Source organism: Myroides sp. (assembly GCF_032073645.1).
Classification (GTDB): domain Bacteria; phylum Bacteroidota; class Bacteroidia; order Flavobacteriales; family Flavobacteriaceae; genus Flavobacterium; species Flavobacterium odoratimimum.
Window position 1 is genome coordinate 173,014 of sequence record NZ_DAMANB010000006.1, and the last position, 48,895, is coordinate 221,908.

The following is a 48,895-nucleotide window of genomic DNA, read 5'->3' on the forward strand; positions in this document are numbered from 1 at the left end:
ATAGATAAATATAAATAGTTGATAATTCTATCTTTTAGAATACCAACTATTTATATTATCGGTTTATAATTTCTCTATTTTCTGTGTTTTAAAGACGTATTTATCTCCCTACAGTAATCATAAGTATGTCATCATAAGATGAAATACTTCTCACACACTCTGCTTTTACTGACTTTCTTAGGAGGACATAGTATGAGTAAGTCCATTGTTTAATGTAGAGATGTCAATATTTTGCGTCTCCACACAATACATACACAACGTTTGTGGACGCGATATATGTACCCTATGCCGTAGGCAAAAGATGCCCTACGGACAATATGTACATACCGTACCACAATCATTATCCGCAATTGTAGGGATGTATTACATACATCCACATAAAACATCAAATGATGTTTTCCTACATGCAGGTATAACGTATTGGGTTATACAGAATATTTACGTCTCCATCAACGTATATCACGCCCTATTTTAATTAGGAATTACCTGCTCTGCGGGTAATAGGTACACACAGAGTATTAATGTAGAGACGTCAATATTTTGCGTGTCACACCATACATACACAATATGTGTAGATGTGTAGTGTGGTTACGGTGTGTAGACAGAAGATGTTCCGTCTGTACCTTATATTTGTTGTGTTCTTTTTGCAAAGACTTATCACATAATTATCCCCTAATGCCTGAAAGACAACAATTCTAAATTCCTAATTGAATTATAGTATTTCTCTTCTCAGATCTTCTGCAGACTTAGGAGATAATGCACCTAGAGGAATATCATATACAGTCATAGCACCAGTTTCTCCCTTTTGAGCTAATTTATATACAGCACGCGAGAAGGCTACTAATACACTAGCAGTAAACTCAGGGTTACTCTCAAGAGTTAGTCCAAATTCTATATTTTGTTTAGTGTCTGTACCTGTGATACCAGATCTAAACACTTTACCACCATGAGGCATAGCAGAGTGGTTTGCTTTAAGTTCTTCCTCAGATATAAAGTGTACTGTAGTGTTATAATCAGCGAAGTAGTTAGGCATTGTTTTGATAGTATGTTCTATGATAGAAGTATCAGCTCCATCTTCTGCTACTACATAACAGATACGCTCATGCTTCTCAGCTGTAGTTAACACAGGATTCTCACCTTGGCGAACTCTATCTAAAGCACTTTCTATAGGGATAGTATATTGTACACCACCTTTAACCCCAGAGATACGTCTAATCGCATCAGAGTGTCCTTGGCTTAGTCCTTTCCCCCAGAATGTATATGTTTCTCCTTGAGGTAAGATACTTTCTCCTAATAATCTAAGCATAGAGAACAGTCCTGGATCCCATCCCGTAGAGATAAGGCTCAACTTATTGTGATCTTTAGCTGCTTTGTTTACCGTATTAAAGAATTCAGGAATCTTAGCATGGGTGTCAAAGCTATCAACTGTATTAAACCACTGTGCGATATAAGGTACTTGTTCAGGTAGATCAGTAGAAGACCCACCACAGATAATCATTACATCGATGATATCTCTATATTCTGTGATTTGATCGATGTGTATTGCTTGAGCCTGAGTAGGAATGCTTTGAGGATCTCTTCTAGTGAAGACAGCTACTAATTCTAAATCAGTATTTTGACGAATAGCAAGTTCTACACCTTTTCCTAAGTTACCATAACCTACAATACCTATTTTGATAGGCTGATTAGAAGTATTCATATTTTTATTTTAAAAGTCTGTACAGTCCCTTTAGTTGTAGGGAGTTTCGTTTATAAGGGAGCTAATTTAGCTAAAACTTTAGACTTACTGTACACTAAATAGATTATCATTAGTTGTCCCCACGCATCTTTCCTTGGTTCATTATGAATAAAATAAGCTCTTTAAGTCATTTCCTTATTAGCTAGAAGGGATTTGATATGTAATCTCAAAAGGAGTTAAAGTTTTTTTGTATATTTGCAGAGTATTTTGCTTTAAATCAGAACCTTGTCTGAATACTTTTTAACTTGAAAGTATATAAATCAAAGCAAAAATGCTTCTTCGTTTAGCTTTAAAAAGTACTATATTTTTTAAGGCTAAAAACTCTCATTTAGCACTATCGGTTTAAAATTACTAAAAAACACTTGTCACTTTTTTCGAGTGTTTATGCGGTATTCATCGGTGTTTCTTCGGAAAAGCCCCCTTTTTTGCAATACTTTTCCGAACAACTTCCAAACCACGCCCGAACAAAGTGCTTTTTTTAGCTGTTAAACCCTTGGTGTTATTGGGGTTGGGCGTAGTTCGATAACTTCAGAACTAACATTTTGAGAATAAGTGTAGGTGCATTATGAGAACGGTAAAAAGTACTATTTGTGTTTCAATAGCAACCTAAGTATTGAGGGGAGTTATATAAATCAAATAATTTATAATCAAGATTGAGTGTTCAGCAATATGCTTTACGCACTAGATAAAATATAAATTCCCTAATTTTAGCCTTGAAAAATAAAAATAGTATGGAAGAGGCACAAGTGGTAATAGATCGTATATATAGTTATCTAGACAGGTATAGTTTAAAAACGAATACAGATACTGTAGAGGATTTGATTGCTTTTATAGAGGCGCAATGGAGCTTAGCTGATGAAAGTAAGTATAACATATACGAAGCCTCTATCATTATAGGACGTATGACTACTGAATATATAAGATTAGGAGAGTTTGAGAAGATGATGTTTTGGCTTGATGAAGGTGATAAGCATAGTAATAAAGATAGAAATCCTGAGTATGTACGCAATTATTATAAAGGAGAGTGTTGTTTAGAGTGTGGAAATGAAGAAGCTGCTCTGCATTATTTAAATTTGTGTTATGCTGTAGAGCCAGAGTATATCTTTACAAGAGCTCCTTTTTGCTATGAGTTTTTTAATCAACATTTAGAAAATCCTGTACAGTTGTCAGAGCCTATTGAAGAGGATGAGGTAGAAATAGAGATGGAGTTAGAACTACCTTTGTGGAAAGCCTTTTTTAAGATGGAAGAAGCTATCCGATGTGAAGTATTACTAGATTATATAGAAGATGAGGTAGATGAGAAGGAAGCAACAGAATTAATGAATCGAATAGTAAAGGACGTTCAAGAGAATGAACAGACTATTCTAGAAGAGTTATTGAGTAAGCTAGTTTCTAAATACGAGAAGTGGCAAGTGCAGTATGGATATGAAGCAGAGGATAAAGAAACTTTTATGCCTGATATTGTAGATAAGAATCAGTTCGGAATGTTGATTACACCGATGACTATCTATATTATACCAGAATCATGGACAGAACCTCCTCATATAGGATATCTCTTTGATTGTTCATGGGATAGAGAACATGCATTAGGATTCATGACTTATGACCATAAGGTAGAGCATATTGGTGGAGCAGATAGTGCTTTTTGTTTGTAGAGGAGTTGAATTATGTAAATTAATACACACCCTTCAAGGTATATACCTTGAAGGGTTTTTTGTTGTTAATCTATATTTATCCAAAAGGATTAGGCTCTATCATTGTGAAAAGTTAATAAACAAAACAGATTATTAGTCATAGCTTATTTTTTGTTTGATTTTTTAATTAATTATTAACATTTTGGTAATTGATGCGTAATGTTAAGGTTAACTAGTGAAGGTAGCTTTGCCTCAACAAAAAATGATAAACTAATGAAAATTAACTACAAATTACCAACTTGGATTTTAGGTCTAGTTATGACTGCGTCTGTAGTAGGGTGCCATGATGATAATAATTCAGGTAGTGGCGAAGGGGAAAACAATGGCGACAAAATTGTTTTAAAGAATCATTCAAAAACACCAGCTTTTGTTTACGCGATGCCTGGTTTTGAAAAATTAGAGATTTTTTCTCTTATTTCGAGTGAAGATAAATTAAGTGAATCTCCTGATTTCGTGTTTGGAGGACAACCTGATGGGGCTGGTTTTATGAAAGATCCTAAAGGAGATGGATATTTGATGATTACAAATCATGAGATTATGAAATCTGTTTCTCGTGTTTATTTAGATAAAACATTTAAACCTGTTAAAGGAGAGTATATTGTAGATGGAATAGGAGGGATTACAAGGCTTTGTTCTGCTACTTTAGCAAAACCAAAGATACATGGTTTTGGACCTGTATTCTTGACAGCTGGAGAGTCGGGAGAAGAAAGTATGGTACACGCTATTGATCCTATGGGATCTACTGATCTTAAATCTAATCGAGATAGAGTATTGCCAGCGTTGGGTAAAGCAAGTATGGAGAATGCAGTTCCGCTTCCTTTGGATGTTTCTAATGGGAAAACGATTGTTTTAATTGGGGAAGATCAAGGGTATTCTTCTAATCATCAAAGTGCAGGGCAATTAATCATGTATGTTGGAAATAAAGGTGATCTTCAAGGAGGAAAATTATATGCATTAAAACGTAAGTCAGGAGGATATACTGAGATGGATATGAAAAAAGGAATGGAGTATGATGTAGAGTTTGTAGAGATACCAGGCGCTAAAGATATGACTGGAGCTCAGATTAATCAAAAGAATATGGAGCTAGGAGTTATTCGCTTTTCTCGAGTAGAAGATGTTGATTATAGAAAAGGTGCAGGAAAAGGAAATGAAATTTACTTTACTGCAACAGGGCAAGCAAGCGGAGGTAATCCTGTAAATGGTTTTACGATGTGGGGAAGAGTATATAAACTAGTATTAGATAAAAACGGTATGATGACAGGTAAATTATCTGTTGCTGCAGAGGGAGATAGTGATCCTGGTAAGAATCTAATCAATCCTGATAACCTATGTGTGACTGAGAATTATGTATATATTCAAGAAGATGGAGATTCTTATTATGCCGATGCAAAACATGATTCTTATATCTGGCAATATAAAATAGCTGATGGTTCTTATAAACCATGGTTGAATATGAAGCACAATAGAGAAGATGCGGAGTGGCAAAAGAATTATAATCAATCTGGAAATCTTCAGAAATTTGGTTCTTGGGAGTTTGGAGCAATGGAAGATATCTCTGAGTTGATAGGTGTTCCAAATACTTTTTCTGTTAATATTCACTCGCATACTTGGCAAAAAAATGAATTTGTTGATGCAGATAAAGCGGGTGTGAACAAGAATAAAGAAGGAGGTCAGGTAGTGATTATTCGCAACGTAGAAAAATAGTTTAAGTTCTAATGTTTTGTAACCTCTAGTAGTATCTTATTTACTACTAGAGGTCTTTTTTTAGATTTTATGAAAACAATTAAATACACTTTTTTGATTGTTTTGGTTTGTTGTTTATTTAGTTGTTCCAACAAAACCAAAATATATGAAAATATTACTTATAATAACTATTTATTGACTCAAGTAGATAGTTTAGAAACGACAATAAATAATTTAGTAGATGCAGTAGAACAAGGTAAAGATAGTACTGTTGTTAGAAATGCGTTCGTAGAGAGTAGAAAGGCTTATAAAAAAATAGAGTGGGCAGTTGCCTATTTTTTACCTCATACAAGTAAATCAATTAATGGACCTGCACTAGATCAACTAGATTTAGATGAGAATAAATATGTACCTGCAGAAGGGTATCAGGTTGTAGAAGAATATCTATATCCTGTCTATGAACTAGAAAATTATGGCGAACTACTTATTGATACAAAGAGGTTAAAAAACTTTGTACTGAGTATACGCAAGAATTTTGAAGTAATTACCATTTCGGAAGATGTAGTTTTAGAGGCATTAAAGATGGAGTTGTTTCAGATTACAGCTTTAGGGATTACAGGTTTTGATACTCCAGCAAGTAAATTGTTATTTGTGGAAGCTGCCGCTAGTCTATCAGGAGTTAAACAAGTATTGGAGTTATCGAAGAATTGGCAGAATACAGCTTCTTATCCAGAAGTGAAATTATTATTAGATAAAGCTATAACTATCTGTCAAAAAAATCCTAACAAGGACAGTTTTGATTATCTAGATTTTATTACTTCGTATTTAGATCCCATAGCAAAAGGAATTGTAGGGATACAAAGGGACTTAGAGATTCCTTTTAAGGATGGTAATCAAGTGGTAAAAGGTAGTGTGAACTCACTTTTTGATAAGGGTTTGATTAATTTAAATGCTTTTTTACCAGATTCTACTTACTATTTAACGCCAGCAAAGGTTGCTCTAGGTAAAGAATTGTTTTTTGATAAAAAGCTTTCTAAAGATAGTTTTAGAAGTTGTGCTGATTGTCATCATCCAGATAAGGCGTTTAGTGAGCCTTTTAAAACAGCATTAGACCTAAAAGGTCAACCACTTCTGCGCAATACGCCTTCTCTGAATTACTCAGCATATTATCACGGGCAGTTTTGGGATATGCGAAGTGTTACTTTAGAGAGTCAGTCTTCTGATGTAATCACAAATAAAGATGAGATGCATGGAGATTTAAAACAAATAGTAGCTCATCTTAACGAAGAAGAAAAATACAAAAAACAGTTTAAAACAGTATACCAAACGGAAAAGGAAATAGAAGTATGGCAATTAGAAAATGTGTTAGCTTCTTATATTCGTTCTCTTTCTGTTTTTAACTCTCGTTTTGATCAGTATATGAGAGGTAATAAACAAGCTTTAACTTCTCGTGAAAAGAAAGGGTTCAATTTATTTGTAGGTAAAGCACAATGTGCAACTTGTCATTTTATGCCGGTGTTTAATGGGACAGTTCCTCCGTTTTTTGTGAATTCGGAACAAGAAGTATTAGGAGTACCAGCAGATAAACAAGGTAAGGTCTTAGATGGTGATTTAGGTAGATATGTATTTAATACAGATCTACCACAATTAAAACATTCGTTTAAGACACCTACTGTTAGGAATATAGGAGAAAGCGGTCCTTATATGCATAATGGTGTGTATGAGACCTTAGAAGAAGTAATGGATTTTTACAATAAAGGAGGAGGATTAGGTATGGGACTAGAAGTAGAAAGCCAAACCTTACCAGAGGATCCTTTAGAATTAACAGAGAGTGAAATCTCAGATATAATTGTATTTATGAAGGCATTAAGTGACCAATAATAAAAGTTAAATTCGTTTTAAAGCTCATGGTGTAGAACAATACATTGTGAGCTTTTTTAGTTATAGAAGTAGAGTAGAAGAGTTTCTTGTGATTTATTGAAAAAAGAGTACTTTTAGCACTCAAGTTTAAAAGAAATGTTATGGGTTTTTTTGATAAATTATTTGGAAAAGGCGTTAAGGAGGCAAATACTGTTGAATTAGAGACACAATATCAACAATTTTGGGATTGGTTTATTGCTAATGAGTCAAAATTCTATAAAACAATAGAAAATCATGAACGAGTAGTTGAAGATTTTATTGACATTGTCAGTCCTAAGTTAAAGGATATTAATCCAGACTTTAATATGCTAACAGGGATGGGAAAAGAGGGGATAGGAGAACTAATTATTTCTCCTGATGGTAGACTAAAGTCATTGCCTTTTGTAGATGATTTTATTGAAGCAGCTCCAGAGCATGAAAGATGGCGTTTTATCAGTTGTAAACCGAGTGTAAAAGGGATAGGGTTAAATATGAATGGTTTTTTACTAGATGAAGAGACAGTTTCATTTGTACCTATTCACGATGATGAGTATCCAGATTATATTCATTTACGTTTTATAATTAAAGAATGTACTCCTGAGAATGAAGAAGAAATAGGGAATGCTCTTTATATGTTTTTAGACAATTACCTAGGTGAGATTAAGACAATGACCATGATAGATTACTTAGAAGTAAAAGGGGTAGAAGATGTTGAAGGAGAGTTGATTCCAGTGTCTAAGTTAAGCGATTATTTAAGTTATAGGGAAACGGAATTTGTGGAGAAGTATGATAGTGTGATTCGCAATAGTGAGGAGGATACTTATTCTATATTAGAAAGTGATACTGATCATGAGCCCTTAATAGTGGTAGTGAATACTAGTTTTTTAAACTGGGATCAAAAAATGTCTTATCCTTGGGTAGTGAAGGTTTCTATGGCTTATAATGGACGTGAGGATGGGCTACCAAATAAACAAGATGTCACGACAATGGATGAGATAGAAGATCTAATTCTCGAATCAGGAATCTTGCATAGTGTGGCCAGAGAGACAGGTTCTGGAGAACGCACTTTATTCTTTGCAACAAAAGATTATAGAAGCGCATCTAGAGATGTATTTAAAACAATCGGCTTATTTACAGATCGCTTTGATATTGACTATACTATTTATAGAGATAAATATTGGATGGGGCTAGAAGTCTATACAAGAGCGATTAATAATGGCTAGTGAATATAATATGATTTAGGTGATAGTTTTAATTTTTATTTAAAACATTTTAGTTATTATCTATTTAGTAATGAGAATAGTTAGTACGGATATTGAGATTTATGTAGTTGGTAAAGCTGTCAGAAAAAGTGTTAAAACAAGGATAAAACCTAAAAACACAAGGGTAGCAAATATGAAAATCTAAATAGTTATCCTATATTTGGGATGCTAAAAAAAAGAAATCATGAAAATTTTAATATCACCTGCTAAGAGTTTAGATTATACAACAGCGGTACCTGTAGAAAAAGCTACAAAAGCTTCATTCATCAAAGAATCAAAAGTAATCAATGAAGTTTTACAATCTAAAACTCCTATGGACTTAGAGGCTCTAATGAAGATATCTAACAATCTAGCAGAACTAAATTGGAAGAGAAATCAAGAGAGAGCTTTTGTGAAGAAAGCTGGAAGGGAAAAAGATTTTAGACAAGCAGTTTTTGCTTTTAATGGAGATGTATACGCTGGTTTAGACCCTTATAGTCTAACAGCAGAGAAAATAGAGATATTACAAGATAAATTAAGAATATTATCAGGTCTTTATGGCTTGTTAAAACCTTTAGATGAAATAGAACCGTATCGCTTAGAAATGGGAACTAAAATGGCTGTAGGAGCAAATGCAAACTTATATGAGTTTTGGAAACCAATTTTAGCAGAAGCTTTAAATAAAGAAATGAAACAAGGTGAGTTACTAATTAACTTAGCTAGTAATGAATATTTTAGTGCTATTGATAAAAAAGCGATTAAAGGAACTCTTGTTACTCCAGATTTTAAAGAATTGAGAGAGGGAAAACTGAAGACAATCAGTTTCTATGCTAAAAAAGCAAGAGGAATGATGGTGCGTTATATCATAGATAATAATGTCAATGATATAGAGGGTTTAAAAAAGTTTAATGTAGATGGGTATGCATGGAGTGAAGCTGATTCTAAGGGTAATAATTTAGTGTTTACAAGATAAAATTTTATATACCACCAATATACAAATATGGAATTAGTACATTATATTACTTCAGATGTATTTACAATCGAGAAGTTAAATGAGATTTTAACTCAAGGTCAAAAAATACAGCTTTCTGAAGAGGCAAGAGCGAATATTGTGAATTGTCGTATGTATTTAGACGATAAAATGGCTAAACAAGCAGATCCTATTTATGGGATTAATACAGGGTTTGGTTCATTGTGTAACGTCAAAATAGACAGTGATAACTTATCTCAATTGCAAGAAAACTTAATGATGTCTCACGCTTGTGGAACAGGAGAGATTGTTCCTGAAGAGATCGTTAAGATTATGTTGTTGTTAAAAGTGAAGTCTCTTAGTTACGGTAACTCAGGGGTTCAGTTAGAAACAGTAGAGAGATTAATTGATTTCTTTAATAATGATATTCTTCCTGTAGTTTATAACCAAGGGTCTTTAGGGGCTTCAGGGGATTTATCTCCACTAGCACACTTGACATTGCCATTAATCGGTGAAGGAGAAGTGTTCTGTGATGGATTTAGACAACCGGCCAATAAAGTGCTAGCTAATCACAATTGGCAGCCTATAAAATTAAAATCAAAAGAAGGATTAGCCTTGTTGAATGGAACTCAGTTTATGAGTGCTTATGGGTGCTATATTCTTTTGAAATCAAAGAAATTATCTTATTTAGCTGATGTTATAGGGGCTATTTCTTTAGAAGGTTTTGATGGTAGAATTGAACCGTTTAATGAATTAATTCATTATGTAAGACCTCATAAAGGGCAGATAGAGACAGCACAGTTCTTTAATGAAGTTTTAGAAGGGTCTGAATTGATTAGTCGTCCAAAAGAGCACGTTCAAGATCCATACTCATTCAGATGTATTCCACAGGTACATGGAGCATCAAAAGACGCTATCGATTATGTGAATCGCGTGTTTAAAACAGAGATTAACTCTGTAACAGATAACCCAAATGTGTTTTATAAAGACGATATTATCGTTTCTGGAGGTAATTTCCATGGACAACCATTGGCATTAGCGTTAGATTTCTTAGGAATTGCTTTAGCTGAATTGGGAAGTATATCAGAACGTAGAACTTATCAATTGATATCAGGACTTAGAGGTCTACCAGCATTCTTGGTTTCTAATCCAGGTTTAAACTCAGGGTTTATGATTCCTCAATATACAGCTGCGAGTATTGTAAGTCAGAACAAACAATTAGCAACTCCTGCGAGTGTGGATAGTATCGTGTCAAGTAATGGACAAGAAGACCACGTAAGTATGGGGGCTAATGGGGCTACGAAGACGCTACGCATAGTAGATAATTTAGAGCGCATTCTAGCTATAGAATTGATGAATGCAGCACAAGCATTAGAGTTCAGAAGACCTGCGAAATCAAGTGAGTTCATTGAATCTTTCTTGAAAATTTATAGAGAAGAGGTTTCTTTTGTAGATGTTGATCGCATTTTACATTATGATATAGAAAAGTCAATAGCATTCTTAAATTCATTTCAAATAGATTTAGAAGCTTAAGACTTATAAAATTATAGAAATATTAGGATTAACCGCATCTTTCTTTCTAAAAGGGGTGCGGTTTTTTTAATATATATGCTATATTTGTATACGTTTATAAAAATGATTCTCATTGGCCAACATTAATAAACTTAAAATCCTAAATGATCCTATTTATGGATTCATTTCTATACCAAATTCTTTGGTATATGACTTAATTGAACACCCTTATTTTCAACGATTGAGAAGAATCTCTCAAATGGGAGTGTCTTATCTAGTATACCCTGGTGCTCATCACACTCGTTTTCATCATGCTTTAGGCTGTATGCATTTAATGCAAAAAGCGGTACAAGTTTTGCGCTTTAAGAATGTAGAGATTTCTGAAGAAGAAGAAAATGCTTTGTATGTAGCTATTTTACTTCATGATATAGGGCATGGACCTTTCTCTCATGCGATGGAAGAAAGTATCGTAGAGGGAGTTCATCACGAAGAGATTTCAATCTTGTTTATGAATCGTTTAAATAAAGAGTTTGAAGGGAAGTTAGACTTAGCAATCAAGATATTTAAAGGTGAATATCACCGTAAGTTTATGTTACAATTGATCTCAGGTCAGTTAGACATGGATCGTATGGATTATCTAAAGAGAGATAGTTTCTATAGTGGAGTAGCAGAAGGTAATATTAACTCAGAGCGATTAATTCAGATGTTGAATGTAGTGAATGATGAGTTAGTCGTGGAAAAGAAGGGAATTTACTCTGTAGAGATGTTTTTGATCGCACGTAGATTAATGTATTGGCAAGCATATCTACACAAGACAAGTGTATGTGCAGAATTAATTTTAGTGCGTGTATTAAAACGAGCAAAAGAATTAACTCATAAAGGAGTAGAGTTATGGTGTAGTGAGTCTTTACAATTCTTTCTAAAGAATCAGATAGAAGAAGGAGATTTCGATCAAGTAGGGTTAGAGAAATTCGCTTTATTAGACGATTCAGATATTCTAGGAGCTCTTAAATCATGGCAATTCCATAATGATTTTATTTTGTCAGAATTGAGTAAAATGATTATTAATCGCGAGCTATTACGCATTGAATTTGTCTCAGATAAAGAGGAAACAAAGTTAAAGTTAAATAATATGCTTGATAAAGTATCTAAGAAATATTCTATTTCTAATGAGGCTTCAAAATACTTTGTATTTAAAGGTAAAATGGAGAATCAAGCGTATAGTAAAGATAAAGAGCCTATTATGATACTTAAAAAAGATGGGACAACAAAAGATGTGTTATCGGTATCAGATGAACTAAACCTTAAATCATTGACGAAAGTGGTGACAAAGTATTTTGTTTGTTATCCAAAAAACGTTTTTGAAAGTTAAATTTCAATTATATTTTATATTTTTGCCTCGATGAAAATAGCAGCAGAACAAATAGCGTCAGTATTAGAAGGAGAAATTGTAGGGAATCCTATGATAGAAGTAAGTACATTGGCTAAGATAGAGGAAGGAACAGCAGGTTCGATTTCTTTTTTAGCGAATCCTAAATACGTACACCATATATATACAACAAATGCCTCTGTGGTTATCGTAAATAAAACTTTCGAACCAGAGCATCCAATAACAGCAACTTTAATTAAAGTAGATGATGCGTATAAAGCATTCTCTAAATTATTAGAGTATTACAATCAAGTGAAATTAATGAAATCTGGAATCGAACAGCCTTCAGTTATATCAGAAGGAGTAGAGTACGGAGATGATTTATATTTAGGTAGTTTTGCCTATATTGGTAAAAATGTTAAAATAGGAAATAACGTAAAAATATACCCTAATACATTCGTAGGAGACAATGTACGTATTGGGGATAATACAGTTTTATTTGCAGGAGTTCGTATTTACTCAGAATCTGTAATAGGAGCTAATTGTACTTTTCATGCAGGAGTAATTATTGGATCTGATGGATTTGGTTTTGCACCTAATCCTGATGGGACATTTAATAAAGTTCCTCAGATAGGTAATGTTATCATTGAGGATAATGTAGAAATAGGTGCAGCGTCTACTATAGATAGAGCTACCTTAGGATCTACAATTATTCGCAAAGGAGTAAAGTTAGATAATCAAATTCAGATAGCTCACAATGTGGAGATAGGAGAGAATACAGTAATCGCTTCTCAAACAGGAGTGGCGGGATCTACAAAGATTGGAAAAAACTGTATGATAGGAGGGCAAGTAGGTATAGTAGGACATTTGACAATAGGTGATAATGTTCGTATTCAGGCTCAGTCAGGAGTAACTAAGAATTTAGAGAATGGTGCGGCAGTACAAGGTAGTCCAGCATTACCTCATAGTGATTTTTTAAAGTCATATAGTTACTTTAAAAACTTTTCTAAGATTGTTAGTGACATAGAGTCAATTAAAAAGAATATAAAATAAGAGCCTTTCAAAATATTTAAAGAGATTTAATTATGGTTAAACAAAAAACCATCCAAAGCGAAGTAACACTTAGTGGTGTAGGTTTACATACAGGTCAATTGGTGACAATGACTTTAAAACCTGCTCCAATCAATAATGGTTTTACTTTTGTACGTATGGATTTAGAGGGACATCCAATTATAGAAGCGGATGCTAATTATGTTGTAAATACACAACGTGGTACAAACCTTGAAAAAAAGGGAGTAAAAATACAAACAACAGAGCATGTATTAGCAGCTTTTGTAGGATGTGATTTAGATAATGTTATCATTGAGTTAAACGCATCTGAGCCTCCTATTATGGATGGGTCTTCTAAATACTTTGTTGAAGCAGTTGAAAAAGCAGGTATCGTAGAACAAGACGCTGAACGTGAGGAGTACATCGTGAAAGAAGTTATTTCTTTTGTAGATGAACAAACGGGAAGTGAAATAATCGTTATGCCTTCTGATAGTTACCAAGTGACTGCAATGGTTGATTTTGGTACTAAAGTATTAGGTACGCAGAACGCTACATTGAAATCAATGTCTGACTTTAAAGAAGAGATATCTGAAGCACGTACTTTTAGTTTCTTACACGAGCTAGAAGCATTACTTGCGAATGGATTGATTAAAGGAGGAGATTTAAATAACGCTATTGTTTATGTAGATAAGGATATATCTCCAGAAACAATGGAACACCTTAAAAAAGCATTTGGCAAAGAAGAGATTGCTGTTAAGCCAAATGGAGTTTTAGATAACTTAACATTACATTATCCTAATGAAGCTGCACGTCACAAATTACTTGATGTGATCGGAGATTTAGCTTTAATAGGAACAAGAATAAGAGGTAAAGTTATTGCAAATAAACCAGGACATTCAGTGAATACTAATTTTGCTAAGAAAATGTCTAAGATTATTCGCAATGAAAAGCGTAACCAAGTTCCATCTTATGATTTACATGCAGAACCATTAATGGATGTAAATAAAATTATGGCTTTATTACCTCACAGACCTCCATTCTTATTAGTAGATAAGATTTTAGAGATGTCTGATAAGCACGTAGTAGGACTTAAGAATGTAACGATGAATGAACCATTCTTCGTTGGACACTTCCCTGGTGCACCAGTTATGCCAGGAGTTCTTATCTGTGAAGCAATGGCTCAATCAGGAGGAATTCTTATCTTGAGTACTGTACCAGATCCAGAAAACTATCTTACTTATTTTATGAAAATGGATAATGTGAAGTTTAAAAACAAAGTACACCCTGGTGATACTTTAGTTTTTAAATTAGAGCTTATTACACCAATAAGAAGAGGGATATGTCATATGCAGGGATATGCGTATGCCAATGGAAAATTAGTAGCTGAGGCTGAATTAATGGCTCAGATTTCAAAAATAACAAATAACTAAGAATATGAATCAGCCTTTAGCATATGTACATCCTGGAGCTAAAATAGCTAGAAATGTTGTCATAGAACCTTTTACAACCATTCATAATAATGTTGAAATAGGGGAAGGAACATGGATAGGATCAAATGTTACTATCATGGAAGGAGCTCGCATCGGAAAGAATTGTAAGATTTTTCCTGGAGCAGTTATTTCAGCAGAACCACAAGATTTAAAATTCGAAGGAGAAGTTACAACAGTAGAGATAGGGGATAATACAACTATTAGAGAATGTGTAACAATCAATAGAGGAACAAAAGATAGATATAAAACTGTTATCGGTGATAACTGTTTAATTCAGGCGTATAGTCATATTGCACACGATTGTATCGTTGGTAATAACTGTATTTTTTCTAACTCTAGTACTTTAGCTGGACACGTTACTATAGGAGATTATGTTGTATTAGCAGGATTAGTTGCTGTACATCAATTCTGTACTATCGGATCACATTCATTTGTGACTGGAGGTACATTAGTACGTAAAGACGTTCCTCCTTATATTAAGGCAGCACGTGAACCTATTTCTTATGCTGGTATTAACTCAGTAGGATTGAGAAGAAGAGGATATTCTCCAGAAAAAATCAGAGAGATTCAAGAGATCTATCGTATTTTATATCAAAAGAACTATAATACAAGTCAAGCACTTGAAATTATAGAGGCAGATATGGAAGCAACTCCAGAAAGAGATGAAGTTTTAATGTTTATCCGTAATTCATCAAGAGGAATTATGAGAGGATATTCAGGAATATATTAGTAATACTAAATAAAATAAAAGAATGGCAACAACAGCTGATATTAGAAATGGTTTATGTATCCAATACAACAATGATATTTATAAAATTGTTGAGTTTTTACACGTTAAACCTGGAAAAGGGCCTGCATTTGTTAGAACTAAAATGAGAAGCGTTACTAATGGAAGAGTATTAGAGAATACTTTTTCTGCTGGTCACAAAATCGATACTGTAAGAGTAGAAACACATAAATTCCAATATTTATACCCAGAGGGAGATCAGTTCCACTTTATGAATGTTGAGACTTATGAGCAAATTACGCTTTTAAAAGACGTATTAGATGCTCCAGGCTTATTAAAAGAAGGAGAAACTGTAATGGTTCAAATTAATTCAGAGACTGAATTACCGTTAGCAGTAGATATGCCTGCTTCTGTAATTCTAGAAGTAACTTATACTGAGCCAGGAGTAAAAGGAAATACAGCTACAAATGCTACAAAACCTGCTACTGTTGAAACTGGTGCTATTGTCAATGTACCTTTATTCATCAACGAAGGTGATAAAATCAAGATTGATACATCAAACAGCGCTTATATGGAGCGTATCAAGGAGTAATCACTTTTTAGAAGAAGAGAGATGCGTTTTGCAAAAGTTCAAGATTTACAGACTATAGCAGAGATTATTGGATGTAAGTTTGTAGGTGATGCTAATTTTCCAGTTTATGGAATGAACGAAATTCACGTTGTACAAGAAGGTGAAATCGTTTTTGTGGATCATCCTAAATATTATGATAAAGCGTTAAACTCTAATGCGACAATCATTTTAATTAATAAAGATGTAGAGTGCCCAGAGGGTAAGGCTTTATTAATATCTGATGATCCGTTTAGAGATTTTAATAAATTATCTAAGTTCTTTAACCCGTTTAGACCAGCAACTGAGGTACAAGCTAAAGATGCTATTATCGGGGAAGGAACAATCATTCAACCTAATGTATTCATTGGTCATAATGTAGTGATTGGTAAAAATTGTGTTATTCACCCTAATGTAGTTTTATATGATGGAACTATTATAGGGAATAATGTAGTTATTCATGCTGGAGCTATACTAGGTGCTGATGCGTTCTACTATAAAAAGAGACCAGAAGGATTTGATCCATTAGTATCTTGTGGTAGAGTAGTTATCGAAGATAACGTAGGTATCGGTGCTGCATGTACTATAGATAGAGGTGTGACAGGAGATACTACTATTAAAGAGGGAGCTAAAATAGATAATCAAGTTCATATCGGACATGATACTGTGGTAGGTGTACGTTCTTTAATTGCGGCTCAATGTGGTATAGCTGGTTGTGTGGTCATAGAAGATGAAGTAACGCTATGGGGACAAGTAGGTACTACAAGTGGTATCACTATTGGAACTAAAGCTGTTGTTTTAGCTCAATCTGGAGTATCTAAATCGTTAGCTGGAGGTAAAGTTTATTTTGGGTATCCTGCAGAGGAATCAAGAGATAAATTAAAGCAATTAGCTAGTATTAAGAGAATACCAGAATTAGTAGAGAAAACTAAGCATTTATAGTATTTGACATTAGTGTCTGACATAAATCAGGTTTCTTGAGATTGAAAACAAAGAATGTTATTAATTAATCAATTAATCTTACTTATAAGGGGGTAAAAAGTTTTAATAGTAATTAGAATTGTTTATTTTTGTGTAAGTAAGTTTAAATAAATAAAAACAAGATCATGAGTGTTTTAGTAAATAAAGATTCAAAAATAATCGTTCAGGGGTTTACTGGAAGTGAAGGTACATTCCACGCTTCACAAATGATTGAGTACGGAACAAACGTAGTAGGTGGTGTAACTCCAGGAAAAGGGGGAACTACTCACTTAGATCGTCCAGTATTCAACACAGTTTCAGAAGCTGTAGAAAAAGCAGGTGCTGATACATCTATTATTTTCGTACCACCAGCATTTGCTGCTGACGCTATAATGGAAGCTGCTGATGCAGGTATCAAAGTTATTATTTGTATTACAGAAGGTATTCCAGTAGCTGAAATGATCAAAGCTTACGACTACATCAAAGGTAGAGATTGTAGATTAGTTGGACCTAACTGTCCAGGAGTAATCACTCCAGGTGAAGCTAAAGTTGGTATTATGCCAGGTTTCGTTTTCAAAAAAGGAACAGTTGGAATCGTTTCTAAATCAGGAACTTTAACTTATGAAGCTGCTGATCAAGTTGTAAAGCAAGGTTTAGGTATTACAACAGCTATCGGAATTGGTGGAGACCCAATCATTGGAACAACTACTAAAGAAGCTGTACAATTATTAATGGCTGATCCAGAAACTGAAGCAATCATTATGATTGGTGAGATTGGTGGTCAATTAGAAGCTGATGCTGCTCGTTGGATTAAAGAAAATGGTAATAAAAAACCAGTTATCGGATTCATCGCTGGAGAAACTGCTCCTAAAGGAAGAACAATGGGACACGCTGGTGCTATCGTAGGTGGAGCTGATGATACAGCTGCTGCTAAAAAACGTATCATGAGCGAGTGTGGAATCCATGTTGTTGATTCTCCTGCTGAGATCGGTAAAAAAGTAAAAGAAGTTTTAGGATAATTCTTATTTCTAAAAAGAAAATAAAAAAGGCCTACACATTACTATGTGTAGGCTTTTTTGATTAAAGTCCTTTTGTTATATTTTTCATATTTTGGACTAGTCATCTGATTTTTTAGAATATCGCTTTTATAAGAGATCTTCTGTTTAGTATATTTAGGTTTGATATCATAATTTATACTTAATTGAAGGTTAAAAATTAAGTGTGTTATTAATGAATAATTTATTAGCTTGTGTTTAATAATGGAAATTAACAGAATAAAAAAATAATCCATTTTAATGATAGGAGTATTTGTGCTAATAAAAATCTTATGTATATTGTAATGCACTTACAAAATAAGTAATAGTTATGTCTTTTTACTAGTAAGTATTGATTTAGAACCCTAACCAAACTATAACTATAGCAATTGAAAAATTGTTTTATTTCAAAAAGAGACTCTTTATTAAGAGTCTCTTTTTTTATTCTTTATCTAATAAGTATAAGTAAGCAGGAGGTAAGTGGTGTGACATTATATTTTCAGGTTTATGAAACTTGATTTGATATTCTGTATCCTTGAGTCCATCTAATATAATTGGGTTACTACATCTCGCATAGTTACTATTTAGAACATATTTAGGCTCTACTAATTCTGGTAATTGTTTTTGAATTAGGTTAAAGACAAAGGAACCTAGATATTTGTTATATTTCTTGACACTTTTTTCGGTAGGCTTTTTTATACCATTAAAAATACTAGTAGCAACCATTCTCTTAGGCCAAGTTACTTTTTTTAATGCTTTTTTTACCTCGTGATCTGCTAAAGGGCTAATTTCGTTAAAGTCTCTAAAAGTCTGTGTTGTTGGTGGAAGTTCAGGAACCCAGTCTTGGGTATTAATAACAGAGTAACTCCAACTTTTAGCTAGTTTCTCATATTGATAACTAAAGTAAAGATTTCCAGGTTTAGGAGGAGCAATTGCATAAGTCTTAAACTGTAAATCTTTAGGTAATTTTCCTTCTAGTTGTTGATTCATTAGATTAGCTGTTATTAGATAAGCTATAGCAGCACCTTGACTATGTCCAGAGATAATAAAATCTTTATGATTTTTCTGGACTAGACTATCTAACTTAGGTTTAATATCTTCCATTAAATATAGAGATGCTATAGTCCATCCTGCATGAACAGTTGCTCGTTCATCTTGAGATAGTTTGTAACTAACTTTTTTAGTATTATCTAATTGTATTTCTCCTGATGAAGGAATCATAGCTGCATAGTAATTAGCTAACCAACTGGCTCCCTTGTTTACAGATCCTCTAATAACTATTTCTACAGTATTTGTTTTATCATTGTGGTATAATGCCCACATATTGGTTAACCCCATTTCTGGTGATCTATACGTATTCTTATAACCAGTAAGATTATAAAGTGAATCTGTGGGGAAAGCTTTGTGTATATCAGTAGCTAGTTGTAAGCTATTGTATATTTCTTGTTTATCAGCTATAGGCTTTAAGTTTTGTGCAAAACTGATAGAAGTAGAACAAAGTAAAAGGAGATAAATTCTTTTTATCATAGAAAAGGACTTTACTAGTGTTATTTAGTTAAATATTTACACGATTCAAATCAAAGTTACACTTTTAAATTTTTGAATGCCGTTAAAAATGTATAAATTAGATGTAAACTTTAAAAAAAGAGATATGGCTAATTCATTTGTAAAAACTGTAAAAGATCGAATTAAGAACTGGTATATACCTGTAATCATTGGTATACTTTTTATAATAGGAGGAATATATATGTTTAGTACTCCTATTACAGCATATGCTTCACTAACTATTATCTTTAGTTGTATGTTTTTAATTGCTGGTATTTCAGAGATTATCTTTGCTTTTTCTAATCATGATCAACTTGATGGTTGGGGATGGTTGCTTTTTTCAGGAATTATAGATGTGGTATTAGGTGTTATTTTAATTGGAACGCCTACGTTATCGGCAGTAGTTCTTCCTATTTATGTTGGTTTTGGATTAATGTTTAGATCTATTAGAGGAATGGGAACAGCTTTTGACCTTAAAAACTACGGTGTAAAATCATGGACTAGCTTATTTGTTTTTGCTTTACTTGGGTTAGTATTTTCATTCTGTATGTTATGGAATCTTGAGTTTGGTGCATTTACCATTGTATATTGGACAGCATTCTCATTCATATTATTAGGAGTTTACAGTTTATTGTTTGGTTTCTTCTTGAGAAGGATAAAAAAATATTCAGGAAAGGTTGATCAAGAGCTGTTAGAGCAATATGAAAGGATTCAAGAAGAAGTTCGAAAGAGATTACACGATAAATAAGTATAATTATTTGATAAAGTTTATTGGGTGTTGTAAAAAATGCATATTTTGCAAGTAATAAATAAAAGAGATTATGAAAAAAATTGCAATGCTATTTGCCTTTGTAGCTACATCACTATTAGTTGGGTGTGAAGGGTCTACTGGACCACAAGGGCCTCCAGGACCAACTATGTATCCTTATGTAGAAGAAATTAAATTAAGTTTTACAAAAGACTTGACTAGTACTATTCAAGGACAACTTATTAAACATCCAAACGGATTTGTAGATGGTGACTTGGTGTTCGTGTTTATAGCTGATAGATTTAGTAATGATGGTAAGCCTCTTTTTTCACCTTTACCTACCAGATACTTTGTAGATGTAGATAAAGTAGAAAAAGAACTTGAATATAGTTATAATTATTCTCCATATGATACAGAAATCGTTGCAAGAGCTAATGCTCCTCTAGGTTTTTTTAATGGAGATGGAGATAAACATGAAGGCTTTATAAAGAATATGATTTTTAGAATAGTATACATTCCTGGAAGTACACCTGTAATAGGTACTAAGTCTGATAATAGTAAAGAAAGTGAGAAGACTAGTTTATCATACGAAGAAGTTGTACGCAAGTATAACTTAGAAGATGTAAAAGTAGTTAAGAAGTACTAGATAATAATATTTAAAAGGTAGAGGCGCTAAGTTTCTACCTTTTTTTGTTTCTATAGGTAAAAATATAAGGAGGGGAGTGCTCTTGAATATACTTTTTTAAAAAATATTACAAAAATATAGGGGGTGTGTGTTGTTTTTAATGACTTTTATTTAAATTTGTACTCATAAAACAGGGGGTGTCCCTTCAAAAACTATTAATTATGTCAACATTTCGTTTTCGAGCAATTGAAAAAGCAGCATCTAGAGAAGCTGTAAAGGTAGAAGAACTGGGTAGAAAATCATTGATCTTTGGTGATCACGTATTTAATGACAAGTCAATGCGACAATTTTTAACTCCAGAAGCTTATCAGGCTGTTAAGAATGCACAACTAGGAATTAAAATAGATCGTCGATTAGCTGAGTACATTGCATTGGGAATGAAAGAATGGGCGCTATCGAAAGGAGTAAGTCACTATACGCACTGGTTTCAACCACTGACAGGAACGACAGCAGAGAAGCATGATGCTTTCTTTGAGACGTCTTTTGATGGTGATCCTGTTGAAAAATTTAATGGTAGTCAATTAGTACAACAAGAGTCAGATGCATCAAGTTTTCCTAACGGAGGAATTAGAAATACATTTGAAGCAAGAGGGTACACAGCTTGGGATCCTACATCTCCTGCCTTTATCTTTGGTTCTACATTATGTATTCCTACTGTATTTATCTCTTATACTGGTGAGGCTTTAGATAATAAAACTCCTTTATTAAAAGCGCTTAATGCAATAGATGATGCTGCAACTGAAGTAGCTAAATTCTTTGATAAAAATGTAAAGAAAGTAACGACTACTTTAGGGTGGGAGCAAGAGTACTTTTTAGTAGATAGTGCTTTAGCTGCTTCTAGACCTGATATTCTTACTACAGGTAGAACATTATTAGGGCATACAGCTGCTAAAGGACAACAATTAGATGACCACTATTTCGGTTCTATTCCAACTAGAGTACTGAATTATATGCATGATTTAGAGAATCACTGTATCTTATTAGGTATTCCTGTTAAGACTAGACATAATGAAGTAGCTCCTAATCAGTTTGAATTAGCACCTATATTTGAAGAGGCTAACTTAGCAGTGGATCACAACTCTTTATTAATGGATGTAATGAAAAAGGTAGCTGAGAAGCATCACTTTAAAGTATTATTCCATGAGAAACCATTTAAAGGAGTTAATGGTTCTGGTAAACACAATAACTGGTCATTGGCTACTGATACTGGTGTGAACTTGTTGAGTCCTAGTAAAACACCTAAGAGCAACTTACAGTTCCTAACCTTCTTTATCAATACGATTAAAGCTGTAAACGATAATGAAGAGCTTTTAAGATCAGCTATTGCTTCTGCAAGTAATGATCACCGTCTTGGAGCGAATGAAGCACCACCGGCAATTATGTCTGTATTTATTGGACAACAATTGACTAAGGTTCTTAATGAATTGAAAGAGGTGACGGATGGTAAACTTTCTCCAGAAGAAAAAACAGACCTTAAGTTAAATGTAGTTGGAAAAATTCCAGATGTATTATTAGATAATACAGATAGAAATAGAACTTCTCCATTCGCTTTTACAGGTAATAAATGGGAATTTAGAGCAGTAGGATCTACAGCTAACTGTGCTGGACCTATGACTGTATTAAATACGATAGTAGCTAAACAGTTAAGAGACTTTAAAAATGAAGTGGATGCACTAGTAGAAAAAGACGGATTAAAAAGAGACGAGGCAATCTTCAATGTATTAAGAGAGTATATTAAAGATAGTGAAAGAATTCTTTTTGAAGGTGATGGATACGGTGATGAGTGGGAAAAAGAAGCTGTCAAAAGAGGATTGAGTAATAATAAAACTACTCCTTCTGCTTTAAGAATTAAGAAAGACCCTAAAGTGATTTCGATATTTGAAGAGATGGGAGTAATGACTAGTATAGAGATGCATGCTAGATATGAGATCGAGCTAGAAGAATATGTAAAACGTATTCAGATAGAAGGACGTGTATTAGGAGATATTGCAAGAAATCACGTGATCCCAACGGCTATCAAGTATCAAAACTTAGTAATTGATAATGTGAAAGGTCTTAAAGAAATATTCGGTGCTGAAGATTTCGGAACGATTGCAGCAGAACAATTACAAATGATTAAAAAGATATCTCATCATATAGAGCAAATTAATGCTAAGGTTACTGAGATGACGAATGAGCGTAAAAAAGCTAATCTAATAGAGGATGTTGAACAACAAGCTCATGCATACTGTGATGTTGTGAAACCTTATTTTGATATTATCCGTTACCACAGTGATAAATTAGAATTAATGGTAGATAATGAGCTTTGGACATTAACGAAGTACAGAGAATTGTTATTTACGAACTAAAAATAGTGATAAATTGAAAAAAAGACGACTTATGCTTCTTAGCTAAGTCGTCTTTTTGTTGGTATATATAAAGAGTTTTTAGGGTATTATGTATAGTATTACCGCTATTTGAGGATGGTGTTTATTGTATTTTTCGTGATTAAAGTATATTTTATTTATTTTGTTAATTAGTATGTAAAAATATATTACTTTAGAAAATTCTTAAGAATTACGAAATTGACAGTTGTTGTGAAAAAGTAGAGTAGGAATGCTCTATTTTGGAAGACATAATTGTGACACTATGGAACAAAATACATCAATAAAATTATCAGTACAGAAGTATAGTTACTTCAATTATACTTTTTGTATTCAGAAATATCACTTTATACAACGTATCCTAATAGATAATCTAGAAGAAAGTTATGAAGGGGTTAAAGTTCACATCTCATCGCAACTAGGTTTTTTTGAGGATAATGTTGTGCCTATTGAACGCTTAGAGTCTAATACGGCTTATACCATAACGAAGTTTGATTTTAAATATAATCTACATTTTATACGTAATGTAGTAGAGAAAGATATTGATACGGTTCAGATAGCTTTAAAGTTAGATGACGAAGTATTAGCAGAGACTTTCTTCCAAATAGAGGTATTACCTATAGACTACTTTGGGGGAGTGGAGCTTTTTCCACAATTATTAGCGTCGTATATCTTACCTAATCATGATGCTATTTACCCTATTAAGTCTAATGCTGTTAGAATATTAGAGAAGAATAAATTAGTTCCTTCCTTCGAAGGATATCAGTCAGGTAGTCGTGAACGCGTATTACAGATGGTATCCGCTATTTACCGATCTATACAAAGTATGGATTTAGTATATAGTGCATTGCCACCAAGTTATGAGCGTACAGGCCAGCGTATTCGATTATTAGATCAAGTGATAGAGACCAAGTTTGGTAACTGTATGGATATAACATTGCTCTTTGCAGCATGTTTAGAAGCGATAGACTTAAATCCTATTCTTATTTTGACACGAGGGCACATATTTGTTGGTGTTTGGTTAGTAGATGATAGATTTGATTCTATGGTTAATTATGATCAGACAGCGATTACTAAACGTGCAGCAACGAGTATCAGTGAACTTATCGTTATAGAATCTACCATGGTCTGTAAGGGGGCTACTTTTACACTTAAAGAAGCAATGGCATCTGCAGAAACTCAGCTGTTACAAGCTTCTGATTTTATCTTGTCTATTGACGTTAAGACTTCTCGCATCAATAATGTATTACCTTTACCAGTATATAGAAAGAGTAGTGGAGAGTTTATTGAGAACCACGATTTTGAAATTAGTAGAAAAAAAGATAGTATAGATAAGCGATTTGCTCAGTCTAATGCTTTTAGTGATTTAGAACTAGGAGAAGGAACTGTTTTATCTAAACAACGTATTTGGGAGAGGAAGCTATTAGATTTATCCCTTAGAAACAATCTTTTAAATACTCGATTTACTAAGAGTATTCTACAGTTAATCGATGTAAATGTAAGTGATTTAGAAGATTCTTTAGCGGAAGGTAAAGCGTATACTATACAAGGAAGTAGCCAGCAAGAGATATTAAATAAGTACAATCTATATTATCCACCATTACATTCATCAGAAGAGCTATTCGAAGTAGTAAATTCAGAGTTTAAGAATAATAGACTATATAGTTACTACAATGAGTATGACTTAGATAATATCTTAGTTAATCTATATCGAAATTCTAAATTAGCTGAAGAAGAAAATGGTAAGAGTACCCTATATCTAGGGATAGGATTGCTTAAGTGGTATGAACCCAAATCTGAGAAAACAGTAAGATATGCCCCTATATTATTAGTGCCTGTGGAGCTTAATAGGAGGTCTATTAACTCTAAGTTTGTACTAAGAGGGAGAGACGAGGAAACGATGATTAATATCACGTTGTTAGAGTATTTACGTCAAGAGTTTAAACTTGATATGACTGCCCTAGAAGATTTGCCGATGGATGATTTAGGTGTTGATGTACCTAAAGTTCTTGCTTTAGTTAGAAAGACGATAATAGATTTAAAAGGTTGGGATGTATTAGATCAGATTATCTTAGGGACTTTTTCGTTTAATAAATTGATTTTATGGCAAGATATTTCTAAGTATGCAGATGAGATTCAAAAGAGCTCTATTGTTAATAGTTTATTGAATGGTAGTCTGTCAGAATCAATAGAAGTACTCGATAGTAATGATGATGAGTTAGAGCAATTGACATCATCAGAATTGACATTACCTATCTCTACTGATAATTCTCAATTAGAAGCAGTTAGAAATGCACATGCTAATAAAAGTTTTGTTTTACACGGGCCTCCAGGTACTGGTAAGTCTCAGACGATCACTAATATCATTGCAGATGCATTAGCAAATGGTAAAAAGGTCTTATTTGTAGCTGCTAAAAAAGCTGCACTAGATGTAGTACACCATCGATTAGAAAAGATAGGACTAGGACCATTCTGTTTGGAATTGCATTCTAATAAAACACGTAAATCTGATGTATTAGCGCAGTTCGAAGCTACATTAGAAGTGCCAAAATATAAGGGTAACTATGACTTCAAGGAAGCTTCCAATAGGATAGATCAACGCAAAGCAGAGTTGAGAAAGTATATAACTCAGCTACATCAACGTTTTAGTATTGGATGGAGTTTATATGATACCATAGCCTATTTAGAGCTTAACCATGTGGCTGTTAATAGCGATTTACTTGTAGATATTGATTTAAATGAGATTACACAGTCTACTTATACAAGTTGGAAGGATTGGATAGTACAATTTGCCTCTATATGTCAGCGCATAGAGAGCCCTTTGTCACATCCTTTGCGTTCTTTAACGATAAAAGAACATAAATACGATATCCAGAGTACAGTTAAGACTGTACTGTCTGATTATAAATATACAGCTCGTGAATATGAGCAAATCAGTGCAGAGTTTAACTTTAAACTTTTGTCTGATAAAAGAATTGATGCTAATAGTTTACAGACGATGTTTGAATTATTAGCTAAGAGCAATTTATCTTATGAATTAATTGACTTATACTTTGATGCTAATCAATTCTCTCTGTTACACAAGTGGATGGAGTTACATCAGAAGTGTATACGCATAGAGGATTCAATTACTCAACAATTTAATAAGAAAATACTTGAAGTAGATCTATCACTTCAAGAACAAGAGTGGAATAAATCTAAACATCTTTGGTTCTTGCCTAAATGGCTTAAGCAGAGAAAAGTAAAGTCTTTCTTAAATGGATATTCTAAAGCAAAGATTAAATCGGAGCATGATGTTAATCTTCTGTTTAATCAATTAGATGACTTCAAGAGGTTAAAACTAAGCTGTGAGGACTCTAATTACAGGGATATTAATAGACTGTCTAAAATCTACTATACTAATGATAGATTAGACTTTGAAGCTATTTATACAGAAATAGAGAACCTAAGTGGACTTTCTAAACTGGCTCAACAGCATGGTTATTATGGAATAGATAAATGGTTATTAGATTTTTATAGAAACCAAAATGTAAGAAGAGGAATCTCCGAGATTACGACATTCTTAAAGACATTTATGGTAAAATACCACGATGTTCAGGCATTCTCTTCGACAGCACCTTTAAGTGATGAAGTTGACGGTATCTTAGCTAACCTTGATAAGTTAAGTGATTGGATTAACTATAATGTCTATAGAGAAGAGGGAACTAAGCTTGAACTAGATTGGTTTATTGACTTATTAGAACAAGGTAGAATAGAAAAGGACAATCTAGAAGTAGAGCTAGAGCGAATATTGCACATCAATTTATTTATTAAAACAGTAAGTAACTCTTTTGCACTTAGTGGTTTTGACGCTAAGATATATGAGACTCTAATCAAACAGTATCACGATATTCACAATGAGTATACCGAATTAAATAAGAGTCAATTAGTATTAAAATTAAGTAGTCGTATTCCGAGATCATTCTTTGACTCTATTCAGAGTTCAGAATTAGGAATGCTAAAACGTGCTATTCGCAGTAGAGGACGAGGGTTGAGTTTGAGAAAACTATTCGATCAGATGCCTAATTTACTTTCTCGCTTAAAGCCGTGTATGCTGATGAGTCCTATTTCGGTAGCACAGTACTTTGATGTTAGTACAGAGCATTTCGACTTGGTTATTTTTGATGAGGCTTCTCAGTTACCTACAGCCGAGGCTATTAGTGCCTTAGCTAGAGCTAAGCAGGCTATTATCGTAGGAGATCCTAAGCAGATGCCTCCGACTAGTTTCTTTGCTTCTAATAAGGTAGATGAAGATAATTTAGAATTAGAAGATTTAGAAAGTATTCTAGATGATTGTTTGGCTCTGTCATTACCGTCTAAGTATTTGTTAAGACATTATAGAAGTAAGCACGAGAGTTTGATATCGTTTAGTAATGCTAATTTCTATGACAATAAGTTATTGACTTTCCCGTCTAAGGATGACTTGGATAAGAAAGTAACTTTTGAATTTATAGAAGGGGGGATGTATGAGAAAGGAAAGTCTCGTACAAATAAAAAAGAAGCTATAGCTATCGTTGAATATATAAAACAGCACTATAGTCAAATAAAACCTAAGTCTCTAGGTGTAGTGACTTTTAGTCAAACTCAACAGACCTTGATAGAAGATATGTTGTCAGATATGCTGATCAAGAACCCTGCTGTAGAGGAGAAAATGCTAGGAGCTTCAGAATCGCTTTTTATCAAAAACTTAGAGAATGTACAAGGAGATGAGCGTGATATTATATTGTTTTCTATAGGGTATGGCCCTGATGAAGAAGGCAAGGTATCAATGAATTTCGGACCGTTAAACAGAGATGGAGGATGGAGACGTCTTAATGTAGCTGTGACTAGAGCGAGGTATGAGATGAAGATATTCTCTTCGCTTAAAGGGGATCAGATAGACCTTAGACGTACTAATGCAGAAGGAGTGAAGGGATTGAAGAATTTCTTAGACTTTGCAGAAAAAGGATATGTAAATATTGCTGAGAGTGAATCTGTTAAACAAAGTGATAAATTGATTCAATCCATTGCTACTTATCTTAAAGAGAATGGATTTGATGTTAAAACGAATATTGGAACGTCAAGTTATCGATTAGATATAGGTGTCGTTGATAAGAATAATCCGAATGAGTATGTAATGGGAATCCTAGTAGATGGATTAAATTACTACAACGCAAAAACAACCAATGATAGAGAATTATTAATTCCTGGTGTATTAAAAGGACTTGGATGGAATATATACCGCATATGGACGATTGATTGGTTTAAGAATAAGGAGTTAATTCTACAAGATTTACAAGCTAAGATAGATGAGACCTATCAGAAGGCTGAAGAAGTGGAGATGGAGACAGGATCAAGTGATTTTATTAGCAAACATTTAATCGAAGTGACTGATAAGGCGGCTGTATCTAGACAAAGGCCTTATGAATCTGCTAACTTTAATGCTATAGCGGATGGTAACTCTGAGACAATATACCTTCAAAACAATAGAAATCTAGTACAGAATCAATTGTATCAAATTATTCAGACGGAAGGACCTATTAGTCAGAACTACTTGTTAAAAAAAATGATGACTATATGGAATATTTCTCGTACTGGTACGAAGTTGCAGGCATATTTAGTCGAATTGATTAATGAGATTCCTAATTGTACTAGTGTGCTCTCTTATCAAGAGTTTTATTGGAATGAAGATCTTTATAAAAGAGGGTTGACTCATTATAGAGAAAATACTATAGAAAAGAGAAATATAGAAGACATCTGTCCTGAGGAGATAGAGGTAGCGATAATAGAGTTACTAGAAACTAACTTTAGTGTGCCACATGAAGATTTAACTAAAGCTATCGGAAGAGTTTTTGATTTTACTAAATTAGGAAGTCAGATGGATCAAGTGATTCAACATGTGATTCAGAAGATGATGGTAGAGGACAAAATTATTAATCAATTTGGCAAAATAATATTAAAAGAATAATCACATGATAGAGAGAGTTTATAGGATATGCCTTGATAGTTCTTATAAATTCTCCTATTTTTACGTAATCAATTAAATTAGGAAGAAGATGAAGACATTAGAAGTAGGGCAAAAAGCTCCAGTGTTTAAAGCATTAGACCAATCAGGAAAAGTACATCAGTTAAGTGATTATAAAGGAAAGAAATTAGTAGTATTCTTCTACCCAAAAGCAAGTACACCAGGATGTACTTGGGAAGCTTGTAACTTGCGTGACAATTACGCAGAGTTAAAAGCAAAGGGATTTGAATTACTAGGTGTTAGTGCTGACTCAGCTGCTAAACAACAGAAATTTATTGAAAAGAATAACTTGCCATTTCCATTACTGGCTGATGAAGAGAAAGAAGTATTAAATGCTTTCGGTGTATGGGGACCTAAGAAATTTATGGGACGTACGTATGACGGTATTCATAGAATGACGTTTGTGATTAATGAAGAAGGAGTTATATCTGATGTGATTAGTAAAGTAAAGACTAAAGACCACGCTGCTCAGATTTTAGAGACAGTATAAATTTCTAAAAAATAATTATAAAAAAGACAGTATCTAATTGGTTAGATACTGTCTTTTTTTCGTTTGCGACTTAGAATACCATGTGATAGTATCTCCCTTTTTTCAGCTAATCTATGAGCAATCTAGGGTGTATTCTAAGGTGAAGTAATACAACTTTCAATAAATTGTATTACGTTTGAGAAAATAAAAAGAAGCATGAAAGAAAAGATTGATAAGGGAGATTTATACCTTCTAAAAGAGCATAGCTCACTCTCTGATTCTCAGTTAGGAGAATTGTTAGAACAGAAGAGTTATGCTAATATTACAGATTGGCAGAAGTTTGTCAAGTATTTGACACTAGCCTTAGGAGCAGGGTTTTTACTGTCAGGTATAGTATTTTTCTTTGCATACAATTGGGCAGACCTACATAAAAACATCAAGTTTTTACTTGTATTCACTCTTTTAACTATCAGTGTTATAGGAGCTGTGTACCCTAAATTGAATGCTGTTGTAAAACAGGTTAGTTTGTTAAGTGCGAGTATATTAGTTGGGGTGTTATTAGCTGTATATGGTCAAGTGTATCAGACAGGAGCTAATGCTTACGATCTCTTCTTTATGTGGGTATTAGCTATTACACTATGGACAGTATTGAGCAGATTCTCTCCTCAGTGGTTATTTTATGCTGTACTAGCTAACACAGCTTTGATTCTTTATTTCTTACAAGTAACGAGTGATGATCTATTGTTCTATAGTGGATTATTTCTTTTACTATTGAATGTAGTATTATATTTAACACCTATATATTTAGCCAAAAAAACGAATTATAAATTGGATAGATATTATACGGGACTACTTTCTTTAGCCTGTTTTTCAGTTGCAACTAGTGGTATTATTACTTTTATTTTTGTAAGTACAGACCGCTATATTAAAGCTGATTTAAGAGGGTTATATATGCTAGTAATAGCTTCTATCGCTTGGTTTATTGGAAGCTTCTTATGGAGTAGAAAAGCTAAGGATTTATTGTTGTATAGTTATTTTTTACTTTCTGTATTTGCTATTGTATTTGCTTTAATTATCAAGATTGCTGATATCAATGAGGCTTCGTTATTATTATATGCATTATACTGTATAGGAGGAACTTTTGGAATTGTGAAGTTGATTATAAACCAGAAAAAAGTGTGGAGCAATGAACAGTAATCAATTTAAAGATATAGTTACTTCTTTAATCCAAAAAGGAGTAGAAGTAGAGCAAGATGCCCTACAAGTGGCACAAAGCAAATTAGCGCTTAAGTCAATTATAATTAGAGTAATATCAGTAATAGGAAGTCTTATAGGTTTAGGACTATTTATGGGGTTTATTGCTTTGATATCGAGTGATTTGTTTTCTAATAATACCTTTTTAAGTATTATGGGATTACTGTTTTTAGTAGGCTCATTTGCATTGAATAGAAGTAAAGACAGCGCTGTAACAGATAGTATTGCTGTTTCTTTATTTATTATAGGATATGCTTTTTTAGTCTTTGGACTAGCAGAAGCTACAGATTTAGCAGGTCTGATTATGTTAATTACTGGCGGAATCACATTGCTACTTTATAATAATCAGATTATAGCATTTTTGAGTAGCTTATGTGTATTAGTCTCTATTCACGTAATATTATTTCAATTAGAAATAGAAACTTTCTATCATATTTATTTAGCTATTGTACTATTGTTCACTGTTTATTTATTTTGGCAAGAACAAGGATTAAGAACAATAAATAAACTGATAAGAGATAGATATTTAGCTGTTTTTACTGCTTCTTTTTGCTATACACTTGTAATGGGGATTATTGCTTCTACTATGAAGTATGGTTATTATTATTTTAGTGAATATAGAGGAGTTCACCTTTTTTTAGTTATTACCATATTAGCCCTAGTAGTAGCAACGGTTTATTTAGTACTAAATAAAATGAAAGTAACTCAAGTCAGCATTAAAGTGATGGCTTATGGCTTAGTCCTTATCTTTAATGTACTAGTAGCATTTAATTATCCAGCATTTGGTATTGCATTTTTATTGATGCTTTGGAGCTTTAAAAGGCAATATAAAGTAGGTTTTGCTTTAAGTATTGCAACTCTAATTTGGGCAATGGGCATGTTTTATTATGACTTAGGCATCTCTTTATTAGAGAAATCTCTATCTATGATGGGCATAGGAGTGTTATTCTTAGGTATCTATTATTTAATTCAAAAAGGTGAGGGACAGACAAATGAAAAATAAGAAGAACATAATTATCCTAGTTGTATTTGTACTTATTGGTATCTTCTTTGTAAAAGCAGTATTACAAAAGGAAAAGACAATAAAAGAGGGGCAATTCGTATTGCTAGAATTAGCTCCTGTAGATCCTAGATCCTTAATGCAAGGAGATTATATGAGTCTTAACTATGCGATATCAACTAGAACAAGTACTTTTGATCAAAGTATTCTAGATTCAATAACACCTGTTAGTGAAAATGAGATTCTTACAACTACAGAAGAAGAACTATCAGCTAGAGCTGTGAACGATATTGAGGAGGCTGTAGAAAAGAGCAAATTGAATAAGCGTGGATATGTCTTACTGTCTTTAGATAAGGATAATGTAGGGAGTCTGGTGAAGATGATCAATGAAATGGGAGAGAAGAAAGCTAATCAAGTTTACATCAAATACTTTAACTATGAAGGCTGGAGATTTAATATTGGGGCAGAGAGTTTCTTCTTTCAAGAGGGGGATGCAGAGAAGTATGAACAAGCTAAATATGGTGGACTACGCGTAGATGAAGACGGGAATAGCGTTTTGGTAGGGATGTACGATAAAGACCGCAAATTAATTGGGAATTAGGAATTTAAAATTAAGAATTATTTGCCTACGGCATTTAGTATAAACAAACAGGAAGTTTATCCTGATGATAACCTCCCTGTTTGTTTTACCTATTTCGCTTCGAAAGTTAGCGTATGTGTTTCTTCTGAAATTTCTTCTAAATAATTGTAATTACTACTGATGGTAATCTCTGTAAAACCAACAGATCTTAAGGCTAGTTCAAATTCTTTTACTCCCCAGAAGCGAAGAGAGAACAGATCTATCTCAGAGTTAACTAACCCTTTCTCATTATCCCAATGCTCATATCTCAATTGGGATATAGTAGTCTGCTTAAGATAAGATGTTTCTACTCTAGATTCTGTCAGTGTAAGCATTCCATTATCTACATTCCACTGTCTAGCTAGCATAGGAGCTTCTGCTAATGCAGATAAAGGAGATAAGTCTATTATTAATCGGCCACCTTCTTTTAGAGCTGATTTAAAGCGTCTTAATACCTCAATAGCTTCATCAGTATCCGTTATAAGCTGAAATGACCCTGCAGGGATTATAATTGCTTCATAAGAGGTAGTAGAGGTGAAGGTATTAAACATTTCTTGTCTAAAGATACCATTGAGACCTCTTTGTTTACATTCTTGCTCACAGTAAGAAAGCATTGCTGCAGAAGCGTCAAACCCTTCTATTTTTAATCCTTTTTCTAATAGAGGGATTAGTATTCTTCCATTTCCAGATGCAGGTTCTAGGATTACTCCTTCTGTGTTTTTTAATCTTTCACTATAGTATTCTACATCTCCAAAGGATCTTCCAATAGGTTTATCGATATGATACACCCATGAAGCTAGTGATCCATATCTATTTGTTAATTCTTTATTACTCATATTTTTTGATTATAGGACTGTAAACATAGAATAAAAAAAACTTTTAATCTGATTTTGATTAAAGAAAAGACAGTTTTGTTCTGACCTGCTAGAGGATTGCTTGAGGGGTTCTTGCACCTTTCTTCGAGAAAACCACCTTCTAGGCAAGCAAAGTGCTAGAAAACTGTAAGGAATCCCCTAGAAAGTGCAAGCTACGTACAGGTACTTACATCATTCTAAAACAACATTATTATACAATTAGGTATAAGACCTTTTTAGTCAAACAGCCTTTTTTAATAAAAATATCGTTCAAATAATTGTTTAAAACTAAAAGTAGATATACATTTGCATCAGTATTAACGAATAATAGTCTAAATGTACACAACTAAGTAAAGATTGGTTATATATAACCAATAGATAAAAGGACAAACTTCAGTCCGACGAGTGGTTATCATCTTTATAAATTGACAACAGTCTTGTGTTGTCATAATACTTAGTATCGTGTAAATACATATTTTTTGACCGTGAGGAGTGGTGTACGGGCCACGTATGGATTATTCACAGCAGTAAACCAAGAATCAGCCTCAGCCAAATACTATAAAGCAGTTCTACTTCATAGCTCTTTCATTAGTTCTAAAACCATACTACAGTATGATTGTATCGCTAATTCAGACCTATTTTGTATACTTACTTTTCGTTTATTGGTCTATTACTTATTCTGGGTTAAATTTTAAAAGACTATGAGCATAGTTATATCAAATTTATCTTATTATCACGCAGATAAGACACCTTTATTTACAAATATTAGTTTATCTATTAATGCAGGAGAGAAGGTTAGTATCATCGGTCAAAATGGTACTGGCAAAACAACATTACTTAAACTAATCGCTAGAGAATTAGAGTTAGCGGAACCTGCTATTCATATTAATGGGACAGTATTCTACTTGCCACAAAATAAACAATTAGTTGAATCTCACACTATTTATGAAGCAGTAGGGGTAGTTGATAAGGTTAGGGCACTCCGTGCTATACTAGCGGGTTCTGTAGAAGAACAGGACTACGAAGTACTTAATGATCAATGGGACATAGAAGAACAGATCGCTAAGGTATTAGCGTATTGGGGATTAGAGACGATATCACCAGATACTACGATGGATTGTCTGAGTGGAGGACAGCAGACGAAGGTTCTATTTGCGAAGATGATGCTAAGTCAGGCAGACACACTGTTATTAGACGAACCTACTAATCACTTAGACTTAGAAACCAAGGAATTATTCTATAAGTATATACAAGAGTTTAAAGGTACTATCGTTATTGTCAGCCATGATAGGGTATTACTTGAGTTAATGCCTATTACTTTTGAGCTAACACCTAATGGAGTGTTTAAGTATGGAGGGAATTACAGCCTATACAAAGAACAAAAAGAACTGCGTCTACAAGGTATCCAGAGTAAAGTAGATCATCTGTCTAAAGAAATGAAAGATGCTAAAAAAGCGGATATTAAACGTACAGAGCAAATAAGTAAAGATAAGGCTCAGAACAAAAAAGCAGAGAAAAAAGCAGGTCTTCCAAAGATTGTTATTAATGCGATGCGCAATAAAACAGAGAACAGCGTAGCTAAGCTACAGGATGTTCACCAACAAAAGAAAGAGGGAATACAATCTGAATTATTAGAATTAAGAACCCAATTAGAACGAGATAAACTGTTTGCTATTCGTTTTCCCCAATCTACTTTGCATAAAGGGAAGTTGTTATGGGAAGCTAAAGAAATGAACTATCGTTATTCTCCTGCATTTGCTCCAATATTTAAGACGAATCTTGACTTTAAAATCATGAGCGGAGATAGAATCTTGCTCAAAGGAAAGAATGGTTCTGGTAAGTCTACGCTGTTTAAATTGTTACAAGGAATTTATCTACCTACTACAGGAGAATTATACCGTGCAGATGCTAAGGTGGTCTATTTGGATCAATTTTACTCTTTACTAGATCATAGTTTAACGCCTATAGATCAGTTAGAACTGGCTAATAAAGGGAAACACTCTCTGGCGGATCTTCGCAATCTATTATTTCAGTACGGAATAGGGGTAGGCTTATGGACAAATAAGATAAGTACATTTAGTGGAGGAGAGAAACTGAAGCTCGTGTTGTGTTATCTGACTATTTTAGCTTCAGAGATAGATGTGTTACTATTAGATGAACCTACGAATAACTTAGATATTATTAGTATTGAGAGTTTAACTAAAGCTTTAAGTGAGTTTAATGGAACCTTAGTAGTTGTTAGCCATGATGAGAGTTTTATTAAGGAATTGGGAATAGTAGACGTGATAAATTTAAATTAAGTCAAAAGTAAAGCTTGTTTTTGACTTAATTCTAACAAATATTAATTTTAGATTTCACTAAAAAAGATTTAAATTGCGAGAACAAAAACAATACAAAAACAATTATAATGTCGAACAAAATGACTTCAGCTCATGCTATTGAGCTAGAAAATAAATACGGAGCACATAATTACCACCCACTACCAGTAGTATTATCTAAAGGAGAAGGAGTATATGTATGGGACGTAGAAGGTAAGAAATATTATGATTTTTTATCAGCATATTCTGCTGTAAACCAAGGACACTGCCACCCAGCTATCGTTAAAGCGATCGCTGATCAAGCGGGTACACTAGCATTGACTTCTAGAGCATTCTACAATGATAAATTAGGATTATACGAAGAGAAAATCACTAAGCTTTTTGGTTTTGATAAAGTTCTTCCGATGAACTCTGGGGCAGAAGCTGTAGAGACTGCTTTAAAAATCTGTAGAAAATGGGCTTATGAAGTAAAAGGTATTGCTGAGAATCAAGCGAAAATCATCGTATGTGAGAACAACTTCCACGGAAGAACGACTACGATTATTTCTTTCTCTAACGATCCTGATGCTCGTAAAAACTACGGACCTTATACAGACGGATTTATCCGTGTAGCTTATAATGATGTAGAAGCTTTAAAAGCAGCTTTAGAAGCTAACAAAGGAACTATTGCAGGTTTCTTAGTTGAGCCTATTCAAGGTGAGGCTGGAGTTTATGTACCAGACGCAGGTTATTTAACTGCTGCTAAAGCGTTATGTGAGGAGCACAATGCTTTATTCATTGCAGATGAAGTACAAACAGGTATCGCTCGTACAGGTAAAATGTTAGCTATCGACCACGAAAATATCAAAGCTGATATCATCGTATTAGGTAAAGCATTATCAGGAGGAGCATATCCTATCTCTGCTGTGTTAGCAAATGATGAGATTATGAATGTAATCAAACCTGGACAACACGGTTCTACTTTTGGAGGTAACCCTACTGCTGCTGCTGTAGCTATGGCTGCTCTAGATGTAGTATTAGACGAGAAATTAGCGGATAACGCTGAGAAACTTGGACAATTATTCAGAGCGGAGCTTAACAAGTATATTGCTACTAGTAATATCTGTACTTTAGTACGTGGTAAAGGTTTATTAAACGCTATTATCATCAACGATACTGAAGAAAGTGATACAGCTTGGAACATCTGTCTTAAATTAAGAGACAACGGATTATTAGCAAAACCAACGCATGGTAACATCATCCGTTTCGCTCCGCCATTAGTAATGAACGAAGAGCAGTTATTAGACTGTGTAAGTATTATTACTAAAACATTAAAAGAATTCGAGAAATAGTATATCTCTTTATAAATATAAAAGCTCACGTTAATTCGTGGGCTTTTTTTAGTTTAGGAAGGTTGTAAATAGATTGAGACAATTTGTGATTTATTTATAAGAATAAGGCTATTTTTGTTGTTGAGAACAATAGATTCTTCGATGTGATTTTTAAGAAAGTAAGTATGAAAAGAGTTTTGTGTATTTTATTTATTTCAGTTTTATTCATAAACTGTGCTAAAAAAGAAGTTCATATCAATGATCTTCAAGAGCGTAATGGCGTGATGTATGAAGTGAATTCAAAAGAGGTATTTACAGGAAGTGCAAAGAGCTATTATGCCAATGGAGAAGTAGATTTAGAAGAAAACTATACGCAAGGAAAGTTAGATGGAATAACTAAACGCTATTATGAGGATGGACAAGTAAAAGCTGAGGCAAACTATAAGAATGGAGTATTGGATGGCAGTTTTAAGGAATATTATAAAAGTGGAAAGCTAGAGCTAGAGAAAACGTATAAGGATGGAAAGCTAGAGGGAAGTAAGAGAAGCTATTTTGAGGATGGACAAGCTGCAATTGAAATGACGTATAAGCATGGGAAGCTGGAGGGAATGACTAAGAAGTATTATGAAGATGGGCAACTAGAGATAGAAATGACGTATAAGAATGGGGTAGAACACGGTATTATCAAAGGATACTATGAGCATGGTCAAGTAAAAGTAGAGGCGAGTTATAAGAATGGAGAATTGGATGGAGTGAGTAAGGAGTATTATAAAAACGGACAATTACAAGGCGAAACAAGCTATAAGGATGGTGTCTTAGACGGAGCGATGAAAGGATATTATGAGGATGGAAGATTAAAAGGAGAGGTAAATTATAAAAATGGAGTAATAGACGGAGAAATAAAGAGGTATTAATCAAGAGAGGAATCTTAAAGCTTCTTTATTTGAAGTTATTTAATATTTATTCTATACTAGAAGAAGAGTTCATGACTTTTTAGAGTAAGATATTATAAAAAATAAAACATGTTAAAAGACACTGCTACATTAGAAGCAAAGTATAAGGGATTTCTAAAGAGAATCTGTGAGACTGAAATAATCTATGCTTTAAAAGAACCTCGCGGTTTTGCTTTCTTATATTCTAATGATTTTGAAGACGAAGAGGGGGAAGAGGCTTTACTGTTATGCTTTTGGTCGGGGAATGCTTATGCAAATGCATGTAGACAAGAAGGATGGGCAAATCATGAAATAGTCGAAATACCATTAGGTTTATTCTTAAAGAATTGGGCGATAGGTATGAAAAGAGACTCTAATTATGCTGGAATAGAATGCGATAGTAACCTATTTTGTATTGAGAAAGCCCCTATTCGGTTGGCCTTAGATATCTTAGATGAATTGGTTAACCAAGAGAAATTAGAAGGATTTGTTGAATATGCCAAAATGTATAATGAATACTTATCCTAAGTAATTAAATACTAAGATCAGACTCTTATTTTTAGTTCGATGAAGTCTCTTGACTTTGAGGTATTCGAAGTGCTTAATGAAAAAGCCCGTCTGTGAAGATGGGCTTTTTCTTGTTTTTGAGGGTAGTAAGAAAAGTGGTATATTTAAAATCAATGTATTAGGTGATTTAGGTAACAACTATGTGGCTATGAATAACTATAAGATGATGAACTATCAACAAAGGGGATCTATACGCTTAAAAGGGTATGATTATGCATCTGAGGGATTATACTTTATCACGCTATGTGTACAGGATAGGGAGAATATCTTCGGATCTATCAAAGACGGGGTGTTAACATTGAATGAGATAGGTGAGATTGCAAGGGATGAATGGCTGAATACAGCAAATGTGAGAGATAATGTGATTTTGCATGAGTTTATCATTATGCCTAATCATATGCATGCGATAATCGAGATTGCGAAGAATAAAACAAAGGCAGGTGATAATAAAGGATTTAAATCTCCGTCTCAAACGATCGGGGCTATCGTCAGAGGTTATAAAATAGCCACAATAAAAAGAATAAAGGCAGCGACGAATTGTAATTCGTTTTGTGTGGGCGAATTGCAATTCGCCCCAACGCCCCCAACCGCCCGTACCATCTGGCAGAGAAATTACTATGAGCATATTATAAGAGACGAGAGAAGTTATCAGTATATATCGAATTATATCATTACCAATCCTGAACGATGGCACGATGATAAATTTCACAGGTAGGGGCGAATTGCAATTCGCCCGTTTATAATCGGGTAAACAATATACCATATAATGTTTGGGACAAACAATTCACGATGTGGGCATTCGTTGTGTGGGTATTTGTGGTGCAGGTATTCGTTGTGTGGGCGAATTGCAATTCGCCCCTACGACGCACAATTGGTAATACGTTGTGTCTGTAAATTACCTGATATTGGGGTGGGCATTCACGCTGTAGGCGAATTGCAATTCGTTTTGTGTGGTTTTTTCTGTTTTACTTAATTATTCGTAGCCTTTATGGTTTTCCTCTTGTATGGTCAAGGGGGAGGTGGTATATTTACAGTTACTTACCAAATTTAGTATGAATAAAAAAGCTTTATCAGAAAGAAAAGGAGATATTAGATGTTGTCTCTAAGAAAGAGAATAAAAACTTCGTTATGGCTATAAATAACTTGTTACAGATCTATAGTTTGCCTTTCATTAATAAGGAGACTGATAAAATAGAGTTGTTTAATACTGTATTGAAGATTTATGCAGACTTAAAAACAACTAATGTTGATTTTGTGTATCAAGCAATGAAAGATTGGAAGATTAAGCAAGTTGGTTTTAAGTCAAAAACAGAGAAGTTTAGCAAGGAAGATACAGAGAAGATGATAGAATTATTACTTAATAAAGGAGTGATAAAATAGATAATAGCAAAGCCCACTCATCGAGTGGGCTTTTTCATTTATACTTCTAGAGATAGGAGATTTCTCATATCTGGTGAAATCTGCCTTCATTGGCAGACATTTTACCTTAACACAAAGATTAGAAAGAAGTTAATCACTAAACATTTTAAGGATAGGAAGGTAAAGGATTGTATTGAGAACTTTCTATTAATCATGGTTGCTACTACTAAGACAGGTAGGATAAATAAGGCATATAGCATCGGGGTATATGCTTCTTCATAGATCCATTGAAAGGTCTCAGAAGTATTCGTTCCGATAACGTATAAGCCACGCATGATCCATAGAATCAGATTAATGGTGCACAATAGAAATAAACTTATATCTATAGTTTTGATCCAAATCATTTTCATATCTAAAAGAGATTTAGCGTTATATTTAGTCTAAACGAGGTTTGTGCTCTGCATTTAGAATAGTCCACGCTGTAGCAAAAGCTAATTGTGTACGCTTTTTCATTAATTCAAACTCTATTTTGTCATAGGTATCCGTAGGTTGATGATAGTCAGCATGTGTTCCATTAAAGTAGAACATAGCAGGGATATTGTGCTTTGCGAAACTGTAATGGTCAGAACGATAGTAAATCTGTTCAGGATGATTGACATCATTATAAGTATAATCAAGATCGATATTGACTGAGTTTGCATTTGATTGTTCAGACATTTGATGTAATTCTTTACTCAATCTATCAGCGCCTACTACATAAATATAGTCCCCATCTTTCTTATATTTATCACTTGTACGCCCGATCATATCAATATTAATATTCGCTACGATATTTTCTAATGGTATAATAGGGTTTTGAACATAGTACTCAGATCCAAATAGTCCAAATTCTTCTCCTGTTACATGTAAGAATAGAATGGATCTTTTAGGTTTTATTCCTTTGCTTTCAAGGTCTTTAAATACACGAGCTAACTCCATTACAGCTACTGTGCCAGAGCCATTGTCATCAGCACCATAGTAGATTTTGTCAAGCAATATTCCCATATGGTCAAAGTGAGCTGAGATGACTAGTACTTCTTCAGGTTTTTCACTTCCTTCTATAAAAGCCATAATATTCTCGCTATCCTTTAATCTCATCATGCTATTTCTCATAAAAGCACTAGGAACAGGCTGTAGGTAACCATCTGCTTGTTTAGGATACGCTATACTTCTCTTTTTATAGAAGTTGGTAATATATTCAGTCGCTTTTTTTTGTCCAGGTTCTCCTGTTCTTCTTCCTTCAAATTCTTCTGAGGCTAATACTTTTAGGTTTACAGCCATAGAGTCAGCAGATATTTCTTGCCAATAAGTAGAAGAAACTGTTTGGTTGTTTGAAATAGAATTAGTTGTTTTACAGCTAGTCATTGACATACTAAGTGCTAATAGACTAGCAGCTAATATAATTTTATTCATGAGTGAGTCTTAAAGTGTTTGGGGTAAAGATAAGAAGAATTAGCATGTTTTGCTTGGTTGACGGTTTATAGGGAACAGGGAACAGGGAACGGGGAACGGGGAACGGGGAACGGGGAACGGGGAACGGGGAACGGGGAACGGGGAACGGGGAATAGGAAACGGGGAATAGGAAACGGGGAACAGGGAACAGGGAACAGGGAACAGGGAACAGGGAACAGGAAACCGGGAACAGGAAGCAGGAGGTGTGGTGGTTCTGGGGGAATAGAAAAAGAAAACAACAAAGCGACAGTAAGCATTCTTCATTGAATATTTTTATCTTTGTTCTAAATCAAGAAATACAATGAGTAAAATCGTTTTTATTACAGGAGGATCTTCTGGTATAGGTAGGAGTGTAGGAGAATATTTGACACAACATGGGTGTAAAGTATATGGAACAAGTAGAAATCCTGAGAGAGTAGTAGATTCAACAATTCCTTTAGTACGCTTAGATGTACGCGATACGGCTAGTATTCAATCTGCTATAGAAGAAGTCATTGCGATAGAAGGAAAAATAGATGTATTAATCAATAATGCTGGTGTAGGAATCACAGGACCAATTGAAGAAATCCCTGCTGATCAAATCTTAAATAACTTCCAAACGAATGTATTTGGCCCAATTGAAGTCATGAAAGCTGTATTGCCTCATATGCGTGCTAGAAAAGAAGGTTTAATCATTAATGTTACTTCGATAGCAGGATATATGGGATTGCCCTTTAGAGGGATCTATTCTTCTTCTAAAGGTGCTCTTGAGTTAATTACAGAAGCTATGCGAATGGAGTTAAAGCCATTTAATGTAGAAGTGACTAATGTAGCACCTGGTGATTTTGCAACCAATATTGCGGCAGGGCGCTATCATGCTCCTGTATTAGACAATTCGGCTTATAAAGAAGTTTACCAAATGTCATTAGATATGATGGATGAGCATGTAGACAGTGGTGGAGATCCAATAGAGATGGCTAAAGCTATTCATAAAGTGATCAATACACCTAAGCCAAAAGTGAGGTATAAAGTAGGGGAGCCTTTGCAGAAGTTCTCATTAATCCTCAAAAAAATACTACCAGGGAAGGTGTATGAGAAGATGCTGATGAATCACTACAAGATTAAAGGCTAATAAAGGGAAAATCATTACTATTTGGGACTCAGTGAATAGGGATTAAGGGTGTAAGTATTGTTAGAAAAACTCTCTAAGAATCGCTCTAGTGATGAATATATATCGTACTTTTGGGTTACAACATAACATAATATAATAATATAGATTATGAAGTTTTTTATTGACACAGCTAATTTGGATCAAATTAGAGAAGCTGAGGCACTGGGGGTATTAGATGGTGTTACCACTAACCCTTCTTTAATGGCTAAAGAAGGAATCACAGGAGCTGAAAACATTTTAAATCACTACAAAGCTATCTGTGAGATAGTAGAAGGTGATGTAAGTGCAGAGGTTATTTCTGTAGATTACGAAGGGATGATTAAAGAAGGTGAGCAACTAGCTGCACTTAATCCTCAGATCGTAGTAAAATTACCAATGACTAAAGAAGGAGTAAAAGCATGTAAGTACTTTTCTTCTAAAGGAATCAAAACTAATGTAACATTAGTATTCTCTGCAGGGCAAGCTTTATTAGCGGCTAAAGCAGGTGCTACTTATGTATCTCCATTCATTGGAAGATTAGATGATATCTCTACTGATGGTCTAACATTAATCGAAGATATCCGTCTTATCTATGATAACTACGGATTTGAAACACAAATCTTAGCTGCGTCTGTACGCCATACTATGCACATCGTAAACTGTGCTAAGTTAGGTGCGGATGTAATGACAGGACCTTTAAGTGCTATCACAGGTCTTTTAAAACACCCATTAACTGATAATGGATTAGCTCAGTTCTTAGCTGACTACGCTAAAGGAAATAAATAAGAAGAAAATTCTTATACACATATTACAAACTACAAACAAAGAAAAAGGTTACCGTAAGGTAGCCTTTTTTGATTCAATCAAGTAAGTCTTCTTCTATTCTAGTAAATATAAAACAATAGTTATGCTATAGGAATTGAAAAACATCCCCACTAATAGGGATTGTCTCCTTTTGCTTATCTCTTTAATATTGTTACTTATCCAATACAAAAATGAAAAGTATGAAAGTAGCTGTATTAAGTACCCTTCTGATATTGATATCTATCATAACTTATGCTCAATTGAGAAAAGACAAATCCTCTTTAAATATGCCTCAAGTAGAACCCTCTCAACTTATTCCGTTTTTAACTAAACAGAATGACTTTATCTATGTAAATAAGGATAATTTAAAGCCTTTTAACGGGATAAAGTATAACAGCGCATCTGCTTATACTTCGACAGGTTATGCGATGGTTATAAATAATAAGGGAGCTTCTGTTGTTATAGATACCAATGGAAAAGAAGTCCTTGAAGTAGGAGAGAGTGAGATAGATATAGAAGTGGTGAATGGGCTGACATTCTATAAGAAACAGAGGGAATACGAGAGAAAAATGCCTATCTGGAATTGGGAGTGGAATATCTTAGGTGGAGCTATTAAAAAAGAACAAACCTATCATAGTATAGAGATTGGGGTAATTGAAACCAAACAGATCTTACTGCAAAAAGAAGTTCCTTATTTAGAAGATAGTTACGCTCTAAATCCTGAAGCAGTAGATGGTGAGCATATTTATTGGAATGAGACACTTTATGTAATCAAGAATCAGTACCTAAAGAAAAAAGAGTCTGATATCATCATAACCTTAGCAGATAAGCGATTTATAAAAGGTTCTAGTGGCTCTTTTTCTATTTATGATATACAGCAGAAGAAAGCAATACATCAGGGCTTAAAAGGTGTTAATACGCTTACTATAAAGTATGGTAATGAAGACCTTATACTTGATCAGTTGATGCAAGAACGCTTTGAACCAATCGTTCCTAAGTTATTAAAAGATAGAAATACAGGAAGTGTCTACCCATATCCGCAATATGATAAAGCCTTTCCAAAAGTAATTACAAAGGCTACAACAGAGCAAGTAGCCTTTATAAAGAATGCCACCCTTGTATATTCTATTCACAATTCTCTTTATTTTTTAATAGGTGTTTTTAATTATGATCACGATATTTGGGCTTATGATTGGCTGTATTTAGATATAAATGGGCAAGTGTTAGAACAACTTGATTTGGATAGTTTTAAGGTATCAGATCAAATAGGGAGGCTTGTATGGCCTGCTAAAGAAATGGTTATACCTCATCAGAAGGTCGCTTCAGTAAAGTATTATACCGATAGTGATGAATTGTATCTTGTCAATATAGAAGGTAAAGAAAGTGATAGTAAGTATGGGGTATGGGATAAAAAAGGACAGCTATGGAGTATAGAGCCTGAGTACACTTCTATACTTGCTTTGGATATTGCTAAAGGTATTTATGCCTTGCAGAAAGAGAAGGATGAGAATTATACACTTTACAATCAGATAAAGAAGGAAAATATAGGTGTGAAGGCTTATAAATACATCTATTCAGACGGTTTAGTTCAAGTAAAACTTGAAGATAAAACAGTTAGTTATTATATAGATATTTATACGGGTAGAGCGTATTTAGAAGAATGAAGAAAATAGTCAGTTGGTTAGTGTCACTAACCAACTGAAATGAATGTTGCAGATGGTAAAAAGTATAAAACAGATATGTTTGCTTATCAAGGAATAATTGATTCAGATAAAACTTTTCCAGGGACTAAAGCTAATCGTTTTATATACATAAGACCTCTTTATCACGAATAAAGAGGTCTTGTTACTTAATACACATAGTAGTAAAATAAGAAAACCACTATTATCAGTGAGATTATTATAGGGTAAGAAGTATTACTTTTAACCAGTGAATATGTTTAAAAATGCAGTAATGAAATACCTTATGATTTTAGTATCTATATTTAGCTTATTTGGTTGTCAGATTAAGGCTCAAACATTGCAAGTCTCAACGATATATACTGCACCTAAACAAGTGACAAGAGAAGTGCCTGAAACAGGTAAACAACATATTTATACCACTTATCAGGAGGTTACAGAGAGATATGTGCCTGCTGTTTCTTTAGTCTCTAAAGAAGATAAAGTGTTGCGATTTAGGATACAAGGGAATATTAATTCTAGAGGATTACAGATTCGCAAAGTTTCTAAGATACGCTTTGAACAAGGAGAGCAGTTTGGCAATGGTATAACGCTTAAGTACTATGTAAATATTAAGCATATAGCTGGTAAAGAAGGAGCTTCTATAGCTGGGTATAACTACAGTCAAGAAAAGGAGTATAGGATACCTACTCATGTGAAAGTAATCCATATAGAAGTATATGAAGAACATCCAAATCAAGAACCTAAGTTAATAGCAGAGAAAAAGTTTGACTTCTTTGCCAAAATATAAGTTTAAAAAACAATAAATGAACTTAGAACAATTAAAAGAGAAAGCGCAGACTTTGATTAGAGAATCACACCTTTTTGTAAAAGCAATAGCAGGTGATGAGCAAATCGCTTATGTCAATGAAGAAGAAAGTATCAGCTTTATAATCAAATACCTAAATCAATGGATGGCTTTAATAGAGAAGGATGAAATATTCTCGTTTGACCCCATTGATATCCAATCAATCGATTTAAAGAAATACATAGCTCTAACAACTAAAACTCAGCAAGTATACCCAAACTTCGAGCATTTGATGCATTTTGGAGATGCTGAAGTTCAACAGTGGGTTATAGATAATGACTGTAATAGTGATGATCTATCTGATTTACAATCTATTTATAATGACGATTATATAGACTTATGGATGCAGAGTCATCCGATGTATCATAATGAGGGAATATATGGATATGCAGGAGGCTGGGCTATGATTTGGCCAGAAGAAGATACTCCGATGCAATGGGATGAAAACTTAGAGTTTAAATATCAAATAGGACTACAATATGAGCCTTTTATAGATATTTATTTCAATAAGAAACAGAATAAATATATTTGTATTGAGCGTAATACCTAATATCTTGTATTTTTTGAAGAAATCTTTATATACCTTATCGCATTTAAAGTTGAGCATTAAGAGAGTTTCTCTTTTGACACTTGTGTTATTGGCTACTGCCATAGAGCCTTTGCTTGCTCAATCTTTAGAAAGTTGGGAACAAAAGTATAAAGCAGAAGTAAGTACTGGAACAGTTCAGAATACTGTGGTAGTGTCTTATATTTCTGCTCTTTATGCGAATAAACAATATGATAAAGCTGAGCAGGTATTCACCCAGAACCTCAATACAGCCTTAAAAAAAGGAGATTATAATAGTGTAAGTATATTATATTGTATAGAGGCAGTAAATAGGCGTATTAGAGAGAATAATTCGGGTGCAGTAAAAAGCCTTGAATTAGCCAAACAGTATAGCCTAAAGCTAAACGATACCGAGACTAAGGGCTATGTTGCTTATTGTGAGGGATGGTTATACAGTAGAGATGGCAAGCAAGATAAGGCTGTACACAGTATTATATCATCTATTAAGCTTTATGAAGCTGCTAGTAGTTCGCCAACATTAAATAAGAGAAAAGCATTTGCTAATAGTGAGTTAGGTGTTATTTATGGTCAGTTAGGAGAGAAGGAACTACATGAGAAGTATACTAAAACGGCACTCAAATATGCCTTATCACAGTCAGATCCACAAGTAAAGTTTACCACCTTTATGCAAATGGGGAATCTGTATAATCGTCTATATGAGAGTCATTCTTCAGATATTAATTATAGAGATTTAGCGGAGCGATATTTTTTGCAATCGATAGACATCTTTAATCAGAATAAAGACGTAATGTATAACTTATCTGATTTATCTTTTGCCAATAATAATTTAGCGAGTTTATACCTATATTCTTTCCCTGATAGTTATCGTACGAAAGCTTTAGAATACGCTAAGAAAGCTAATCAGATTGCTCTGAAAATAGACCAAGCAGATCATATAGCTTCCTCGTATGGTATTATTTCTACTATCCATTTAGCTAATGGTGATAGTGATGCGGCTATATTATATTTATTAGAAGCACAACAAGCTATCCAAAAGTCAAGTATTGTTGATCACAATATAGAATTGAATATTTACGAATCCTTAGTGGAGATTTATGTAGAACAAGGGAATTATAAAGAAGCTTTTTACTATCAACAAGAGTATCTAGCCCTATTCAAAAAGCTTTATAACCAAGATAAACTACAAATTGTAAAGAAATTAGAAGCTGAGTTTGATAAAGAAAGACAACAACAGAAGCTGATCAAACTTCAGTTTCAATCGGATCAAAATACACAAAAGATTCAGTTGATGAGCGCTTTAGCTCAGCAGAGAGAACAACTGTTGAGCAATCTAAAATTGACAGAAGAGAATCAACGTAGCAGATTAAAGTTCTCTGAGCTTGAAGCACAGAAGAATGCTCAGCAACTACGTTTATCACAGTTAGAAACAGAACAGAAGAATAAAGACTTATTGACTTATAAGAGTATTGTAGCTTATAAGGATAAGCTCAACACCTTCTACGTTGCTTCTATGATATTCTTTATTTTAGTCGTGTTTTTATTGTTATATGCCTATAGACAACGTCTAAAGACGATGAAGCAGAGAGATACGTTACATAATTTAGCTATCGAACAAGAAAAACAAAATTCTAAAATATCAACTTTAACAGCCCTATTAGAAGGACAAGAGCAGGAGAGAGGGCGTTTGGCTCGTGATTTACATGATGGTTTAGGTGGTCTGTTATCAGGTACTAAATTACACCTTACGCAGTTAAATGATAAAGTAGAAGGTCAGGCTAAGCAGGGATTAGATAAATCCATTAATCAGATAGATGCTGCAGTCACAGAACTTCGTAAGGTAGCACATAATTTAATGCCTGATTTATTGGTTAACTATGGTTTAAAAGAAGCTTTAGACGAATTTGGAATACGTATGTCTAATGATACTTTAGATATTCATATCGAATTTTTGAGCTATACGAATTCTCTATCTCAAGATCAACAATTGTTAGTCTATCGCATTATACAGGAGTTAGTAAACAACGCTATAAAGCACGCTGCTGCCTCTCAGATTATTATTCAGTTGGTAGAAGAAGAACACGAGATTATTGTCACAGTAGAAGATGATGGAAGAGGTTTTGATATTAATAAATTAGACTTAAAGAAGTCAGCAGGTTTTCACAACATACAATCGCGTATACAGTTTATGAAAGGTACATTAGCTGTACACTCAGAAGAAAATATAGGAACAAGTGTGGAATTTAAATTTCCTAAAAAGTAATTATGATAAAAGTTGCCATTACATGTTTTGACCCCTATAAACCTAGAGTATTTTTAAATTTTTAAAGTATAATGTTT

Annotated in this window: 40 protein-coding genes (1 of these 40 cut by a window edge); 35 read left to right on the forward strand and 5 right to left on the reverse strand. The window is 33.7% G+C overall.

Translation table 11 applies throughout. The features are described 5' to 3' along the window. Positions 1–4: the 3' portion of a hypothetical protein gene (locus RT228_RS06815; RefSeq protein ID WP_006258933.1), read on the forward strand. It extends 470 nt beyond the left edge of the window; 4 of the gene's 474 nt are visible here — the last part of the coding sequence; the start codon falls outside the window, past its left edge; its stop codon occupies positions 2–4. 708 nt (positions 5–712) lie between these two features. On the opposite strand, the gene RT228_RS06820 is transcribed toward RT228_RS06815, so the two are convergent. Then, positions 713–1,699, reverse strand: a complete 987-nt coding sequence (locus RT228_RS06820) for a diaminopimelate dehydrogenase (RefSeq protein ID WP_006258932.1) — start codon at positions 1,697–1,699, stop codon at positions 713–715. A 770-nt stretch (positions 1,700–2,469) separates the two neighbouring features. Here RT228_RS06820 and RT228_RS06825 point away from each other — a divergent pair. From RT228_RS06825 to sucD, 13 genes are all read left to right on the forward strand, one after another. Then, entirely contained in the window at positions 2,470–3,393 is a 924-nt protein-coding gene (locus tag RT228_RS06825; protein WP_313138534.1) for a DUF6985 domain-containing protein, read from the forward strand. A gap of 198 nt (positions 3,394–3,591) precedes the next feature. Beyond that, positions 3,592–5,136: a hypothetical protein gene (locus RT228_RS06830; RefSeq protein ID WP_006258930.1), complete on the forward strand. Its 1,545-nt coding sequence runs from the start codon at positions 3,592–3,594 to the stop codon at positions 5,134–5,136. Between the two features lie 69 nt (positions 5,137–5,205). After that, positions 5,206–6,996: a cytochrome c peroxidase gene (locus tag RT228_RS06835; protein ID WP_016361617.1), complete on the forward strand. Its 1,791-nt coding sequence runs from the start codon at positions 5,206–5,208 to the stop codon at positions 6,994–6,996. Between the two features lie 140 nt (positions 6,997–7,136). Continuing rightward, complete coding sequence (locus tag RT228_RS06840) at positions 7,137–8,237, forward strand: DUF695 domain-containing protein (protein ID WP_006258927.1); 1,101 nt, start codon at positions 7,137–7,139, stop codon at positions 8,235–8,237. A gap of 223 nt (positions 8,238–8,460) precedes the next feature. Beyond that, a complete protein-coding gene (gene yaaA, locus RT228_RS06845) occupies positions 8,461–9,228 on the forward strand; it encodes a peroxide stress protein YaaA (protein WP_006258926.1) in 768 nt (255 codons plus the stop codon). Positions 9,229–9,255: 27 nt separating this feature from the next. Then, on the forward strand, positions 9,256–10,758 hold the full coding sequence (gene hutH / locus RT228_RS06850) for a histidine ammonia-lyase (protein WP_006258925.1): 1,503 nt from the start codon (positions 9,256–9,258) through the stop codon (positions 10,756–10,758). Between the two features lie 112 nt (positions 10,759–10,870). Further along, positions 10,871–12,109, forward strand: coding sequence for an HD domain-containing protein (locus RT228_RS06855; RefSeq protein WP_006258924.1), 1,239 nt, complete (start codon positions 10,871–10,873; stop codon positions 12,107–12,109). A 30-nt stretch (positions 12,110–12,139) separates the two neighbouring features. After that, positions 12,140–13,159, forward strand: coding sequence for a UDP-3-O-(3-hydroxymyristoyl)glucosamine N-acyltransferase (gene lpxD, locus RT228_RS06860; RefSeq protein ID WP_006258923.1), 1,020 nt, complete (start codon positions 12,140–12,142; stop codon positions 13,157–13,159). Between the two features lie 32 nt (positions 13,160–13,191). After that, complete coding sequence (locus RT228_RS06865; protein ID WP_006258922.1) at positions 13,192–14,586, forward strand: bifunctional UDP-3-O-[3-hydroxymyristoyl] N-acetylglucosamine deacetylase/3-hydroxyacyl-ACP dehydratase; 1,395 nt, start codon at positions 13,192–13,194, stop codon at positions 14,584–14,586. A 4-nt stretch (positions 14,587–14,590) separates the two neighbouring features. Continuing rightward, a complete protein-coding gene (lpxA, locus tag RT228_RS06870) occupies positions 14,591–15,376 on the forward strand; it encodes an acyl-ACP--UDP-N-acetylglucosamine O-acyltransferase (protein ID WP_006258921.1) in 786 nt (261 codons plus the stop codon). Positions 15,377–15,398: 22 nt separating this feature from the next. Beyond that, complete coding sequence (gene efp / locus RT228_RS06875) at positions 15,399–15,965, forward strand: elongation factor P (RefSeq protein ID WP_006258920.1); 567 nt, start codon at positions 15,399–15,401, stop codon at positions 15,963–15,965. Positions 15,966–15,986: 21 nt separating this feature from the next. Then, positions 15,987–16,922: a UDP-3-O-(3-hydroxymyristoyl)glucosamine N-acyltransferase gene (locus RT228_RS06880; protein WP_313138536.1), complete on the forward strand. Its 936-nt coding sequence runs from the start codon at positions 15,987–15,989 to the stop codon at positions 16,920–16,922. 164 nt (positions 16,923–17,086) lie between these two features. Then, complete coding sequence (gene sucD, locus RT228_RS06885) at positions 17,087–17,959, forward strand: succinate--CoA ligase subunit alpha (protein WP_006258918.1); 873 nt, start codon at positions 17,087–17,089, stop codon at positions 17,957–17,959. Between the two features lie 456 nt (positions 17,960–18,415). Here sucD and RT228_RS06890 read toward each other — a convergent pair whose 3' ends face one another. After that, positions 18,416–19,501: a lipase family protein gene (locus tag RT228_RS06890; protein WP_006258917.1), complete on the reverse strand. Its 1,086-nt coding sequence runs from the start codon at positions 19,499–19,501 to the stop codon at positions 18,416–18,418. A 124-nt stretch (positions 19,502–19,625) separates the two neighbouring features. Between RT228_RS06890 and RT228_RS06895 the strand changes: the two genes are divergently transcribed. The 8 genes from RT228_RS06895 to RT228_RS06930 all read left to right on the forward strand — a co-directional run bounded on the left by RT228_RS06895 (position 19,626) and on the right by RT228_RS06930 (position 32,682). Further along, complete coding sequence (locus tag RT228_RS06895; RefSeq protein ID WP_225581548.1) at positions 19,626–20,267, forward strand: HdeD family acid-resistance protein; 642 nt, start codon at positions 19,626–19,628, stop codon at positions 20,265–20,267. A gap of 73 nt (positions 20,268–20,340) precedes the next feature. Continuing rightward, positions 20,341–20,913 (forward strand): hypothetical protein, encoded by a 573-nt coding sequence (locus RT228_RS06900; protein WP_006263536.1) that lies wholly within the window; start codon positions 20,341–20,343, stop codon positions 20,911–20,913. A 200-nt stretch (positions 20,914–21,113) separates the two neighbouring features. Further along, positions 21,114–23,300 carry a glutamine synthetase III gene (locus tag RT228_RS06905; RefSeq protein ID WP_006258914.1) on the forward strand — a complete coding sequence of 729 codons (2,187 nt, stop codon included), beginning with the start codon at positions 21,114–21,116 and terminating at the stop codon, positions 23,298–23,300. Positions 23,301–23,580: 280 nt separating this feature from the next. After that, entirely contained in the window at positions 23,581–29,301 is a 5,721-nt protein-coding gene (locus tag RT228_RS06910) for a DUF3320 domain-containing protein (RefSeq protein WP_286398803.1), read from the forward strand. 88 nt (positions 29,302–29,389) lie between these two features. After that, on the forward strand, positions 29,390–29,848 hold the full coding sequence (gene bcp, locus RT228_RS06915; RefSeq protein ID WP_006258912.1) for a thioredoxin-dependent thiol peroxidase: 459 nt from the start codon (positions 29,390–29,392) through the stop codon (positions 29,846–29,848). 195 nt (positions 29,849–30,043) lie between these two features. Continuing rightward, positions 30,044–31,024, forward strand: coding sequence for a DUF2157 domain-containing protein (locus RT228_RS06920; RefSeq protein WP_006258911.1), 981 nt, complete (start codon positions 30,044–30,046; stop codon positions 31,022–31,024). Continuing rightward, positions 31,014–32,084: a DUF4401 domain-containing protein gene (locus tag RT228_RS06925; protein ID WP_006258910.1), complete on the forward strand. Its 1,071-nt coding sequence runs from the start codon at positions 31,014–31,016 to the stop codon at positions 32,082–32,084. Before RT228_RS06920 ends, RT228_RS06925 begins: the two co-directional genes overlap by 11 nt. Then, entirely contained in the window at positions 32,074–32,682 is a 609-nt protein-coding gene (locus RT228_RS06930) for a GDYXXLXY domain-containing protein (protein WP_006258909.1), read from the forward strand. Before RT228_RS06925 ends, RT228_RS06930 begins: the two co-directional genes overlap by 11 nt. An 89-nt stretch (positions 32,683–32,771) precedes the next feature. Here the strand turns inward: RT228_RS06930 and RT228_RS06935 are convergent, their stop codons facing one another. After that, the gene (locus RT228_RS06935; protein ID WP_006258908.1) at positions 32,772–33,536 is read right to left on the reverse strand and encodes a class I SAM-dependent methyltransferase; all 765 of its coding nucleotides are present in this window, start codon (positions 33,534–33,536) and stop codon (positions 32,772–32,774) included. A gap of 719 nt (positions 33,537–34,255) precedes the next feature. Between RT228_RS06935 and RT228_RS06940 the strand changes: the two genes are divergently transcribed. From RT228_RS06940 to RT228_RS06965, 6 genes are all read left to right on the forward strand, one after another. Beyond that, complete coding sequence (locus tag RT228_RS06940) at positions 34,256–35,854, forward strand: ABC-F family ATP-binding cassette domain-containing protein (protein WP_006258907.1); 1,599 nt, start codon at positions 34,256–34,258, stop codon at positions 35,852–35,854. A gap of 107 nt (positions 35,855–35,961) precedes the next feature. Then, positions 35,962–37,203, forward strand: a complete 1,242-nt coding sequence (gene rocD, locus RT228_RS06945; RefSeq protein ID WP_006258906.1) for an ornithine--oxo-acid transaminase — start codon at positions 35,962–35,964, stop codon at positions 37,201–37,203. Positions 37,204–37,367: 164 nt separating this feature from the next. Next, positions 37,368–38,096 carry a toxin-antitoxin system YwqK family antitoxin gene (locus tag RT228_RS06950; RefSeq protein WP_230486158.1) on the forward strand — a complete coding sequence of 243 codons (729 nt, stop codon included), beginning with the start codon at positions 37,368–37,370 and terminating at the stop codon, positions 38,094–38,096. A gap of 108 nt (positions 38,097–38,204) precedes the next feature. Continuing rightward, a complete protein-coding gene (locus tag RT228_RS06955) occupies positions 38,205–38,642 on the forward strand; it encodes a DUF2750 domain-containing protein (protein ID WP_006258904.1) in 438 nt (145 codons plus the stop codon). Positions 38,643–38,718: 76 nt separating this feature from the next. Further along, positions 38,719–39,396 (forward strand): transposase, encoded by a 678-nt coding sequence (locus RT228_RS06960; RefSeq protein ID WP_006258903.1) that lies wholly within the window; start codon positions 38,719–38,721, stop codon positions 39,394–39,396. A 413-nt stretch (positions 39,397–39,809) separates the two neighbouring features. Then, the gene (locus RT228_RS06965) at positions 39,810–40,061 is read left to right on the forward strand and encodes a hypothetical protein (RefSeq protein WP_006258902.1); all 252 of its coding nucleotides are present in this window, start codon (positions 39,810–39,812) and stop codon (positions 40,059–40,061) included. A gap of 101 nt (positions 40,062–40,162) precedes the next feature. Here the strand turns inward: RT228_RS06965 and RT228_RS06970 are convergent, their stop codons facing one another. Both RT228_RS06970 and RT228_RS06975 read right to left on the reverse strand, forming a co-directional pair. Further along, positions 40,163–40,450 (reverse strand): hypothetical protein, encoded by a 288-nt coding sequence (locus RT228_RS06970; RefSeq protein WP_006258901.1) that lies wholly within the window; start codon positions 40,448–40,450, stop codon positions 40,163–40,165. Between the two features lie 25 nt (positions 40,451–40,475). Beyond that, on the reverse strand, positions 40,476–41,492 hold the full coding sequence (locus RT228_RS06975; RefSeq protein WP_006258900.1) for a M28 family metallopeptidase: 1,017 nt from the start codon (positions 41,490–41,492) through the stop codon (positions 40,476–40,478). A 340-nt stretch (positions 41,493–41,832) separates the two neighbouring features. On the opposite strand from RT228_RS06975, the gene RT228_RS06980 reads away from it, so the two are divergent. From RT228_RS06980 to RT228_RS07010, 7 genes are all read left to right on the forward strand, one after another. Continuing rightward, positions 41,833–42,642 carry an SDR family oxidoreductase gene (locus tag RT228_RS06980; RefSeq protein ID WP_006258899.1) on the forward strand — a complete coding sequence of 270 codons (810 nt, stop codon included), beginning with the start codon at positions 41,833–41,835 and terminating at the stop codon, positions 42,640–42,642. A 147-nt stretch (positions 42,643–42,789) separates the two neighbouring features. Then, positions 42,790–43,446, forward strand: a complete 657-nt coding sequence (gene fsa / locus RT228_RS06985) for a fructose-6-phosphate aldolase (protein ID WP_006258898.1) — start codon at positions 42,790–42,792, stop codon at positions 43,444–43,446. Between the two features lie 218 nt (positions 43,447–43,664). Next, on the forward strand, positions 43,665–45,128 hold the full coding sequence (locus tag RT228_RS06990; RefSeq protein ID WP_006258897.1) for a hypothetical protein: 1,464 nt from the start codon (positions 43,665–43,667) through the stop codon (positions 45,126–45,128). Between the two features lie 39 nt (positions 45,129–45,167). Further along, positions 45,168–45,299, forward strand: a complete 132-nt coding sequence (locus tag RT228_RS06995; protein ID WP_006258896.1) for a hypothetical protein — start codon at positions 45,168–45,170, stop codon at positions 45,297–45,299. A 118-nt stretch (positions 45,300–45,417) separates the two neighbouring features. Beyond that, positions 45,418–45,933: a hypothetical protein gene (locus tag RT228_RS07000; protein WP_006258895.1), complete on the forward strand. Its 516-nt coding sequence runs from the start codon at positions 45,418–45,420 to the stop codon at positions 45,931–45,933. Positions 45,934–45,949: 16 nt separating this feature from the next. Next, positions 45,950–46,540 carry a hypothetical protein gene (locus RT228_RS07005; RefSeq protein WP_006258894.1) on the forward strand — a complete coding sequence of 197 codons (591 nt, stop codon included), beginning with the start codon at positions 45,950–45,952 and terminating at the stop codon, positions 46,538–46,540. Continuing rightward, a complete protein-coding gene (locus RT228_RS07010) occupies positions 46,524–48,818 on the forward strand; it encodes an ATP-binding protein (RefSeq protein ID WP_006258893.1) in 2,295 nt (764 codons plus the stop codon). Before RT228_RS07005 ends, RT228_RS07010 begins: the two co-directional genes overlap by 17 nt. Positions 48,819–48,895 lie beyond the last annotated feature (77 nt).

Coding starts and splice junctions, on each gene's coding strand:
- RT228_RS06820 (WP_006258932.1), bottom strand. CDS start 1,699: ATGAATACTTCTAATCAGCCTATCAAAATAGGTATTGTAGGTTATGGT.
- RT228_RS06825 (WP_313138534.1), top strand. CDS start 2,470: ATGGAAGAGGCACAAGTGGTAATAGATCGTATATATAGTTATCTAGAC.
- RT228_RS06830 (WP_006258930.1), top strand. CDS start 3,592: ATGTTAAGGTTAACTAGTGAAGGTAGCTTTGCCTCAACAAAAAATGAT.
- RT228_RS06835 (WP_016361617.1), top strand. CDS start 5,206: ATGAAAACAATTAAATACACTTTTTTGATTGTTTTGGTTTGTTGTTTA.
- RT228_RS06840 (WP_006258927.1), top strand. CDS start 7,137: ATGGGTTTTTTTGATAAATTATTTGGAAAAGGCGTTAAGGAGGCAAAT.
- yaaA (WP_006258926.1), top strand. CDS start 8,461: ATGAAAATTTTAATATCACCTGCTAAGAGTTTAGATTATACAACAGCG.
- hutH (WP_006258925.1), top strand. CDS start 9,256: ATGGAATTAGTACATTATATTACTTCAGATGTATTTACAATCGAGAAG.
- lpxD (WP_006258923.1), top strand. CDS start 12,140: ATGAAAATAGCAGCAGAACAAATAGCGTCAGTATTAGAAGGAGAAATT.
- RT228_RS06865 (WP_006258922.1), top strand. CDS start 13,192: ATGGTTAAACAAAAAACCATCCAAAGCGAAGTAACACTTAGTGGTGTA.
- lpxA (WP_006258921.1), top strand. CDS start 14,591: ATGAATCAGCCTTTAGCATATGTACATCCTGGAGCTAAAATAGCTAGA.
- efp (WP_006258920.1), top strand. CDS start 15,399: ATGGCAACAACAGCTGATATTAGAAATGGTTTATGTATCCAATACAAC.
- RT228_RS06880 (WP_313138536.1), top strand. CDS start 15,987: ATGCGTTTTGCAAAAGTTCAAGATTTACAGACTATAGCAGAGATTATT.
- sucD (WP_006258918.1), top strand. CDS start 17,087: ATGAGTGTTTTAGTAAATAAAGATTCAAAAATAATCGTTCAGGGGTTT.
- RT228_RS06890 (WP_006258917.1), bottom strand. CDS start 19,501: ATGATAAAAAGAATTTATCTCCTTTTACTTTGTTCTACTTCTATCAGT.
- RT228_RS06895 (WP_225581548.1), top strand. CDS start 19,626: ATGGCTAATTCATTTGTAAAAACTGTAAAAGATCGAATTAAGAACTGG.
- RT228_RS06900 (WP_006263536.1), top strand. CDS start 20,341: ATGAAAAAAATTGCAATGCTATTTGCCTTTGTAGCTACATCACTATTA.
- RT228_RS06905 (WP_006258914.1), top strand. CDS start 21,114: ATGTCAACATTTCGTTTTCGAGCAATTGAAAAAGCAGCATCTAGAGAA.
- RT228_RS06910 (WP_286398803.1), top strand. CDS start 23,581: ATGGAACAAAATACATCAATAAAATTATCAGTACAGAAGTATAGTTAC.
- bcp (WP_006258912.1), top strand. CDS start 29,390: ATGAAGACATTAGAAGTAGGGCAAAAAGCTCCAGTGTTTAAAGCATTA.
- RT228_RS06920 (WP_006258911.1), top strand. CDS start 30,044: ATGAAAGAAAAGATTGATAAGGGAGATTTATACCTTCTAAAAGAGCAT.
- RT228_RS06925 (WP_006258910.1), top strand. CDS start 31,014: ATGAACAGTAATCAATTTAAAGATATAGTTACTTCTTTAATCCAAAAA.
- RT228_RS06930 (WP_006258909.1), top strand. CDS start 32,074: ATGAAAAATAAGAAGAACATAATTATCCTAGTTGTATTTGTACTTATT.
- RT228_RS06935 (WP_006258908.1), bottom strand. CDS start 33,536: ATGAGTAATAAAGAATTAACAAATAGATATGGATCACTAGCTTCATGG.
- RT228_RS06940 (WP_006258907.1), top strand. CDS start 34,256: ATGAGCATAGTTATATCAAATTTATCTTATTATCACGCAGATAAGACA.
- rocD (WP_006258906.1), top strand. CDS start 35,962: ATGTCGAACAAAATGACTTCAGCTCATGCTATTGAGCTAGAAAATAAA.
- RT228_RS06950 (WP_230486158.1), top strand. CDS start 37,368: ATGAAAAGAGTTTTGTGTATTTTATTTATTTCAGTTTTATTCATAAAC.
- RT228_RS06955 (WP_006258904.1), top strand. CDS start 38,205: ATGTTAAAAGACACTGCTACATTAGAAGCAAAGTATAAGGGATTTCTA.
- RT228_RS06960 (WP_006258903.1), top strand. CDS start 38,719: ATGAAAAAGCCCGTCTGTGAAGATGGGCTTTTTCTTGTTTTTGAGGGT.
- RT228_RS06965 (WP_006258902.1), top strand. CDS start 39,810: ATGGCTATAAATAACTTGTTACAGATCTATAGTTTGCCTTTCATTAAT.
- RT228_RS06970 (WP_006258901.1), bottom strand. CDS start 40,450: ATGAAAATGATTTGGATCAAAACTATAGATATAAGTTTATTTCTATTG.
- RT228_RS06975 (WP_006258900.1), bottom strand. CDS start 41,492: ATGAATAAAATTATATTAGCTGCTAGTCTATTAGCACTTAGTATGTCA.
- RT228_RS06980 (WP_006258899.1), top strand. CDS start 41,833: ATGAGTAAAATCGTTTTTATTACAGGAGGATCTTCTGGTATAGGTAGG.
- fsa (WP_006258898.1), top strand. CDS start 42,790: ATGAAGTTTTTTATTGACACAGCTAATTTGGATCAAATTAGAGAAGCT.
- RT228_RS06990 (WP_006258897.1), top strand. CDS start 43,665: ATGAAAGTAGCTGTATTAAGTACCCTTCTGATATTGATATCTATCATA.
- RT228_RS06995 (WP_006258896.1), top strand. CDS start 45,168: ATGAATGTTGCAGATGGTAAAAAGTATAAAACAGATATGTTTGCTTAT.
- RT228_RS07000 (WP_006258895.1), top strand. CDS start 45,418: ATGAAATACCTTATGATTTTAGTATCTATATTTAGCTTATTTGGTTGT.
- RT228_RS07005 (WP_006258894.1), top strand. CDS start 45,950: ATGAACTTAGAACAATTAAAAGAGAAAGCGCAGACTTTGATTAGAGAA.